Source organism: Streptomyces sp. NPDC057428 (genome assembly GCF_042803195.1).
Taxonomy (GTDB): domain Bacteria; phylum Actinomycetota; class Actinomycetes; order Streptomycetales; family Streptomycetaceae; genus Streptomyces.
The window spans coordinates 1-55,923 of the sequence record NZ_JBHVCT010000033.1 but is presented as its reverse complement, the minus strand read 5'-3'; the positions used below and the strand labels follow the sequence as shown (position 1 = coordinate 55,923).

At 71.4% G+C, this 55,923-nt stretch carries 50 protein-coding genes and 4 pseudogenes (1 of these 54 only partly in view); 28 read left to right on the top strand and 26 right to left on the bottom strand.

Translation table 11 applies throughout. The annotated features are described in order from the left end of the window. Both ACFU5K_RS15760 and ACFU5K_RS15755 read right to left on the bottom strand, forming a co-directional pair. A protein-coding gene (locus ACFU5K_RS15760) for an alpha/beta fold hydrolase (protein WP_384061324.1) crosses the window boundary here: on the bottom strand, positions 1-797 show its 5' portion. The gene continues 88 nt to the left of window position 1, outside the view; only the first 797 of its 885 coding nucleotides appear in the window; its start codon is at positions 795-797; its stop codon lies beyond the left edge, outside the window. A gap of 758 nt (positions 798-1,555) precedes the next feature. Then, positions 1,556-2,248 (bottom strand): metal-dependent transcriptional regulator, encoded by a 693-nt coding sequence (locus ACFU5K_RS15755; protein WP_384061299.1) that lies wholly within the window; start codon positions 2,246-2,248, stop codon positions 1,556-1,558. Between the two features lie 209 nt (positions 2,249-2,457). On the opposite strand from ACFU5K_RS15755, the gene ACFU5K_RS15750 reads away from it, so the two are divergent. Further along, positions 2,458-3,213 carry an SIS domain-containing protein gene (locus ACFU5K_RS15750; RefSeq protein ID WP_384061296.1) on the top strand — a complete coding sequence of 252 codons (756 nt, stop codon included), beginning with the start codon at positions 2,458-2,460 and terminating at the stop codon, positions 3,211-3,213. A gap of 28 nt (positions 3,214-3,241) precedes the next feature. On the opposite strand, the gene ACFU5K_RS15745 is transcribed toward ACFU5K_RS15750, so the two are convergent. Beyond that, positions 3,242-4,645: a PAS domain-containing protein gene (locus ACFU5K_RS15745; protein WP_384061294.1), complete on the bottom strand. Its 1,404-nt coding sequence runs from the start codon at positions 4,643-4,645 to the stop codon at positions 3,242-3,244. Between the two features lie 435 nt (positions 4,646-5,080). Next, complete coding sequence (gene pdxH / locus ACFU5K_RS15740) at positions 5,081-5,707, bottom strand: pyridoxamine 5'-phosphate oxidase (RefSeq protein WP_384061321.1); 627 nt, start codon at positions 5,705-5,707, stop codon at positions 5,081-5,083. Positions 5,708-5,968: 261 nt separating this feature from the next. On the opposite strand from pdxH, the gene ACFU5K_RS15735 reads away from it, so the two are divergent. Further along, the gene (locus tag ACFU5K_RS15735) at positions 5,969-7,078 is read left to right on the top strand and encodes a citrate synthase 2 (protein ID WP_384061292.1); all 1,110 of its coding nucleotides are present in this window, start codon (positions 5,969-5,971) and stop codon (positions 7,076-7,078) included. A 23-nt stretch (positions 7,079-7,101) separates the two neighbouring features. Here the strand turns inward: ACFU5K_RS15735 and ACFU5K_RS15730 are convergent, their stop codons facing one another. Then, positions 7,102-7,416 (bottom strand): hypothetical protein, encoded by a 315-nt coding sequence (locus ACFU5K_RS15730; protein ID WP_384061289.1) that lies wholly within the window; start codon positions 7,414-7,416, stop codon positions 7,102-7,104. A 190-nt stretch (positions 7,417-7,606) separates the two neighbouring features. On the opposite strand from ACFU5K_RS15730, the gene ACFU5K_RS15725 reads away from it, so the two are divergent. The 4 genes from ACFU5K_RS15725 (at position 7,607) to ACFU5K_RS15710 (ending at position 11,478) form a co-directional block, all read left to right on the top strand. Continuing rightward, positions 7,607-8,431 carry a Scr1 family TA system antitoxin-like transcriptional regulator gene (locus ACFU5K_RS15725; protein WP_384061287.1) on the top strand — a complete coding sequence of 275 codons (825 nt, stop codon included), beginning with the start codon at positions 7,607-7,609 and terminating at the stop codon, positions 8,429-8,431. Then, positions 8,418-8,648, top strand: coding sequence for a DUF397 domain-containing protein (locus ACFU5K_RS15720; protein WP_384061284.1), 231 nt, complete (start codon positions 8,418-8,420; stop codon positions 8,646-8,648). Before ACFU5K_RS15725 ends, ACFU5K_RS15720 begins: the two co-directional genes overlap by 14 nt. 376 nt (positions 8,649-9,024) lie before the next feature. Continuing rightward, a complete protein-coding gene (locus ACFU5K_RS15715; protein ID WP_384061282.1) occupies positions 9,025-10,038 on the top strand; it encodes a MarR family transcriptional regulator in 1,014 nt (337 codons plus the stop codon). Positions 10,039-10,134: 96 nt separating this feature from the next. Continuing rightward, positions 10,135-11,478: an endonuclease domain-containing protein gene (locus ACFU5K_RS15710; protein WP_384061278.1), complete on the top strand. Its 1,344-nt coding sequence runs from the start codon at positions 10,135-10,137 to the stop codon at positions 11,476-11,478. Between the two features lie 22 nt (positions 11,479-11,500). Here ACFU5K_RS15710 and ACFU5K_RS15705 read toward each other — a convergent pair whose 3' ends face one another. From ACFU5K_RS15705 to ACFU5K_RS15665, 9 genes are all read right to left on the bottom strand, one after another. Beyond that, complete coding sequence (locus ACFU5K_RS15705; RefSeq protein ID WP_384061276.1) at positions 11,501-12,079, bottom strand: TetR/AcrR family transcriptional regulator; 579 nt, start codon at positions 12,077-12,079, stop codon at positions 11,501-11,503. Then, the gene (locus ACFU5K_RS15700) at positions 12,067-12,801 is read right to left on the bottom strand and encodes an enoyl-CoA hydratase family protein (protein ID WP_384061273.1); all 735 of its coding nucleotides are present in this window, start codon (positions 12,799-12,801) and stop codon (positions 12,067-12,069) included. Before ACFU5K_RS15700 ends, ACFU5K_RS15705 begins: the two co-directional genes overlap by 13 nt. After that, a complete protein-coding gene (locus ACFU5K_RS15695; protein WP_384061272.1) occupies positions 12,798-14,375 on the bottom strand; it encodes a 4-coumarate--CoA ligase family protein in 1,578 nt (525 codons plus the stop codon). Before ACFU5K_RS15695 ends, ACFU5K_RS15700 begins: the two co-directional genes overlap by 4 nt. A gap of 103 nt (positions 14,376-14,478) precedes the next feature. Next, positions 14,479-15,645: an acyl-CoA dehydrogenase family protein gene (locus ACFU5K_RS15690; protein WP_384061269.1), complete on the bottom strand. Its 1,167-nt coding sequence runs from the start codon at positions 15,643-15,645 to the stop codon at positions 14,479-14,481. Next, positions 15,642-17,630, bottom strand: coding sequence for a biotin carboxylase N-terminal domain-containing protein (locus tag ACFU5K_RS15685; RefSeq protein WP_384061266.1), 1,989 nt, complete (start codon positions 17,628-17,630; stop codon positions 15,642-15,644). Before ACFU5K_RS15685 ends, ACFU5K_RS15690 begins: the two co-directional genes overlap by 4 nt. 8 nt (positions 17,631-17,638) lie before the next feature. Then, positions 17,639-19,234 carry an acyl-CoA carboxylase subunit beta gene (locus ACFU5K_RS15680; protein ID WP_384061263.1) on the bottom strand — a complete coding sequence of 532 codons (1,596 nt, stop codon included), beginning with the start codon at positions 19,232-19,234 and terminating at the stop codon, positions 17,639-17,641. Continuing rightward, complete coding sequence (locus tag ACFU5K_RS15675; RefSeq protein ID WP_384061259.1) at positions 19,231-20,934, bottom strand: acyclic terpene utilization AtuA family protein; 1,704 nt, start codon at positions 20,932-20,934, stop codon at positions 19,231-19,233. Before ACFU5K_RS15675 ends, ACFU5K_RS15680 begins: the two co-directional genes overlap by 4 nt. Continuing rightward, positions 20,931-21,737 carry a TIGR03084 family metal-binding protein gene (locus ACFU5K_RS15670; RefSeq protein ID WP_384061257.1) on the bottom strand — a complete coding sequence of 269 codons (807 nt, stop codon included), beginning with the start codon at positions 21,735-21,737 and terminating at the stop codon, positions 20,931-20,933. Before ACFU5K_RS15670 ends, ACFU5K_RS15675 begins: the two co-directional genes overlap by 4 nt. A gap of 139 nt (positions 21,738-21,876) precedes the next feature. After that, on the bottom strand, positions 21,877-22,248 hold the full coding sequence (locus ACFU5K_RS15665) for a signal peptidase I (RefSeq protein ID WP_384061254.1): 372 nt from the start codon (positions 22,246-22,248) through the stop codon (positions 21,877-21,879). 90 nt (positions 22,249-22,338) lie between these two features. Between ACFU5K_RS15665 and ACFU5K_RS15660 the strand changes: the two genes are divergently transcribed. Next, positions 22,339-22,581, top strand: a complete 243-nt coding sequence (locus tag ACFU5K_RS15660) for a ribbon-helix-helix domain-containing protein (RefSeq protein WP_384061251.1) — start codon at positions 22,339-22,341, stop codon at positions 22,579-22,581. Between the two features lie 308 nt (positions 22,582-22,889). Here the strand turns inward: ACFU5K_RS15660 and ACFU5K_RS15655 are convergent. Continuing rightward, a pseudogene (locus ACFU5K_RS15655) lies at positions 22,890-23,852 on the bottom strand (DMT family transporter); the annotation flags it as partial. A gap of 134 nt (positions 23,853-23,986) precedes the next feature. On the opposite strand from ACFU5K_RS15655, the gene ACFU5K_RS15650 reads away from it, so the two are divergent. Continuing rightward, the gene (locus ACFU5K_RS15650; RefSeq protein WP_384061248.1) at positions 23,987-24,907 is read left to right on the top strand and encodes a LysR family transcriptional regulator; all 921 of its coding nucleotides are present in this window, start codon (positions 23,987-23,989) and stop codon (positions 24,905-24,907) included. A 50-nt stretch (positions 24,908-24,957) separates the two neighbouring features. Here ACFU5K_RS15650 and ACFU5K_RS15645 read toward each other — a convergent pair whose 3' ends face one another. Together ACFU5K_RS15645 and ACFU5K_RS15640 are read right to left on the bottom strand one after the other, a co-directional pair. Beyond that, positions 24,958-27,753, bottom strand: a complete 2,796-nt coding sequence (locus ACFU5K_RS15645; RefSeq protein ID WP_384061245.1) for an FAD-binding and (Fe-S)-binding domain-containing protein — start codon at positions 27,751-27,753, stop codon at positions 24,958-24,960. A 132-nt stretch (positions 27,754-27,885) separates the two neighbouring features. Beyond that, on the bottom strand, positions 27,886-29,661 hold the full coding sequence (locus tag ACFU5K_RS15640; RefSeq protein ID WP_384061242.1) for an LCP family protein: 1,776 nt from the start codon (positions 29,659-29,661) through the stop codon (positions 27,886-27,888). Positions 29,662-30,092: 431 nt separating this feature from the next. On the opposite strand from ACFU5K_RS15640, the gene ACFU5K_RS15635 reads away from it, so the two are divergent. The 9 genes from ACFU5K_RS15635 to ACFU5K_RS15595 all read left to right on the top strand — a co-directional run bounded on the left by ACFU5K_RS15635 (position 30,093) and on the right by ACFU5K_RS15595 (position 37,993). Further along, on the top strand, positions 30,093-31,607 hold the full coding sequence (locus ACFU5K_RS15635; protein WP_384061239.1) for a sensor histidine kinase: 1,515 nt from the start codon (positions 30,093-30,095) through the stop codon (positions 31,605-31,607). Continuing rightward, the gene (locus ACFU5K_RS15630) at positions 31,604-32,035 is read left to right on the top strand and encodes a roadblock/LC7 domain-containing protein (RefSeq protein ID WP_384061237.1); all 432 of its coding nucleotides are present in this window, start codon (positions 31,604-31,606) and stop codon (positions 32,033-32,035) included. The genes ACFU5K_RS15635 and ACFU5K_RS15630 overlap by 4 nt, the downstream gene beginning before the upstream one ends. Beyond that, complete coding sequence (locus ACFU5K_RS15625; RefSeq protein ID WP_384061234.1) at positions 32,032-32,403, top strand: DUF742 domain-containing protein; 372 nt, start codon at positions 32,032-32,034, stop codon at positions 32,401-32,403. Before ACFU5K_RS15630 ends, ACFU5K_RS15625 begins: the two co-directional genes overlap by 4 nt. Beyond that, positions 32,384-33,040: an ATP/GTP-binding protein gene (locus tag ACFU5K_RS15620; protein WP_384061233.1), complete on the top strand. Its 657-nt coding sequence runs from the start codon at positions 32,384-32,386 to the stop codon at positions 33,038-33,040. The genes ACFU5K_RS15625 and ACFU5K_RS15620 overlap by 20 nt, the downstream gene beginning before the upstream one ends. Positions 33,041-33,051: 11 nt before the next feature. After that, the gene (locus tag ACFU5K_RS15615) at positions 33,052-34,272 is read left to right on the top strand and encodes a cytochrome P450 (protein ID WP_384061231.1); all 1,221 of its coding nucleotides are present in this window, start codon (positions 33,052-33,054) and stop codon (positions 34,270-34,272) included. Continuing rightward, on the top strand, positions 34,269-35,477 hold the full coding sequence (locus ACFU5K_RS15610) for a cytochrome P450 (protein ID WP_384061228.1): 1,209 nt from the start codon (positions 34,269-34,271) through the stop codon (positions 35,475-35,477). Before ACFU5K_RS15615 ends, ACFU5K_RS15610 begins: the two co-directional genes overlap by 4 nt. A 109-nt stretch (positions 35,478-35,586) precedes the next feature. Further along, positions 35,587-36,705 carry a phosphoserine transaminase gene (serC, locus tag ACFU5K_RS15605; RefSeq protein ID WP_384061224.1) on the top strand — a complete coding sequence of 373 codons (1,119 nt, stop codon included), beginning with the start codon at positions 35,587-35,589 and terminating at the stop codon, positions 36,703-36,705. A 147-nt stretch (positions 36,706-36,852) separates the two neighbouring features. After that, the gene (locus ACFU5K_RS15600; protein ID WP_384061221.1) at positions 36,853-37,464 is read left to right on the top strand and encodes a Uma2 family endonuclease; all 612 of its coding nucleotides are present in this window, start codon (positions 36,853-36,855) and stop codon (positions 37,462-37,464) included. Positions 37,465-37,489: 25 nt separating this feature from the next. Beyond that, positions 37,490-37,993: a DinB family protein gene (locus ACFU5K_RS15595; RefSeq protein WP_384061218.1), complete on the top strand. Its 504-nt coding sequence runs from the start codon at positions 37,490-37,492 to the stop codon at positions 37,991-37,993. A 29-nt stretch (positions 37,994-38,022) separates the two neighbouring features. Here the strand turns inward: ACFU5K_RS15595 and ACFU5K_RS15590 are convergent. Together ACFU5K_RS15590 and ACFU5K_RS15585 are read right to left on the bottom strand one after the other, a co-directional pair. Beyond that, a pseudogene (locus ACFU5K_RS15590) lies at positions 38,023-39,559 on the bottom strand (PP2C family protein-serine/threonine phosphatase). Positions 39,560-39,650: 91 nt separating this feature from the next. After that, entirely contained in the window at positions 39,651-40,193 is a 543-nt protein-coding gene (locus ACFU5K_RS15585; protein ID WP_384061216.1) for a GNAT family N-acetyltransferase, read from the bottom strand. A gap of 121 nt (positions 40,194-40,314) precedes the next feature. On the opposite strand from ACFU5K_RS15585, the gene ACFU5K_RS15580 reads away from it, so the two are divergent. The 3 genes and pseudogenes from ACFU5K_RS15580 to ACFU5K_RS15570 form a co-directional block, all read left to right on the top strand. After that, positions 40,315-40,716, top strand: coding sequence for a PPOX class F420-dependent oxidoreductase (locus ACFU5K_RS15580; RefSeq protein WP_384061214.1), 402 nt, complete (start codon positions 40,315-40,317; stop codon positions 40,714-40,716). A gap of 147 nt (positions 40,717-40,863) precedes the next feature. Next, a pseudogene (locus ACFU5K_RS15575) lies at positions 40,864-41,658 on the top strand (polysaccharide deacetylase family protein). Beyond that, positions 41,655-41,813, top strand: a pseudogene (locus ACFU5K_RS15570) (PadR family transcriptional regulator); the annotation flags it as partial. The pseudogenes ACFU5K_RS15575 and ACFU5K_RS15570, both read left to right, overlap by 4 nt. A 1-nt stretch (position 41,814) precedes the next feature. Here ACFU5K_RS15570 and ACFU5K_RS15565 read toward each other — a convergent pair. After that, a complete protein-coding gene (locus tag ACFU5K_RS15565) occupies positions 41,815-42,798 on the bottom strand; it encodes a WD40 repeat domain-containing protein (protein WP_384061211.1) in 984 nt (327 codons plus the stop codon). Here ACFU5K_RS15565 and ACFU5K_RS15560 point away from each other — a divergent pair. Next, entirely contained in the window at positions 42,797-43,555 is a 759-nt protein-coding gene (locus ACFU5K_RS15560; RefSeq protein WP_384061208.1) for a GDSL-type esterase/lipase family protein, read from the top strand. The two genes, ACFU5K_RS15565 and ACFU5K_RS15560, sit on opposite strands and share 2 nt — an antisense overlap. Positions 43,556-43,611: 56 nt before the next feature. Here ACFU5K_RS15560 and ACFU5K_RS15555 read toward each other — a convergent pair whose 3' ends face one another. Then, on the bottom strand, positions 43,612-44,253 hold the full coding sequence (locus tag ACFU5K_RS15555) for a TetR/AcrR family transcriptional regulator (protein WP_384061205.1): 642 nt from the start codon (positions 44,251-44,253) through the stop codon (positions 43,612-43,614). A gap of 293 nt (positions 44,254-44,546) precedes the next feature. Between ACFU5K_RS15555 and ACFU5K_RS15550 the strand changes: the two genes are divergently transcribed. Next, on the top strand, positions 44,547-45,425 hold the full coding sequence (locus ACFU5K_RS15550; RefSeq protein ID WP_384061202.1) for a DUF4429 domain-containing protein: 879 nt from the start codon (positions 44,547-44,549) through the stop codon (positions 45,423-45,425). A 211-nt stretch (positions 45,426-45,636) separates the two neighbouring features. Here ACFU5K_RS15550 and ACFU5K_RS15545 read toward each other — a convergent pair whose 3' ends face one another. After that, positions 45,637-46,485: an alpha/beta fold hydrolase gene (locus tag ACFU5K_RS15545; protein ID WP_384061199.1), complete on the bottom strand. Its 849-nt coding sequence runs from the start codon at positions 46,483-46,485 to the stop codon at positions 45,637-45,639. A gap of 218 nt (positions 46,486-46,703) precedes the next feature. Here ACFU5K_RS15545 and ACFU5K_RS15540 point away from each other — a divergent pair, with 218 nt between their 5' ends. Continuing rightward, complete coding sequence (locus ACFU5K_RS15540) at positions 46,704-47,198, top strand: MarR family winged helix-turn-helix transcriptional regulator (protein WP_384061197.1); 495 nt, start codon at positions 46,704-46,706, stop codon at positions 47,196-47,198. Between the two features lie 39 nt (positions 47,199-47,237). Here the strand turns inward: ACFU5K_RS15540 and ACFU5K_RS15535 are convergent, their stop codons facing one another. Next, on the bottom strand, positions 47,238-47,729 hold the full coding sequence (locus tag ACFU5K_RS15535) for a hypothetical protein (protein ID WP_384061194.1): 492 nt from the start codon (positions 47,727-47,729) through the stop codon (positions 47,238-47,240). 440 nt (positions 47,730-48,169) lie between these two features. Here ACFU5K_RS15535 and nadE point away from each other — a divergent pair, with 440 nt between their 5' ends. From nadE to ACFU5K_RS15515, 4 genes are all read left to right on the top strand, one after another. Continuing rightward, positions 48,170-49,000 carry an ammonia-dependent NAD(+) synthetase gene (nadE, locus tag ACFU5K_RS15530; RefSeq protein WP_384061191.1) on the top strand — a complete coding sequence of 277 codons (831 nt, stop codon included), beginning with the start codon at positions 48,170-48,172 and terminating at the stop codon, positions 48,998-49,000. An 11-nt stretch (positions 49,001-49,011) separates the two neighbouring features. Next, complete coding sequence (pip, locus tag ACFU5K_RS15525; RefSeq protein ID WP_384061188.1) at positions 49,012-49,986, top strand: prolyl aminopeptidase; 975 nt, start codon at positions 49,012-49,014, stop codon at positions 49,984-49,986. A gap of 45 nt (positions 49,987-50,031) precedes the next feature. Continuing rightward, a complete protein-coding gene (locus tag ACFU5K_RS15520; protein ID WP_384061186.1) occupies positions 50,032-51,024 on the top strand; it encodes an aldo/keto reductase in 993 nt (330 codons plus the stop codon). Positions 51,025-51,316: 292 nt separating this feature from the next. Next, a complete protein-coding gene (locus ACFU5K_RS15515; protein ID WP_384061183.1) occupies positions 51,317-51,898 on the top strand; it encodes a Uma2 family endonuclease in 582 nt (193 codons plus the stop codon). 53 nt (positions 51,899-51,951) lie between these two features. Here ACFU5K_RS15515 and ACFU5K_RS15510 read toward each other — a convergent pair whose 3' ends face one another. Next, a complete protein-coding gene (locus ACFU5K_RS15510) occupies positions 51,952-53,286 on the bottom strand; it encodes an MFS transporter (protein WP_384061180.1) in 1,335 nt (444 codons plus the stop codon). A 94-nt stretch (positions 53,287-53,380) separates the two neighbouring features. Continuing rightward, the gene (locus ACFU5K_RS15505; RefSeq protein WP_384061177.1) at positions 53,381-53,821 is read right to left on the bottom strand and encodes a MarR family winged helix-turn-helix transcriptional regulator; all 441 of its coding nucleotides are present in this window, start codon (positions 53,819-53,821) and stop codon (positions 53,381-53,383) included. Between the two features lie 134 nt (positions 53,822-53,955). Between ACFU5K_RS15505 and ACFU5K_RS15500 the strand changes: the two genes are divergently transcribed. Then, positions 53,956-54,171, top strand: coding sequence for a hypothetical protein (locus ACFU5K_RS15500; RefSeq protein WP_327116011.1), 216 nt, complete (start codon positions 53,956-53,958; stop codon positions 54,169-54,171). Positions 54,172-54,210: 39 nt separating this feature from the next. Here ACFU5K_RS15500 and ACFU5K_RS15495 read toward each other — a convergent pair whose 3' ends face one another. Further along, complete coding sequence (locus ACFU5K_RS15495) at positions 54,211-55,662, bottom strand: NCS2 family permease (RefSeq protein WP_384061174.1); 1,452 nt, start codon at positions 55,660-55,662, stop codon at positions 54,211-54,213. Positions 55,663-55,923 lie beyond the last annotated feature (261 nt).

Sequence of the window (55,923 nt, the reverse complement as noted above, 5' to 3'; positions counted from 1 at the left end):
TGGACGAGATGACCGGCGTCCGCCACCTCCGCGTACTGCCCGCGGGGCAGGACACGGACCATCTCCTGGGCCTCGGCCCTGCCCAGTTCGCCGTCGATCCCGCGCAGGACCAGGGTGGGACAGCACACCTGCGCGAGTTCCTCCCAGTGGGCGTCGTAGACCCACGTGGCCCGTGACGTGAGCATCTGCTCCCGCGAGAACACCGGCCGCCAGCCGTCCTGGCTCTCCGCCATCACCTCGGCGAAGAACTCGCCTCTCGAGGGGGTGGGCCGCTCGACCCAGGGATCGTCCTCGCCGAACCATTTCCGCACCTCCGCCAGGGACCCGAAGGGCAGCGGCCAGGAGTTGAACCAGTCCTCCCACTCGCGCTGCGAGGCGGCCCCGAGCGCGGAGGCCCGCATGTCGCAGATGATCAGGGCCTTGACCAGGTCGGGACGCTTCGCGGCGAGCTGCCAGGCGGTGAGCGCGCCCATCGAGTGCCCGATCAGGGTGACGGGGGCGAGACCCAGCTGTTCGATGGCGGCCTCGGCATCGGCGACGTACGCGTCCCGGGTGTAAGGACCTTCTGCCGGCTTCTCGCTGCGGCCGTGGCCCCGCTGGTCGAGACCGACCGGCCGGTGGCGTTCGGAGAGCCAGCGTGCGGTGGAGGCCCAGTGCGCGGCCCGGCCCATCAGCCCGTGAAGCATCAAGATGCCGGCGCCGTGAGCGGCCTCGGCGCCGCCTTTGGGCTTATCGGCGAACTCCCAGGCCGCGAGGCGTACGCCGTCGGTCCCGGTCACATCGATGCGCCGCACCATAGGTTCTGGCACCCCCTTCTGGTCCTCGATCACCATGTGGTCGCGTTCACCAGGCTATCGAACCTTTATTCGAAAACTCGGCTTCGGCTCGCAACATCCCACGTTTGAGTGACAGCGGTTCAGGATTGACGCCCGCCGCCCCGGGGAGACCTTCAGCGGGAAGCGGACCACTCGGGGACAGGGGTTCGCGGGGACTGACCTCGAGAGCTCGGGGCTCCAGGTCAGCACAGGGGAGGACCGGCCCCGGCGCCCATCGGCGCCGGGGCCTTCCCCTGCTCCGGAACGCTCGGCTCCGCGGGGGCGCCGGCCCGACGGGTCGGAAGGAGGGTCCAGTCGCAGGGAAGGGCCCGGCAGATGCGCGAGCGGACCCGTCGGCACCGATGCCGGGCCACGGAAACCACCCGGGCCGAGTCCGGCGGCGCACGGCGCGGGCAGGAAACCTCGCGGCCGGCCCCGGCGGGTGCCCGGAGCAGTGTGAACGCCCCGTGCGACCGGGTGGGCACCGGGAAGTCCGGCAGGCGCCTCGCGGCGCACGCGCCAGTATGACGGGCGCATTCCCTGCTCCCTCCCCGACCGCGCGGCGGACTCCGCCGGCACCCTCAGGTCATATGCCTGGCCACAGCCTGGCACGCGTTTCGCCCGGGCGCTGCGATTCCGGGCGGAAAACAGAAAGCGGGCTTACCGGTTCACATCTGCACGTGCATCCGCACCGGCGCATGCACGTGCCGACAGCCCACCGGTGTCTGCATCGCCACCGGTCAGCGCTTCGCTACGAAGACGTGCGAGGCGACTTCGGCGTTCAGCTCGGCCGCCTCACCGCTCGATCCGACCAGCACGCCGCCGGCCGACTCGGTGACGCTGACGACGGAACCGGGCTGCACGCCCGCCCTCCGCAGCGTGTACATCAGCTGTGCGTCCGTCTGGATCGGCTCGCCGATCCGGCGCACCACCACGGTCTTGCCCTCGGCGCCGGGGTGGAGCTCGGACAGGCTGACCATGCCCTCGTCCAGGAACGGATCGGCCTCGGCCTTCTCGCCCAGCTCCTCCAGACCCGGGATCGGGTTTCCGTACGGGGACTCCGTCGGGTGACGCAGGAGCTCCAGCACGCGACGCTCCACCGCCTCGCTCATCACGTGCTCCCAGCGGCATGCCTCGGCGTGGACCTGCTCCCACTCCAGGCCGATCACGTCGACGAGCAGGCACTCGGCGAGCCGGTGCTTGCGCATCACCCGGGTCGCCAGGCGGCGCCCCTCCTCGGTCAGTTCCAGATGGCGGTCGCCCGCGACCTGGACCAGGCCGTCCCGCTCCATGCGCGCCACCGTCTGGCTGACCGTCGGACCGCTCTGGTCCAGCCGTTCGGCGATCCGGGCGCGCATCGGGACCACGCCTTCCTCTTCGAGCTCGAGGATGGTGCGGAGATACATCTCCGTTGTGTCGATCAGTCCGGACATACGTGCCCCTCGATGCTGTGACATGAAGTCGTCGTGCGATGGCCCCCACCAATTCTGACGCATACGGCCGACAACCGTGCCGCGCCGATGCAAGCCCCGTGCAGCGGGCGGGCCCCGAGCGCTATTGACAGCCCACTGGTCCAGACCGCAACGTGATCCGCGACACGGGCACCGCACGGGCCCCTTCCCCCGCAGGAAAGGCCTCCTCGATGAGCGACAGCAAGCTCGCCGGTCAGTTCTTCGACGCAGCGATCGGCCTGCTGGAGCGGGTGCGCGACGAGGAGGCCGGAGCTGTCGCGGCCGCCGGTGCCGCGATCGCCGACACCGTCGCCTCGGGGGGCCGGCTCTTCGCCTTCGGCGCCGGGCACTCCTCGCTCGCCGCGCAGGACGTGGTCTACCGGGCGGGCGGACTGGCCCTGATGAACCTGCTCGCCGTACCGGGCACGCTGGGGGTCGACGTCATGCCGGCCACGCTGGGCTCCGCGCTGGAGCGGGTCGACGGCCTGGCGGGCGCCGTGCTCGACTCCAGCCCCGCCCGGTCCGGCGACCTCCTCGTGGTCATCTCCCTTTCGGGGCGCAACGCCCTGCCCGTGGAGATGGCCCAGAACGCGCGCGCCCTCGGTCTCACGGTCGTCGGCGTCACTTCCGTCGCCTACACGACGGGCACGAAGTCGCGGCACGTCTCGGGCGGATTCCTGCGGGACCACTGCGACATCGTGCTCGACAGCAAGATCGCGATCGGTGACGCGGAGCTGACAGCGGACGGCGTCGCGGCCCCCTTCGCACCGGCCTCGACGGTGGTCACCAGCGCACTCATGCAGGCCATGATGGCCACCGCCGCCGAGGAGCTCGTCGCCCGGGGCATCGAGCCCCCACTGCTCCGCTCCGGCAACGTCGACGGCGGACACGAATGGAACGGCCGCGTGATGCGGGAGTACGGGGACCGGATCTTCTACCGCCACTGAGGCCCTGAGCCACCTGCCGCGTACCGCCTCACTGCGCCTCCAGGACCCCTTCCGGCCCCGCCGTCAGCAGGGCCAGGTCAACGGCCGAGGCGACCCGCACCGCCACGCTCTCCGCGTACGTCACGTCGGGGCGCTCGAAGGCGCCGCGGTTGGCGGCTCGCAGGAACGTCACCACGCCCAGCGTCCGCCCCCTGCTCCGCAGCACCGCGCACAGGGCGTGCGCGGAGTCGCGGGGCCACCGGTGCTCCACCGCCCACGGTTCGCCCGCCCCGGCCGGCGCCGCCGCGCGGACGCAACCCGTGCGCTCCAGCGCCTGCACGGCCGGGTGCCCCCTGCCGTACCGCACCGGGATCGATCCGCCGGAGACGGGCAGACACGGGCCGGGGGCGTCGGACGGCGTGGCGGCGGCCCGCACGAGCCGCTCCCCCGAGGCGTGGTCCTTCAGCAGGTCCACCACCACGTGGTCGGCGAACCCCGCCAGTGCGTAGTCCAGCGAGGTGGTCGCCGCCTCCATCGGATCCTCGCACTCGGACGCCTGCCGGGCCGCCCGGTGCAGCTGGTTCGCCCGGAACCGCACCCGGTCCGCGTCCTGAGCCGCGAGCTTCGACGCCGTGACGTCCCGGAACAGCCAGCCGACCCCGAGCGGGACGGGTTCCTCCGCCAGCGGCGAGGCCAGCCGCAGGAACCCGCTGCGCCAGCAGCGCCGCCGGTCGCCGTCCGCGGTGCGCAGGGTCACCCAGAGCTCGGCCGGGGAGGACGGGGCGCCCTCGGCGAGGACGTGCTGCAGGGCGCCCTCCAGATCCTCGACGCCCTGCACGAGCAGCTCGCCCAGCGGACGCCCCAGCGGGGTGACGCGCCCGCCTCCCAGCGCCCGGGCCGCGTAGGCGTTGACCACGGTGGGCCGCAGGTCCACGTCGACCAGGACCACACCCCAGGACGCGTCCTCGAAGAGGGCCTCGCTGAGCGCGATGGACCGCTCGAGATCGATCTGTGCGTGCACCTCGCCGAACGCGCAGTAGACCCCGGCCGGCCTTCCGTCCTCGCCGCGCACCCGCGCCGACTGGGTCCGCACGAGGACCCGCCCGCCGTCCTTGCGCAGCAGGGCGAACTCGTGGACCTGCCGTCCCGGGGCGTGCATGGCCGACATCAGCCGCTTCTGCACGTCACCCGCGTCCGCGCTCCGCACGGCCCAGCCGGCGAACCCCCGCCGTCCGACGGCCTCGGCGGCGGACCAGCCGAGGATCCGCTCGGCCTCACGGTTCCAGTGGGTGATGGTGCCCTGCGCGTCGAAGGCGCACAGGGCGGCGTCCATGCCGTCGAGGAGCGCGGCGAGCAACTGTGATCCCGGGATCGGCGCCGCGGCGGTCTCCCGCTCCGGGTCCTCGTCGGGACCGAGCGCGTCGGTGGTCCCGGTGCTCCTGGAAGCACTCACTCCGCACCTCCCGCAGGGCGTCTTCCGCGTCGTGTTCCGCATTGCCGCACGTCAGACCATTGAACTCGACTGTGAGCCACCACACAGCCACTTCCCGGAAATCCGGTGTCCACCGGTGACGGCCGGTGTACGGGGAGAGGCGCGGATAAACCGCTTGTGCGGCCGCGGGGAGCTTCTTAGGCTGTACGTACACGTTGAAAGGAGGTGATCCGAAAAGTGCGGTCTTATCGGATTCGTGAGGTGGCTGCGGGCTGACAGCCCGTCGTCGCACACAGTGCACCTCGGCAGGCTGTCTGCCGAAACCCAAGCAGTCACCGACCCGCAGGCTCGCCGGTAGATCCGGCCGGCTCCTCCGCAAGGAGGGACCAGAGCCTGCGGGTTTCCGCGTTCCCGCTCCGGGGCCCGTCACGCCGGGCCCGGAGCGGGAGCGCGCCCTCACGGGCTGAGGCGCTCCACCCGCCATCCCGCGTCCTCACGCACGTACCGCAACCGGTCGTGCAGCCGGTTCGTGTGGCCCTGCCAGAACTCGATCGCGTCCGGCACCACGCGGAAACCGCCCCACTGCGGCGGCGCGGGTACCTTCTCGCCCTCGGGATAGCGCGCGGCCAGTTCGTCGTAGCGCTCGACGAGCTCCTGGCGGGAGCCGATCACCGACGACTGCTCGCTCGCCCAGGCGCCCAGCTGTGAGCCGTGCGGGCGGGTGCGGAAGTACGCGACGGTCTCCTCGCGGCCGACCCGGGCCGCGGTGCCGGTGACGACGACCTGGCGGGCCAGCGGGTGCCAGGGGAAGAGCAGCGAGACGTACGGGTTCGCCGTCAGTTCGCGGCCCTTGCGGGACCCGTAGTTGGTGAAGAAGACGAAGCCCCGGCCGTCGTACTGCTTCAGCAGCACCGTGCGGGAGGACGGCCTGCCGTCGGGGGTCGCGGTCGAGACGACCATCGCGTTCGGCTCGTGGAGCCCGCCGCCCCGGGCGACCTCGCTGAACCAGTGGGCGAACTGGTCCATGGGGTCGGCCGCGAGGTCCTTCTCGGTGAAGTCCTCGGAACGGTACTGCTCGCGCATCACGGCCGGATCGGTGGTGCAATCGGATGCAGAGGCGCCAGAGGAGGCGGGAGCGGAGGACGGAGTGGCATCAGCTGTGGGCACGGGGGCCATCCTGCCGCAGCGGACCGGTGTACCCGGCGGGCAGGGGCGAGATCACCGGAGGGCGAGCCGGGATGCCGTCCCGGACGTCGTCCCCCTTCCCCGCGTCGTGCGCACCCGCCAGTATCGTGGTCAGGCCTCCGGGCCGTCATGCAGCCGCCGAGCCGAGGGAGCCGCCCGATGTCCGACTTCGTACCCGGACTTGAAGGAGTCGTCGCGTTCGAGACGGAGATCGCCGAACCCGACAAGGAGGGCGGCTCGCTCCGATACCGCGGCGTCGACATCGAGGACCTCGTCGGCCGTGTGTCGTTCGGCAACGTCTGGGGCCTGCTGGTGGACGGGGCGTTCAACCCCGGCCTGCCGCCCGCCGAACCCTTCCCGATCCCGGTGCACTCCGGCGACATCCGCGTCGACGTGCAGTCCGCGCTCGCCATGCTGGCCCCGGTGTGGGGGCTGAAACCACTCCTGGACATCGACGAGGCGACGGCGCGCGACGACCTGGCGCGGGCCGCCGTGATGGCCCTGTCGTACGTCGCCCAGTCGGCCCGTGGCCAGGGCCTGCCGATGGTCCCGCAGAGCGAGATCGACAAGGCGGAGTCGGTGGTCGAGCGGTTCATGATCCGCTGGCGCGGTGAGCCGGACCCGAAGCACGTCAAGGCCGTCGACGCCTACTGGACGTCGGCCGCCGAACACGGCATGAACGCCTCGACGTTCACCGCCCGCGTCATCGCGTCCACGGGCGCCGACGTCTCGGCCGCCCTCTCCGGTGCGGTGGGCGCGATGTCGGGCCCGCTGCACGGCGGCGCCCCGTCCCGGGTCCTCGGCATGATCGAGGAGATCGAACGGACCGGCGACGCCGCGGCCTACGTGAGGCAGGCGCTGGACAAGGGCGAGCGCCTGATGGGCTTCGGCCACCGCGTCTACCGCGCCGAGGACCCCCGGGCCCGCGTGCTGCGCCGCACGGCCCGCGAGCTGGCCGCCCCGCGCTTCGAGGTGGCGGAGGCCCTGGAGAAGGCCGCCCTGGAGGAGCTGCACGCGCGCCGGCCGGACCGCGTCCTGGCGACGAACGTCGAGTTCTGGGCGGCGATCGTGCTGGACTTCGCCGAGGTCCCGGCGCACATGTTCACGTCGATGTTCAGCTGCGCCCGTACGGCGGGCTGGTCGGCGCACATCCTGGAGCAGAAGCGCACGGGCCGCCTGGTGCGCCCCTCGGCGACGTACGTCGGCCCGGGCACGCGCGACCCGCGCGAGATCGAGGGCTACGACCAGCTCGCGGACCTGGGGAACTGACGGGAGGGGCGATCGACGGCCGGTCACACGCCGTCGGTCGCCTGCTCACCCGAGGCATCGCCCAGCCGTCTCCCTCGGCTCTCGGCCACGCGCCTCACGTCGCCCAGCGACTCGGCCAGCCGGCACGCGAGGTAGTGCACCTGCACGCTCGTCGACCGCCGGTCGGCCAGGATGTCGGCCGCGTGGCCGAGCAGCTCACCGGCCATGGACAGCTGCGCCGCCTCGACACGGTCCGCCATCCGGGACACCTTGCCGGCCCCGTCCCCGAGGAGATAGCAGGGATCGCCGCTCGTCGTCGTCCACGGGAGCAACCGCGCGGCTCCGGAATTCGTCCTCACGCTGCCGTCTCCGTCCGGGCGATACGGTCCTGCATGGCTTCCTGCTTTCCTCGGGTTTCGTGGACACGCCACACGAAGGAGCGAATGGCTGCGCTCCGTGTCCAACTCTTCACAGCCTGGGACCGCTTGTCGCTACGCTGCCAGGGGTTCGCGCCTGACAGCGCGCCTGTCATCCCGGGGAGTTGGTCTCATGGCGTCGCCTCACAGGCCGCGTACGGCACGAGCGAAGTACGGCGAGGAACTGCGTCTCAGGCGCACGACGGCCGGTCTGACCCAGGAGGCGCTGAGCGAGCAGATCGTGTGCTCGCCGACGCTCATCAGCCACTTCGAGGCGGGCCGTCGACTGCCGAACCCGGACGACGCCCAGCGGATCGACCGGGCGCTGAGTACGGACGGGTTCTTCGCCCGGTGGCTGGAGGATCTGGACACGAAGTTCGTCGACCACTTCGCAGCAGTGGCCGAGCTGGAACGGCAGGCCACAGAGATCCGGCAATTCGCCCCAGCCCTCGTTCCCGGGCTCCTTCAGACCGAGGGTTACGCCCGCGCACTGTTCTCCGCCTACAGGCCGAACCATCAATCTGCGGAGCTTGACAGGGACGTTGTCATCCGAACAGAGCGTGCCCAGGTGCTTGACGGGCCGATCAAGCCAGTCGTCTGGACGATCCTCGACGAAGCCGTGCTCCGCCGCCAGGTAGGAGGACCTCAGGTCATGGCAGAGCAACTCCGCAAGATCGCGGATATGGCAGCCGCCGGCCGCCTTCGGCTGCACGTACTGCCATTCGGAGCGGGTGCGTACGCCCTCCAGGAGGGGCTGCTTACCCTCATGAGCTTTCAGGACTCCGCACCCGTGGCGTACGTCGAAGGCTTCCTCTCGGGAAGCCTTCTCGACGATCCCTCACTGGTGAGGACCAGTCAGACGGCCTACGCTCTTGCGCTGAGTGACGCGATGTCGCGCCGCGAATCATTGACCGCCATCCGGGCGGCAGCGGAGGAACACAAAAATGGCCAGCACTGAGCACCGCGTATCCGACTCGTCCACGCTCGCTCGGTGGTACAAGTCCAGCTACAGCGGCGGCAGCCAGGGCGAATGCCTCGAAGTGGCCCGCGGCTACGACGTCGTCCCCGTGCGTGACAGCAAGGTCTCCCACGGACCGGCCGTGATCGCGTCCACGGCAAGCTGGTCGGTCTTCGTCACAGCTGTCAGGAACGGCTCACTCGACCTCGACGGCTGACCGGTCCCTCCCGACGGACCACCAGGCGCGGCCCGAAGCTCGGATCTCGCGTCCCGGGATCCGAGCCCCGGGACCGGCCGGTTCACTCCTCAGGGTGTAAGTGAAGACGGCTGCGCCCGAAGCCCGAGCTTCGGGATCCGGGCGTCGGGATGCGGGCTCCGGGATTCGAGCGCCTTCTTGTAACCGGTAGGGAAAAGAAGGGTTTTGGGAAACCTCCCCCACCTCCCTACCCCGTCACGGCCAGCAAGTATGACTAATCGTGATCAGCTTGCGGCGAAGCGTCACGCTTGCTTACGGTGCGACCAAACGAACGACCCCGACGCGGTGTTAACAGCACCGGCCGGGGTCTCACCCCACGATCGAAGAAGGCGATCCCGTGGCTACCCAGCACATTAGTCCTGCCCTCCGCACCCCCGCACGCTCCCGCCCGTACCCGATGGCGAATCCCGGTTACGGCAAGCGGTCGATGCCGGACCAGTCCCCCGCGTGCGCCGACGACTTCACCCTCCTGCCTCCGCGTGAGCGCTCCATCGCCGGGTTCATCGACCACCTTCCCGACGGCGCCTCGATGGACGTGAAGAGCCTGGCCAAGCAGCTGCCGCTCTACGGCCAGCAGGCGGTCGGCTCGGCCCTGCGGACCCTGTCCGTCGCCGGGTACCTGCGTCGCGTGCGCTGCCTGGTCGGTGAGGGCGAGCAGGTCCGCTGGGTCTTCCGGACGTTCTGGTCCCGCACCGCCCGCGACAACGAGTGGTGGGGCTCCCACCTCGCCCCGGAGCAGCAAGAGGCGGTGCCGTACTCCGCCGTACAGCCGCCGCCGTCCTGGGCGCCCCCGGAGGAACCGGCCCCCGTGGCTGAACCGCCCGCAGCGCCTGCCGTGCCGCAGCAGCGGACCCCGGAGCCCGCACCAACCCCGGCTCCGGCTCCGGCCGATGTCCCCTCGCCCGCCTATCTGGCCCTGGCGCAGCTCGGCCGTACCGACCCGCGTCTGGCCCTGTCCGCCGCCGACTGCGCGGTACTGGAGGCGCGGGCCGCCGAGTGGCTGGACCGGGGCGTGAACACCGAGTACCTGACGCAGGCCCTCACCGCCGGGCTCCCCGCCAAGGTCGACTCCCCCGTCGGGTTCGTACGCCGCCGCCTCGACGACAAGATGCCACCGTCCGTCCCCCAGGACACCGCGCCGCCCACGCCAGGAGACCGTGTCCGGCGCGCGATGATGGAGTGCACCAAGTGCGGTGTACCCGGCCCCCCGGAGGCCCTCCCCGACGGTCTCTGCCGCCCGTGCGGTCGGCCCGATCCGTCGGCGCCCGTGGACCTTCCCGTCGGTGGTCTCGCCGAGTCCGCCGTACGCGCCCGTGCGGGTCACGTCCGCGATCTGCTCAGGTCCCGCTGATCGGGCGTCGTGGGTCCCCGCTGACTCCGGGCTCGGTTCGTCTTGGCAGGGTGATCGCGGACCCGTTGCCGCGTTGCGGACCGTTAGCCTGTCGGTATGTCGGAGCGTGTCATGTCCGGTTGCGCGGACGGCCTGATCACCCTGGTTGCAGCGGACGCCCTATGGGTCCGTTCGACGGCCGGCAGTGCTGTGCCGACGGCTTCCGGGGCGTTCACCCACTCTCCTGCCCGCGCCCGGATGGGATACGTCCTGCTCGGCAGCCATGTGGTGGCGACTGTGAGGGCGGGCGACGGTCGGTGGTGTGTTCCGGACGCTGAGGTGCGCCGGGCGGCCGCGGGGCTGAACGCGGTCGTGATGGATCGGCAGGACCTGGTCCGCATCGGCCCTTTTCGAGGTGCGCCGAGGAGGGAGTACGGCGCGGAAACGCCGCTGCGCTGGCGCCCCCGCATCATGGGGGAACTCCAGGATCGGGGCGACCGCGAGCGGGCTGCACGGCGTGAAACCGACCGGGCAGACCATCTGGCGGGGATCGACTGGCAACAGATGCTCGTGGAGCAGACCCGAGACGGGACAGAGCGCACGTGGTGGCTGCCGCGCGCTGTGGTCAGGCTGATGGACGCGGCCGAGCACGCCGAAGCACAGTGGCTGCGAGCCGCGCGGACGCGCCAGGCAGGCGCACCCGTCACCGAGCCGCCCTCCCACCCCCGGCAGGACCCGGGCACCGGCAGCCGGCGGACGGCGAGCCCCGAGGGGCCTACCGCCTCGCTGCGCCCGTACGGCAAAGAGCTGGAAGGCCAGCTGTACTCGGTGCTCAGCAGGAAGTCCGGCACCTCCAGCAAGGTGGCCGGGTGGGCGTGCGCCGTCTGCCGCACCGCGCCCGCGACCGTGCTCGACCACTGCCACGAACACGGTTACGTCCGCGCCCCCGTCTGCCAGTCCTGCAACACGCAGGAACGCCCCGACCACCTGTACAGCAACGACATCCGCGTGGCGAACCGCTATACACGCCTGTTCCACACGGACGCCGACGACTGGCTCCGCCACTGGCACCGCTGTCCCGGCTGCCGCACACGCGCCACCCTGCCGCTGCCGCACCTCGCCGCATGGACCGCCCACATAGCCTGCCGGTCGCTGCGCCCTACCCACCGCGCCCCCCATGGACGCAAGCCCTGCGGCACCCTGCGCGTCTCCTGGACGGGCAGTCAGAACGCCCCCCGCTCCTGTCTGCTCACCGTCGCCGTCGAACTCTGCCCCTCGGGCGAACACCGTGTCCTGGCGCGAGTCCCCTACCGCGAAGCCACCGAGCGGTTTCGTGCCTGGCTGGCCGAGACGGCCCCTGCCGTGGCCGCCGCAGCCGTTCCTGACCGCCTGGACGGCCTCCCTGCCCACGTCCGGCCAGTCGTCGCGGACACCAGCGGCGAGGGCCTGGCACTGTTCTGAGCATGCGCGGCAGAGCCCACGCTCAGCCCAGCGCCTCGTCCAGCAGCCGCGCCCACTGGGTCACGACCCGGCGGCGTCTGGCCGTGTCGTCGGTCAGGACGTTGGCGAGGCCCAGGCCCCGGGCCATGTCGAGCAGGCCCTGGACCGTCTCGCGGACCCCGGGGCGGGTCTCGTCGGCCCGTAGGAGTTCGACCGCGATCCGGTGGGTCTCGCGGCCCACCCGGGCCTCCAGTTCGGTGACGCGGGGCCTCAGTTGGGCCTCGTTGGAGGCGGCGACCCAGAGCTGTAGCGCCGCGCGGAAGAGCGGGCCCGTGTAGAGGTCGACCAGGGCGGCGACCACCGCCGCGCGGCCCTGCACGGGCAGGGCACGCAGTGCGGCGGAACGTTCTTCCGCGACGTACTCGACGGCGCCGGTGAACAGGTCCTCGCGGGTCGGGAAGTGGTGCTGGGCGGCTCCCCGTGAGACCCCCGCGTGCTCGGCGACGACGGTGACCGTGGAGCCTGCCCAGCCGTGTTCGGCGAGGCAGGCCACCGCGGACGCCAGGAGTCGCTGCCGGGTGGCGCGGCTCCGGTCCTGCTTCGGGGTCGTCACAGCACCCATGCGGGATCCCGTCGTTCCAGGAAGGCCGTCATCCCCTCCCGTGCCTCGTCGGAGGCGAAGAGCGCTGCCGAGCGGGCGATGAGGTCTTCGGCGTGACTGTCGAAATTCTTCAGCACACTAGCCGTGACCAGCTCCTTCGACGCCGCCAGCCCCTGTGGGGAGGCCCTGCGGAGCCCGTCCAGTACCGGTACGAGCGCCTTGTCCACGTCGTCCTCCGCGATGCTCACCAGGCCGATCCGGGCCGCCTCCGCCGCACCGAACCGCTCCCCGGTGAGGTAGTAGCGGGAGGCGGCCCCCGGGTCGAGGCGGGGTAGCAGGGGCAGGGAGATCACGGCGGGGGCGAGGCCCAGGCGTGACTCCGTGAGGGCGAAGGTCGCGTCGGGGCCCACCGCCGAGATGTCGCAGGCGCCGAGCAGCCCGAGACCACCGGCCCTGACGTGGCCGGTGACCCGGGCCACCACGGGTTTGGGCAGGGCGACGATCGCCCGCATCAGGGCGACGAACGCGGCCGGTTCCGGGGGTGCGGTCAGATCGGCGCCCGCGCAGAACGTGTTGCCGGTGTGCGTGAGGACGACGGCCCGCACCGAGTCGTCGGCCGCGCATCCCGCCAGGGCCTCGGACAGCTCGCCGACCAGGCGCGCGGAGAGCGCGTTGCGCTTGGCCGGCGAGTCAAGGGTGAGCGTGGTGACGCCACGGTCGTGGGCCACGGGTGCCAGGGTCATCGCTGCTTCTCCCGGTCGCGCAGCTCGCGCCGCAGGATCTTGCCGGACACCGCGCGCGGCACGGCCTCGATGAACTCCACCTGTCTGACCTTCTTGTACGGGGAGACCCGCTCGGCGACGTAGGCGATGACGTCGTCCTCGGTGAGGCCTCCCGCCACGGGCTGGCGCACCAGGAACGCCTTGGGGACCTCGTTGCCGTCGGCGTCGTAGACCCCGATGACGGCGGCGTCGGCGATACCGGCGTGGGTCAGCAGGAGCGCCTCCAGGTCGGCGGGCGCCACCTGGTAGCCCTTGTACTTGATGAGTTCCTTGACCCGGTCGACGACGTACAGCCAGCCGTTCGCGTCGACTCGGCCGACGTCCCCGGTGTGCAGCCAGCCCTCGGCGTCGATCATGGCGTCGGTGGCGTCGGGGCGGCCGAGGTAGCCCTTCATCACCTGCGGGCCCCGGATGAGGATCTCGCCGTCGGTGCCGGAACCGACGTCGATGCCGGGGTCGGTGAGCGAGACGATCCTCATCTCCGTGCCGGGCAGCAGCTTCCCGACGGCCCCGGGCGGCGGGTTCTCCGCGTCGAGGGGCACGACGTGGGTGCCGGGCGACAGTTCCGTCATGCCGTAGGCCTGCCGTACGGCGGGCAGGCCCAGCCGCGCCGAGCAGGCCGCCGCGAGTTCGGCGTCCAGCGGGGCGGCCGCGCTGACGATGTACTCCAGCGACGACAGGTCGTAGTCACCCACCAGCGGGTGCTTCGCGAGGGCCAGCACGATGGGCGGCGCGACGTAGAGGCCGGTGATCCGGTGCTCCTGGATCGTCTCCAGGAACTGCGCGAGGTCGAAGCGGGGCAGTACGACGACCGTGGCGCCGTAGCGCAGCGGCCCGTTCATGAGGGCGGTCAGCCCGTAGATGTGGAAGAAGGGGAGCACGGCCAGGATGCGGTCGCGCTGCCCGAGGGGGACGAAGGGCCGCAGCTGCTCCAGGTTGGTGGCGATGGAGCGGTGCGTGAGCATGACGCCCTTGGGCGTGCCGGTGGTCCCGGAGGAGTACGGGAGTACGGCGATGTCCTCCGCCGGATCGAACGCGATGTCCGGTTCGGGCGCCGTGGAGCCGAGCATCTCCAGGACGGACACGTGCCCCTCGGCCTGGTCGCAGACGTAGATCTGCTCGATGCCGCCCGCGAGTTCGGCGGCGCGGCGGGCGACGTCGAGGAGCGGGGAGACGGTGACGATCCAGCGCGCGGCCGAGTCCTGGAGCTGTTTCGCGAACTCCTCGGCGGTGGCGAGCGGGTGGATGGTGGTGACGGTGGCGCCCGCCCTCGTCGCCCCGTAGAAGACGGGCGGGTAGGCGATCGTGTTCGGGCTGTGCAGGGCGAGTACGTCGCCCTTGCGCAGCCCGGCCGCGGCGAGGTACGCGGCGATGCGCCGGTGGAAGGTGTCGAGCTGGGCGTAGGTCACGCTCATCCCGTTGGTGCCGTCGATCAAAGCGGGTGTGTCACCGAAGTCCGCGGCGTTCCCGAGGACTGCTTCGTGGATGGGTCTTTCGAGGGGCTGGACGTCTGCGTACTCGCTGTGGAACACCATGGCGGTCCCCTTCGACGCGGGTGGAGAGCCAGAATCGCCCCTGCGGGGGCGGATGGGGAGACCCGGGAACGACCGGAGTCGTCCGGTACGGCCTCTCGCGGTCTCAGTACGACTTCGGCAGGCCCAGGGTCTGGTGCGAGACGTAGTTGAGGATCATTTCCCGGCTGACGGGGGCGATACGGGAGACACGGGCGGCGGTGATCAGGGAGGCGAGCCCGTACTCGCGGGTGAGGCCGTTGCCGCCGAGGGTGTGGACGGCCTGGTCGACGGCCCTGACGCAGGCTTCGGCGGCGGCGTACTTCGCCATGTTGGCGGCCTCGCCCGCTCCGATGTCGTCGCCGTCGTCGACGAGCTTCGCGGCCTTCTGCATCATCAGCCGGGCGAGCTCCAGCTCGATGTGCGCCTGGGCGAGCGGGTGGGCGATGGCCTGGTGGGCGCCGATGGGCGCGCCCTTCCAGACGGTGCGGGTCTTGGCGTAGTCCACGGCGCGCTCAACGGCGTAGCGGCCCATGCCGATGGCGAAGGCGGCGCCCATGATGCGCTCCGGGTTGAGCCCGGCGAAGAGCTGGAGCAGCCCCGTGTCCGCCTCCTCACCGACGAGTGCGTCGGCGGGCAGTCGTACGTCATCCAGGACCAGCTCGAACTGCTTCTCGGCCGCCTGGAGTTCCATCTCGATCCGGGTGTGCGTGAAGCCGGGGGCGTCCCGGGGGACGATGAAGAGGCAGGGCTTGAGCTTCCCGGACCTGGCGTCCTCGGTGCGTCCGACGACGAGCGTCGCATCGGAGATGTCGACGCCGGATATGAAGACCTTGCGGCCGCTGAGGATCCAGTTCTCGCCGTCGCGGCGGGCGGTGGTGGTGATGCGGTGCGAGTTGGAGCCGGCGTCCGGCTCGGTGATGCCGAACGACATGGTCAGACTGCCGTCGGAGAGGCCGGGCAGCCAGGTCCGCTTCTGGGCCTCGGTGCCGAAGCGGGCGATGACGGTGCCGCAGATCGCCGGCGAGACGACCAGCATGAGCAGAGGGCTGCCGGCGGCACCGAGCTCCTCCAGCACGATGGAGAGTTCGGCCATGCCACCGCCTCCGCCGCCGTACTCCTCGGGGAGGTTCACGCCGAGGTAGCCGAGCTTGCCCGCCTCGTCCCACAGCTCGCGGGGATGTTCGCCCTTGCGGGCCAGGGCGGTGGTGTAGTCGCGGCCGAACCGTCTGCCGAGTGCGGCGACGGCGGCGCGGAGGTCCTTGTGCTCCTGGGTTTCGAGGACGGTGCTCATGGGGTCGTCTCCTCCTGGTGCGCGGATGCGGGCGCGGATGCGGGCGCGGATGCGTCCTGTACGACGGCGAGCAGGGCACCGACCTCGACCTGGAGGCCGGGGGCGGCGTGGAGCGCGGTGAGGGTGCCGGAGGCGGGGGCGAGGATGCGGTGTTCCATCTTCATCGCCTCCAGCCAGATCAGCGGCTGCCCGGCTTCGACGGCCGCACCGGGGGCGAGCCCGGTGGCGAGCCGGACGACGGTGCCTGGCATGGGGGCGAGCAGGGAGCCGGGTTCGGTGCGTTCGGCGCGGTCGGTGAAGCGGGGCAGGGCAGTGAAGGCGTACGAACCGGACGCCGTGTCCACATAGGTGCGGGCGCCGTGCGTGGTGACGGTGAAACGCCTGGTCACGCCGCCGGTTTCGAGGACGACCAGCCCGGGGCGGACGGTGACGGCCCGCTCCCCCGATTCGGGGACCGGGGTGCCGTCGCGGCCGGTGCGGTAGGCCATCTCGTACTCGGTGCCGTCCGGCTCGCCCCGGTAGCGCCTGGTCTGCGGCGAGGAGGCGAGGTTGCGCCAGGCACCGAAGCGGGCGGGGCCCGATGCGTCCCGCCCTGCCCGGGCGCCCGCCACCGATGCGAGCGCGGCGGCCGTGGCGGCGAGGCGTCGGTCCGCCGGGTCGCCGGGGCCGGTGAGCCCGGCCAGGTGCCGGTCGTAGAAGCCCGTGTCGAGGCGCCCGGCGGTGAAGTCCGGGTGGCGCAGGGAGCGTACGAGAAGCTCCCGGTTGGTGACGGGGCCGTGGACGCGGGCGCGTTCCAGGGTGCGGGCGAGGAGGCGGACGGCCTCGGCGCGGGTGGGGGCGTGGGCGATGACCTTGGCGAGCATGGGGTCGTAGTGGACGCCGATGGTGTCGCCGCCGGTGTATCCGGTGTCGAGGCGGATTCCGGGCTCGTCCGGCACGTCGAGCGTGAGCAGTGCTCCGGTCTGCGGCTGCCAGTCGCGCGCCGGGTCCTCGGCGTAGAGGCGGGCCTCGACGGCGTGCCCGGACGGCTGTGGCGGTGTCGGGGCGGGCAGGGGATCGCCCTCCGCGACGCGTAGTTGCAGGGCGACGAGGTCGAGGCCGAACACGGCCTCGGTTACGGGGTGTTCGACCTGGAGCCGGGTGTTCATCTCCAGGAAGTACGGGCGGCCCGCAGCCGACACGAGGAACTCGACGGTCCCCGCGCCCCGGTAGCCGACCGCCTGCGCCGCGGCGACCGCGGCGTCGTGCAGCCGTCCGCGCAGCGCTTCGTCGAGGCCCGGCGCGGGGGCCTCCTCGATGACCTTCTGGTGCCGGCGCTGGAGGGAGCAGTCGCGGGTGCCGAGCGCCCACACCGTGCCCTGCCCGTCCGCCATGACCTGGACCTCGACGTGCCGGCCGCCTTCGACGTACGGCTCGGCGAACACCTCGCCGTCCCCGAAGGCTCCGGCTGCCTCGGCCGATGCGGCGGTCAACTCCGCACTCAGGGCGTCCAGTTCCCGCACGATGCGCATGCCACGTCCGCCGCCGCCCGCTGCCGCCTTCAGGAGCAGGGGGAGGTCGGCCACCGTGGCGGCGTCCGGGTCGACGGGGGCGAGGAGGGGCACGTCGGCGGCCGCCATCAGCTCCTTGGCGCGGGTCTTGGAGGCCATCAGCTCGATGGCCTTCGGCGGGGGTCCGACCCAGACCAGACCCGCGTCCTGGACGGCCCGGGCGAACCCGGCGTTCTCCGAGAGGAAGCCGTACCCCGGGTGCACCGCGTCGGCGCCCGCGGCCAGCGCGGCGGCGACGACGAGGTCGCCGCGCAGATACGTGTCGCCCGGTGCCGCGCCCGGCAGGCGTACGGCGGTGTCGGCCTCCCGTACGTGCAGGGCGCCGGCGTCGGCGTCCGAGTACACGGCGACGGTCGCTATGCCCAGCTCACGGCAGGTGCGGAAGATCCGGCAGGCGATCTCGCCCCGGTTGGCGACAAGCAGTGCGGTGATCATCCGATTCCTCACATCCGGAAGACGCCGAAGCCGCGGGCGCCTTCGACCGGGGCGGTATGGATCGCGGACAGGCACATCCCGAGGACGGTCCTGGTGTCGCGCGGGTCGATGACCCCGTCGTCGTAGAGCCGCCCCGAGAGGAACATCGGCAGCGACTCGGACTCGATCTGCTGCTCCACCATGGCGCGCAGCCCGGCGTCGGCCTCGTCGTCGTAGGGCAGCCCCCTCGCGGCGGAGGAGGCGCGCGCGACGATCGAGAGGACGCCGGCGAGCTGCTGGGGGCCCATGACGGCGGACTTGCTGCTGGGCCAGGCGAAGAGGAAGCGGGGGTCGTAGGCCCTGCCGCACATGCCGTAGTGCCCGGCACCGTAGGAGGCGCCCATCAGCACGGTGAGGTGCGGGACCCGGGAGTTCGACACCGCGTTGATCATCATTGCGCCGTGCTTGATGATTCCGCCCTGTTCGTACTCCTTGCCGACCATGTAGCCGGTGGTGTTGTGCAGGAACAGCAGCGGGATGTCGCGCTGGTTGGCGAGCTGGATGAACTGCGCGGCCTTCTGCGACTCCTCGCTGAACAGCACGCCCTGCGCGTTGGCGAGGATGCCGACGGGATAGCCGTGCAGCCGGGCCCAGCCGGTGACGAGGCTGGTGCCGTACAGCGGTTTGAAGGCGTCGAAGTCCGAGCCGTCGACGAGCCGCGCGATGACCTCGCGCGGGTCGAAGGGGGTCTTCAGGTCACCGGGGACGATCCCGATCAGCTCGTCCTCGTCGTACTTCGGCGGCTCGGCCGGCCCCGGATCGGGGTGCGCCTTGCGCCAGTTGAAGCGTGCGACGATCTGCCGGGCCTGGCGCAGCGCGTCGTGCTCGTCGACGGCGAAGTGGTCGGCGAGACCGGAGGTGCGGGCGTGCATCCCGGCGCCGCCGAGCGATTCGTCGTCGCTCTCCTCGCCGGTGGCCATCTTCACGAGGGGCGGGCCGCCGAGGAAGACCTTGGACTGCTCCTTGATCATCACCGTGTGGTCGGACATGCCCGGGACGTACGCGCCTCCGGCCGTGGAGTTGCCGAACACCACGGCGACGGTGGGGATTCCGGCGGCGGACAGCCGTGTGAGGTCACGGAACAGGGCGCCGCCCGGGATGAAGATCTCCTTCTGGGACGGCAGGTCGGCGCCGCCGGACTCCACCAGGGATATGCAGGGCAGCCGGTTGGCGAAGGCGATCTCGTTGGCGCGCAGCGCCTTCTTCAGCGTCCACGGGTTCGAGGCGCCGCCCCGCACGGTCGGGTCGTTGGCGGTGATCAGGCACTCCACGCCCGACACGATCCCGATCCCGGTGACGAGCGAGGCGCCCACCGCGTATTCGCTGCCCCAGGCGGCCAGCGGGGAGAGTTCCAGGAACGGCGTGTCCGGGTCGACCAGCAGCTCGATCCGTTCACGGGCGAGGAGCTTGCCGCGCTTCCGGTGGCGCGTCACGTACTTCTCGCCGCCGCCCGCGAGGGCCTTGGCGTACTCGGCATCCAGCTCCGCGAGCTTCGCGAGCATGGCCTCGCGGTGCGCGGCGTATTCGGGCCCCGTGGTGTCCAGTGCGGTGGGCAGGACGGTCATGCGTTCGCCTCCGGTTCGTCCGTCAGCTGCACGGGTACGTCGACGTGTCGGGAGCGCAGCCACTCCCCCACCGCCTTGGCCTGCGGATCGAAGCGGGCCTGCGCGGCGACGCCTTCGCCGAGGAGGCCGTGGACGACGAAGTTGAGGGACCGCAGCCCGGGCAGGACATGGCGTACGACGGTGAGCCCGGCGGTCTCCGGCAGCAGCTCCTTGAACCGTGCGACGGTCAGCTCGTGCGCCAGCCACCGCCACGCCTCGTCCGTGCGGACCCACACGCCCACGTTGGCGTCCCCGCCCTTGTCACCGCTGCGGGCTCCTGCGACGTACCCGAGGGGCACGGTGCGGGTGGGCCCGGCGGGCAGCGGCTCGGGCAGGGGCGGCTCCGGCACGTCGGCGAGTTCCCGGTACGGCCCGGTGGCCGGGACGTCCAGGCGCGTCCCGTCGGGCAGCACCGCCACATGGGCGACGTCCCCGGCCGGTACGTACGCGGCCTCGAACACCCCGTACGGCGCGCCCTTCCCGGGCGGGGCGGTCACGTGGAAGCCCGGGTAGCTGCCGAGCGCCAGCTCGACGGCGGCCCCGGACACCGCGCGGCCCACGGCCTCCGCGTCCGGGTCGCGCACGACGAGCCTGAGCAGCGCGCTTGCCGTCTCCTCGGTGGCGGCGTCGGCCCTGTCCGTGCGGGCGAGCTCCCACCTCACCTCGGCGGGCTTCGTGCCGGCGCGGTCCAGGGCGTCGGCGAACTGCTCGCGCACGAGACGGGCCTTGGCCTCGATGTCGAGCCCGGTCAGCACGAACACGACCTCGTTGCGCCACCCGCCGAGCCGGCCCCGCCCGACCTTCAGCGTGGGGGGCGGGGCCTCACCGCGCACCCCGCTGATCCGCACCCGGTCGGGCCCGTCCTGATCAAGGCGCACGGTGTCGAGGCGGGCGGTGACGTCGGGCCCTGCGTAGCGGGCGCCACCGGTCTCGTAGAGCAGCTGCGCGGTGACCGTTCCGAGGTCGACGACGCCGCCCGTGCCGTCGTGCTTGGTGATGACGCTGCTTCCGTCCTCGTGGATCTCCGCGAGGGGGAAGCCGGGCCTGCGCACGTCGTGCTGCCGGAAGAAGGCGTAGTTCCCGCCGGTGGCCTGGGTCCCGCACTCCAGGACGTGCCCGGCGACGACGGCCCCGGCGAGGGCGTCGTGGTCGTCGGACGCCCAGCCGAAGTGGGCGGCGGCGGGGCCGGTGACGAGCGCGGCATCGGTGACGCGGCCGGTGACGACGATGTCGGCCCCGGCCCGAAGGCACGCGGCGATCCCCCCGCCGCCGAGGTAGGCGTTGGCGGTGAGGTGGCCGTCCGGCACGGGGCGGCTGTCGCCCTCGACGTGCGCCACCCGTAGGGGCACACCGGTCCGGTCCGCCAACTCGCGTACGGCGTCGGCGAGTCCGGCCGGATTGAGCCCGCCCGCGTTGGTGACGATCTTCACGCCGCGCTCGTGGGCGAGCCCGAGGCTCTCCTCCAGCTGCCGCAGGAACGTCGTGGCGTATCCGCGCTTCGGATCCTTCAGGCGGCTGCGGCCCAGGATCAGCATGGTGAGTTCGGCGAGGTAGTCCCCGGTCAGGACGTCCAGCGGGCCCCCGGTGAGCATCTCGCGCACGGCGTCGAAGCGGTCGCCGTAGAAGCCGGAGGCGTTGCCTATGCGCAGGGGCCGGGTCACCTGTCCGCCCTCGGGGGCCGCCCGGCTCCGGCCGGGCCGGCGAAGGCCTGCGCGATGTCCAGCCACCGGTCGGCGTCCGGCCCCACCGCCTCGACGGCGAGGTCGTCGCGGTGGGCGCGCTGGGTGACGAGCAGGCAGAAGTCCAGGAGCGGCCCGGTGACCCGCTGGGCGGCGCCCTCGGGTCCGTACACGGCCGACTCGCCGTCCTCACCGGTGAGTTCGACGCGGAACTGTTCGGCGGGGGGCTCCAGCCCCCGTACGAAGTGGGCGTAGTCACGGGCGCGTACGCCGATCCTGGCGACGTGCCGCAGCCGGCCGGTCGGCTTCCGTGTCACGCCGAGCGCGTCGGCGACGTCCTGGCCGTGCGCCCAGGTCTCCATGAGCCGTGCGGTCCCCATTGAGGCGATGCTCATGGGCGGGCCGTACCAGGGAAGTTTCGTCCCGGCCGGTGCCGCGCGCAGGGCCTCCTGGAGCCGCGCCCGGCCCTCCCGCCACTCCACCAGCAGCGCCTCCGGCGCGAGCGCGGTCACCGCCTCCGCAGCGGCCTCGTCGACGAAGGTGTCCGGGGCGGCGAGTGCTCTCTCGGCCTCCGCGGCGAAGGCGTCGGGCTCGGTCGCGGCGGTCAGGGCCACCTCGTCCGTCCAGTTGAGGTGGGCGATCTGATGGGCGACGGTCCACCCCTCGGCGGGCGTCGGCGAGGCCCACTCCTGCGCGCTCAACCCCGCTACCAGCAGGTCGAGTTCGTCGCTCTCCTGACGCAGGTCGTCGAGCACGGCGGCGGTCACGGCCGATGCATCGGGCACGGTGCGCTCCCCTCGGGGCGTGGCGGTGTGCCCCGGAGCATGCCAGTGGCCCGTAAAACAAGCAAGCATGCTTGCATGATTTATCAGCCCGCTCCGAGCGCCTGTTCCGTCCGGCCTGCCGCCGCCCGCGAGGCGGCGATCAGCCGTCCGGTTCGGCCCGGTAGCCCGGGACGGAGGGCCACCGCACGGTCAGCACCACGGAGTCCTCCTCCGCGCACCAGGAGTGGTCGACACCGCGACCCCACACGACGTAGTCGCCCTGGCACTCCAGGAGCACGTCCCGCTCGGGGAACCTCATGCGGAACCGGCCGCTGATCAGGACGAGCAGGGCGGTGCGCTCCTCGCCCCTCACCCAGCGCGCGCGTTCGTCGCCCCGGGGATGGACGCCCCACTTGATCTCCAGGGCCTCGCTGTGGCGCGAGTCGGCAGGGTCCTTGAAGTGGCCCAGCAGCCAGCCGTGGTCCAGCGCCGCGTCCGCTGCCGCGCGGCCCACGTACACACCGTCACCCATAGGAGCGAACGTAACAGGAGGCCCGGCCGCTTCCAGGCCTGCCGTCCTTCCACGGCCTTGCCCTACGTAGGGCAGGGGTAACTTCGTCGCATGAGAAAGACGACGGTGTACCTCCCGGAAGATCTGGAAGTACGACTGGACGCCGAGTCGTCGGCCACCGGAGTCAGCAAGGCCGAGCTGATCAGGCGGGGCATCACCATGATCCTCGACGACGCGGAGCGGCCCAAGCGCAAGCACGGACTTCCGGTCTTCGACAGCGGGCGCCCGCTCACTCCCGAGGCCATGGACGACGCGGTCTACGAGCACATCAGGGAACGAGCGGCACGCCGTTGATCATCGTCGCTGACGCGTCCACGAGACGCTGGCGATCTCCCCGCTGGCCGCCGCCCGTCGATGCCTGAGTCACGGCACCGCCGCGCCTACTCCACGCGTTCGCCCTCAGCCTGCGAGGGCTCGGTCCTGGGGACTTGGGGGTGCGTCTCGGGGGCCTTGCCGCGCACGGCCGGCTCCACGCGTTCACCCTCGGCCTGCGAGGGGGTGTGCGAGTACAGCCCCTCGTACCCGTCGCTCTCCTTGGCGGATCCCATGCGCGGGCCTCCTTCCTCGGTTCCCCTCCATCGTGCCCCGCGCGCCCGCTCCCGGCGCGGTGAAGCGGCGCGGGACGTCTGGCTGCGCACGGCGCCCATGCTCGCCCCGATGACCAGGGCGATGGCCAGGGCGTCGGTCGTGGAGAGCGCCTGGTCCAGGACGAGGAAGCCCGCCGTCGCCGCGATGGCCGGTTCCAGGCTCATCAGGATGGCGAAGGTGGGCGCGGGCAGCCGGCGCAGCGCCATGAGTTCGAGGGTGTACGGGAGGACCGAGCTCAGCAGCGCCACCGCCGCGCCGAGCCCCAGCGTGCTGGGGACCAGGAGCTTCGAGCCCGCCTGCATGATGCCGAGGGGCAGCGAGAGGACCGCCGCCACGACCATGGCCAGGGCCAGGCCGTCCGCCTGCGGGAAGCGCCTGCCGGTGCGGGCGCTGAAGATGATGTACGCCGCCCACATCGCACCCGCGCCCAGGGCGTACGCAGCTCCCACCGGGTCGAGCCGGTCGAAGCTTCCGCCACTGAGCAGGACGACACCACCGAAGGCGAGGCCCGCCCAGACGAGGTTGACCAGGCGGCGCGACGCCACGACTGACAGGGTCAGCGGCCCCAGCACCTCCAGGGTGACGGCGGCGCCCAGCGGGATGCGGTCGACGGCCTGGTAGAAGAGCGTGTTCATCCCGCCCATCGCGATACCGAACGCCACGACGGTGCCCCAGTCGGCGCGCGAGTGCCCCCGCAGCTTCGGCCGGCAGACGACGAGCAGGACGAGCGCCGCCGCGGTGAGACGCAGGGTGACGACGCCGAGCGCGCCCGCCTTCGGCATCAGCAGGACGGCCACCGCCGCGCCGAACTGGACGGAGAGCCCGCCCGCCACCACCAGCGCGACCGGGCCGACTGCGCGCCGGGGCCCGGAACCGTCCCGGCCGGCCTCGTCGAGCGCGGACACGGCTTCGGGCAGGGCGACGGCCGCGGCCGGGTCCACTGCAGCGCGCGGGTCGTTCACCGGGAACCTTTCCATCAGCTCGACGGTGCAACGTAATGCACCACGAAGTTTAGAGTACGACACCACGCCGGGGCCGCACGCCTCCTCACGTTAGAGACCTGCGCGCCTCCCGTGAAATGCCGATTGCGCTCCCGTTATGCTCCGCAGGCATGAGCACTGGACAGGGCACCGGGACCCACAGGCGCGGTATCGAGCTCCGGCATCTGCGCGCCTTCCTCGCCGTCGCCGACGAGGGCAGCGTCACCCGCGCGGCCGCCCGGCTCCAGGTCACCCAGCCCGTCGTCTCGCGCACGCTGGCCGCCTTGGAGCGGCACCTGGGAGTCCGGCTCGTCGACCGGTCCACCCACCACCTCGCCCTCACCCCCGAGGGCGTCGCCTTCCGCGACAAGGCCGCCAACGCGGTGGGGGCGTTCGACGAGGCGCTCGATCCGGGGCGTCTGCGCCACTGGCCGCTGCGGCTCGGCCACGCCTGGTCGGCGTTCGGCCCCTACACCACGCCGCTGCTGCGCACCTGGCAGCGGCACCACCCGGGCACCCCGCTCGAACTCCTGCGCATCGACGACCGCACGGCCGGTCTCACCCGCGGCGAGGTGGACGCGGCGCTGCTGCGCGGGCCGGTGGACACGCCGGGCCTCGTCACCGAGGTGCTGTTCACGGAGGAACGGGTGGCTGCCGTCGCCGCCGACGGGCCCCTCGCGGCCCGCGCCTCGCTGTCGCTGGCCGACCTGGCGGACGGCGCCGTCGTCCTGAACACCGTCTCGGGAGCGACCACGCTCGACCTGTGGCCGCCGCAGGTCCGGCCCGCGGCCACCGTCACGGTCGCCAACACCGACGACTGGCTCACCGCCATCGCGGCCGGACGCGGCAACGGCGTGTCGGGGGCGTCCACCGTCGGGATGCACCCGCATGCCGGGGTCGCGTACGTGCCGCTGGACGACGCCCCGCCGCTGCCCGTGCTGCTCGCCCGCAGGGACGGCCCCGGCCATCCCGCCCTGCCCCGGCTGGCGGCGCTCGCCCGGGAGATCGTCGGCGGGGGTGAGCACGGAAGCGCGCCGGACAACCCGGGGTAGCGGTCCCACCGGCACCGCCCCCGGTAGGCCCTCCGTACGCGGCGGCGCGCCTACCGGCCGTCCAGCCCTTCCGCCAACACCTCGGCGAGATGCCGCGCCCGCCGGCCTGCCAGCTGGTCCAGCTGGGTGCGGCAGGAGAAGCCGTCGGCCAGGAGTTCCGTGCCGGGGGTCGCCGCCCGCACGGAGGGCAGCAACCGGTCCTCGGCGCAGGCCACCGAGACGTCCCAGTGCCCTTTCTCGAAGCCGAAGTTGCCGGCCAGCCCGCAGCAGCCACCGCTCAGCTCCCCGGTCAGGCCCGCCCGTTCCCGGAGCCTGCGCTCGGCCGCGTCCCCCAGGACCGCGTGCTGGTGGCAGTGGGTCTGGCCCGCGACCGGCCGGTCCAGCCGGGGCGGCTGCCAGTCGGGGGCGTACTCCTCCAGGTACTGGGCCAGGGTGCGCACGGACGAGGCCAGTCCGGCGGCGCGCGGGTCGTCGGGGAGGAGCTCGGGCAGGTCCGTGTGCAGGGTGGCCGCGCAGCTCGGTTCCAGCACGACGACCGGGCCGCCGATGAGCGGCCCCATCCGGTCCAGGGTGCGGCGCATGACCGCGCGGGCGGCGTCGAGCCGCCCCGTCGACACATAGGTGAGCCCGCAGCACACGCCGCGGCCGGGCAGGACCGGCGTCCGGCCCGCCGCTTCCAACACCCGGACCGCTGCCCGGCCCACCTCCGGCGAGAGGTGGTCGGTGAAGGTGTCCGGCCAGAGAGTGACGGCGGGCCCACCCACAGGCGCCCGGCGCGCACGGGCCCAGGCCCGGAAGGTCCGGGGCGCCAGCACCGGGAGCGTGCGTTGCGGGGCGATGCCGCCGAGCCGTTTGACGAGGGCCGCGACCGGGCCGGTCCGGGCGAGGGCGTTGAGCCCGCGTGCGAAGGGGGACGCCGCCCGCAGCCAGCGCGGCAGCCCGCCCATCGCATAGTGGGAGGCGGGGCGCAGCCGGCCCCGGTAGTGGTGGTGGAGGAACTCGGCCTTGTACGTGGCCATGTCGACGCCGACCGGGCAGTCGGTGCGGCAGCCCTTGCAGGACAGGCACAGGTCGAGCGCGTCCCGTACCTCGGTGGAGCGCCAGCCGTCCGTGATCACCTCGCCGGCGAGCATCTCGTGGAGCAGCCGGGCCCGTCCCCGCGTGGAGTGCGCCTCCTCGCCGGTCGCCCGGAAGGACGGGCACATGACGTCCGGGCCCGTAATCGCCCCGGCCGTACGGCACTTGGCCACGCCGACGCAGCGGCGTACGGCCGCCGAGAAGTCGCCGCCGTCCTGCGGGTAGCCGAAGGTCACGTCCACCGGGCGGCCGGGGAGCACGGCGAAGCGGAGGTTCTCGTCGAGCCGTGCGGGGCGGGCGAGGATGCCGGGGTTCAGGCCGCCGTCCGGGTCCCAGAGGTCCTTGAACCGGGTGAACAGGCCCACCATCTCGTCGCCGTACATCCGGGGCAGCAGCTCGGCCCTCGCCTGCCCGTCGCCGTGTTCACCGCTCAGCGACCCGCCGTGCGCGACGACGAGGCCTGCCTGGTCCTCGGAGAAGCGGCGGAAGCGGGCCACGCCCGGCGCGGTGAGCAGGTCGAAGTCGATGCGTACGTGGATGCAGCCGTCGCCGAAGTGGCCGTACGGGGTGCCGCGCAGGCCGTGTTCGGCGAGCAGGGCCCGGAAGTCGCGCAGATACGGCCCGAGCCGGGCCGGCGGCACGGCGCAGTCCTCCCAGCCGGGCCACGCCTCTCCCCCGCCGTCCGGCATCCGGGTCGCGGTCCCGGCGGCGTCCTCGCGGATGCGCCACAGGGTGCGCATGCGCGAGGGATCGGTGACCACCGTGCCGTCCAGGGCGTCGGCCGCACGCACGATCCGTTCGGCGTGCGCACGGGCCTCGGCGGGGGTCGCACCGCCCGTCTCGACGAACAGCCAGGCACCGCCGCGCGGCAGGCCGGCCGGTTCGCGTACGAGGTCGGCGGCCATGCCCTCGACGGTGAGCGGTCCGTGGGGGAGGAGGCCGGGGGCGGCTTCGGCTGCGGCGGACTCGTCGGCGTATCCGAGTACGGCCAGCGCGCGGGCGGCGGGCGTCGCGACGAGGCGGACGGTCGCCTCGGTGACGACGGCCAGGGTCCCCTCGCTGCCGCACAGCGAGCGGGCGTGGTCCGGGCCGTTCTCGGGGAGCAGTGCGTCGAGCGCGTAACCGGAGATGCGGCGCGGGAGTTCGGGGAAGCCGGTGCGCAGCAGCGCCAGGTGGGCGCCGGCAAAGTCGCCGAGCCCGGGCGGCGTGTCGGGCAGGCCCCTCCCGAGGTGCAGGGACGGTCCGCCGCCGTACCGCAGGACGCGCAGGCTGCGCACGTTGTCGGCGGTGGTGCCCCAGGCCACGGAGTGCGCACCGCAGGAGTTGTTGCCGATCATCCCGCCGAGCGTGCAGCGGCTGTGGGTGGACGGGTCGGGGCCGAACGTCAGCCCGTGCGCGGCGGCTGCGGCCCGCAGGTCGTCCAGCACGACGCCCGGTTCGACGACGGCGGTGCGGGAGTCGGGGTCCAGCCCGGTGATCCGCCGCATGTGGCGGGTGAAGTCCAGGACGACGCCGGTGCCGGTGGCCTGGCCCGCGATGGAGGTACCGCCGCCTCGGGGCACGACCGGCACCTCGTGCTCCCGGCAGACGCGGAGCGTCTCGGCGACGTCTCCGGCGTCGCGGGGAGCGACGACCGCCACCGGGACGCGGCGGTAGTTGGAGGCGTCCATCGTCGTCAGCGCGCGGGCGGTCGCGTCGGCCTCCACGTCGCCGCGGACGGCGCGGGCCAGCGCCCGGACGAGATCGGGGTGCGGGTGCGGGTCGGGCATGGGGCCAGCATGCCGGACCAGCGGGCCGGTCGACCCGTCGCGCAACGCGTGTACCCGGGACCGGTGAAGCGGAGAACCCCCGTGCGCCGACGGGCACGCGGGGGCTCTTCGATGCCGCTGCGGGAGCCGGGGCTACTTGGCGCAGACCGCCTTGTCCGCCTCGACGCGCTGGATGTTCTCCGGCGCCTTCTGCGGGGCGGAGAGCGCGCTGCCCGCCTGCTTGAAGTCCGGACCCAGGGTCAGCACCATCGGTTCCATGTCGGCGGCGTCCGTGGTCGTCGGCTTGAGGGCCGAGGCCGACATGCCCATCATCTCGGCCAGGGTGCGCGCCTGGTCGGCCTGGTTGGGGCCGTAGACGAGCTGGGTCTTCTTCACGTCCTGCGGGGCGTTCGCCTTGTTGGTGGACTTCGGCACGCCCTTCTCGTTCTGCAGCCATTCCAGGGCGGCCTGTGCGGAGCCGGCCGGGGCGCCGCCGTTGAAGACGTCGACGCGGACGTCGGCCGGGGCGGCCTTGGCGCCCTTCAGCTTCGCGGCCTCGGCGGCCTTCTCCTCGGCCTTCTCCTGCTTCGCCACGGCGGTGAAGGAGACGTCCTCGCGCACCATCGAGAAGACCTGGGGCGCCTTGGACTCGTCGAGGATGACGGTGGCCCTGTCGTCCGGGTTGTCCAGCACCGGCACCGTGGTGAACGTGATGTTCTTCGGGTCGACGGACGCCAGCTCCATGCCCAGTTTCCGCAGCTTGTTGATGTCGTCGATATTGTCGTCGACGGTGAGCGCCTTGGTCGCCGCGTCCGCCAGCTTGAACATCTTGGTGGGGCTGGTCAGCGTGTCGTTGGACTTCAGCTTGCGCATCAGCGAGCCGAGGAACTGCTGCTGGAGCTCGATCCGGCTCAGGTCGCTGCCGAAGCCCACGGAGTGCCGGGTGCGCAGGAACGACAGGGCCTGCTCGCCCTCGATGGTGTGCTTGCCCTTGGACAGCTTCAGGTGCGAGCCCTTGTCGTTGATGTCCTTGGCGAGGCAGACCTCCACACCCCCGACGGCGCTCGTCAGGCTCTTGACCGCGTTGAAGTCGGCCACCATGAAGTGGTCGGGCGTGATGCCGGTGAGCTCGGTGACCGTCCGCATCGTGCAGCTGGGTGTGCGGTCCGACTGTCCGAGGCTGGTGTTGAAGCGCCCGCCGGACGTCCCCGGGATGTCCTTCTTGGAGCCGTCCTCCAGCTGGGTCGGGCACTCCGGGATGTCCGTTATCAGGTCGCGCGGGATGCTCAGCGCGGTCGCGTTCGTCCGGTCCTTGGAGACGTGGAAGAGGATGTTGGTGTCCGCGTGGCCGACGCTGCCGGCGTCACCGTAGCCCTCGTTGCCCTCGCCGGTCCGCTTGTCGGTGCCGATCACCAGGACGTTGATCGCCCGGTCCTTGCTGAAGCCGCCGGTCCCGGCACCGTCCGTCGAGACGGCGGTGATGTTGCCGTTGAAGTGCTGGTAGGCGACGTAGCCCGCGGTGCCGACACCCACGAGGAGAAAGGCAAGGACACCGCCGGTCCAGACCAGCACCTTCTTCTTGCCGGACTTGGCCTTCACCTTGCGGCGCCCGGTCGGCGGCGCGGCCGCCCGGCCGCCCTGCCTGCGCGTCTCGTCCTTGCCTCCGCGGCCACCGCCGGCGCCCCTGCGCCCGCCGCGCTGGCCGGGCACGGAGGCCCGTTCGTCCGACGACGGGGTCTCGGGCTCCGGCTTCCGGCGCGGGCCGGCCGCTCTGGTTCCGGACGGGCGGGAGGAGCTGGAACCGGGCGGTGCGGCTGATCGCCCTGCGGAGGGGGTCAGTCGCAGTTCGTAATCACCGGTGTCCGGGTTGAGTACCCACTGGTCTGCGGGGTCGATGCCCTCGTCCCGCCCACGGCCTTGCGCGTCCACGGTTGCCTGCGTCCTCCGTCGGGGCCCCGCAGCGCCTCCCCCTTCAAGGCGCGCGGCGTGTCTTACGGCAGTGCCGACCTGGGAGGCCGTCTGCACCGGAGCGCTCACCCTAGCCGCCCACCGGCCGACGGGCGACGATCGAGTCAAATCACAGCCCCCATGGGGTGCATAACGACATATTCACCGCGACTTGCCCACACACATCACCGGACACCGGAGTCAACAGCGGCCCCGAGTGGCCGATGGGGTCACTTCAAGCCAAATTTCAAACAGAAGTGGCCACAAGGAATCCCCAAACGGGTCACCAATTCTCCTATAGTTGCCTCGACTTGATCGGGAACAATCAGCTCCAGTTGTGGTTCTTTCACTGCGACCGCACCGGAAGATCCGGATTGTCCCTTTCCCCGCACCGTCCGTCCCGAGGACTCCGATTGCGCCCTTCACTCCGGCCGACCGCGCTCGCCCTGCTGGTCTCGGCAGCCGCCACCGGCGCCCTGTGCCTCTGGGCCGTTGCCGCCGCCCCCTCCTCGGTACGGGCCCCGCTGTCCTGGGGAGCCGGCGCCGCCGCACTCGTGGTGAGCATCGCGGTCGCCGTCACCGTTTACGCCCTCGCCACCGCACGCAACCTGCGCGCCCTGCGGGCCGCGGACGCCGAACGGTTCACGGCCGAGACCTCTCGCCTCGTCTCGACCTCGGCCGCCGAGGCCCAGCGCTTCACCGCCGAGACCGCTCGGATCAGATCGACCGCCTCCGCCGAGGTCGCACGGGCCACCGGGGAAGCCGACGAGCGGGTCGCGCGCGTCACCTCCGAGGCCGCCGAGCAGTACGAGCGCCTCACCGCCGAGACCGCGCGGCTCACCGCCCGCGCCCGGCGCAGCGAGACCGAGCGCTCCGCGGCGATCGCCGCATGCGCCAACGCGGCCGGCCGCATGCAGGCACTGTCCACCAGCATGCTGGCCGACCTGCGCGAGATGGAGCACCGGCACACCGGCGAGGACGTGCTCGGCGATCTGCTGCACCTGGACCACCGCACCGCCCAGGCGGGCCGCCTCGCCGACTCCATCGCCGTGCTGACCGGTGCGCGCTCCGGGCGCCGGTGGGCGAAGCCGATCGTGATGGAGTCGATCCTGCGCGGCGCGATGGGCCGCATCGGCGGCTACCAGCGCATCCGCCTCCACTCGACCAGCGATGTGGCGATCGCCGGCCACGCCGCCGAGGGCGTCATGCACGCCTTGGCGGAGCTGCTCGACAACGCTGCCAACTTCTCGCCGCCCACGGCCGAGGTGCACGTGTACGTCGAAGAGGTCCCGGCGGGCATCGTGGTCACCGTCGAGGACAGCGGTCTGGTGATGAGCGACGTGCAACTGCGCCGCGCCGAGCGGGCCGTGTCCGCCGAGAACCAGGACCTCACCGCCATCTCGGGCACCCGGCTGGGCCTCGCCGTCGTCGGCAGGCTGGCCCGCAAGCACGGCCTCACCGTCTCCTTCCGGCCTTCGGCGCGCGGTGGCACGGGCGCACTGATGATGCTCCCGCAGGAACTCATCTCCCGTACGCCGGCGCTCCTTCCGGCTCCCGTCCCCGAGCCGGTGGGGCCGCCTGAGCCGGAGCCGGACCACGCGATGCCCGACACGGACCGGACTGCCGCGGAGACGGCGCGCGCGGACGGCTCCGGGCGCGCGCGGCGCGACGGCGCCCAGCCGGAGACGGTGGGGTCCGAGGCGGAGACCACCGGTTCCGTCCCCCAGTTCGGTGACAGCGGCCTCCCCAAGCGCCGCCGCGGCCGCACCCTGGCCGCCGCCGAAGCCCGTACCGGCAATGCCGAATCCGGCGGAGCCGAATCCCCCAGGCCCCGTACCACCGACCCGAAGGTGCAGGCTGCCCGCTTCAGCACCTTCAGCCAGGCGGTACGAGCCAACTCCCCGCACCCGGAAGGCAACACCCGATGAGCGCGACCACCGACGAGAAGCTCAACTGGCTGCTGGAGGGGCTGCTCGACCGGACGCCCGGCGCCCGGCACGCCCTCGTCCTGTCCAGGGACGGGCTCAAGCTGTGCCGGACCCCCGAGCTGTCCGTCGACCAGGCGGACCAGCTGGCCGCCATCTCGGCCGGCATCCAGAGCCTGTCGCACGGCGCGTCCATGGAGTTCGGTGACGGCACCGGCGGCGTACGGTCCGCGATGACCGAGTTCTACGGCGGCGTGCTGTTCATCGTCGAGGCGGGCGCGGGCGCCCACCTGGCGGTCGTGGCCGCCGAGGACTCCGACGTCGGCCTGGTCGGCCACAACATGAGTGAACTCGTCGAGCAGCTGGGCGAGTACCTCGTCGCCCCGCCGCGCGACGCGGCGGCCCCTGCCGCGGAAACAGCGGACGTATGACGTCCGTACCGCGCCCCCGCCCAGGACGCGACGACGATCCGGACCGGCTGTACACCCTGACGGGTGGCCGCAGCCGGTCGGACTCGGCCGCGTTCGACCTGGTGACGCTCGTCGTCGCCGAGTGCGATCCCACCCCAGGGATGCAGTCGGAGCACGTCGCGATCCTACGGATGTGCCAACTCCCCACCGCGGTCGTCGAGATCTCGGCCACCCTGAATCTGCCCGTCAGCATCGTGCGCATCATGCTGTGCGACCTGCTCGACACCGGCCGGATCAGCGCCCGCCACCCCCGTACTGCACGTGTCGAGGACCGGCTCCCCGACACCGACACCCTGGAACAGGTGCTCGTTGGACTCCGCAACCTCTGACCGTGCCGCCCTGCAGGCCACAGCCGACAACGGACTGAAGATCGTCGTCGTCGGCGGCTTCGGGGTCGGCAAGACCACCATGGTCCGTTCCGTGAGCGAGATCCGTCCGCTCAACACGGAAGAGACCATGACCCGCGCGGGCGAGGCCGTCGACGACCTCGACGGTGTTCAATCCAAGACGTCCACCACGGTCGCCTTCGACTTCGGCCGGATCACGCTCGACGCGCGATCGGTCCTCTACCTCTTCGGCGCGCCCGGACAGGAGCGCTTCTGGTTCCTGTGGGACCGGCTCTTCTCCGGCACCCTGGGCGCCGTCGTCCTCGTCGACACCCGGCGGCTCGCCGACTCCTGGTACGCGATCGACCGTCTGGAGCACCACGGCACGCCGTTCATCGTGGCGTGCAACGACTTCGGCGGCCCCTTGCACACCGAGCAGCAGATCCGCGAGGCCCTCGACCTCTCCCCCGACGTCCCGCTCGTGGAGTGCGACGCCCGGGACCGGTCCTCCAGCAAGTACGTCCTGATCACCCTCGTCGAGCACCTCTACGCACTGTCCCTCTCACGCGAGAAGAACGCCGACGCGGCCTTGGCGGGCGGTCCCTCCGCCCCGGCGAAGACCCCGGAGCCCACGCTGTGACCAAGTGCCCCATGAACGGGACCGCCACCCCGCTGTCCGGTCCGCGCTTCCAGACGGACCCCGTGCAGCTGTACCGGGAGATGCGCCGTGACCAGGGGTCCGTCGCCCCGGTGGTGCTCGACGGCGACATACCCGCGTGGCTGATCCTCGGCTACCGGGAGCTGCACCAGGTCACCAACGACCCCGTGCTCTTCAGCCGGGACTCGGACCTGTGGAACCAGTGGGACAACATCCCGGACGGCTGGCCGCTGCTGCCGATGATCGGACGCAAGCAGCCGTCGATCCTCTACACGGTGGGCGAGCGGCACACCGTCCGCGCCGGCATGATCAGTGACGCGCTGGAGGCCGTGGACCCCTTCGCGCTCAAGCGCTACGCCGAGGAGTTCGCCGACGACCTCATCGACCGCTTCTGCTCCTCCGGCCGGACCGACATCATCGCCGAGTACGCGATGCTGCTGCCCGCCCGGGTGCTGGCGAAGATCTACGGCTTCAGCGACGAGGTGGGCGGGCCGCTCGTCGGCGCGCTCAACGACATGATCGACGGTCGTGAGCGGGCCCTGGCCGGACAGCAGCACCTGGGCACGTCGATGTTCCAGCTCCTGACCGACAAGCACGCGGAGCCCGGTGACGACGTCGCGACCCGGATGCTCCAGGACCCCGGCGGCTTCACCGACGAGGAGGTCGCCCAGGACCTCATGGTGATGATGGCCGCGGGCCACCAGCCGACCGCCGACTGGATGGGCAACTCCCTGCGGCTGATGCTGACGGACGACCGCTTCGCCGCGTCGCTCTCCGGAGGCCGGCACAGCGTCGCCGAGGCCATGAACGAGGTGCTCTGGGAGGACACCCCCACCCAGAACGTCGCCGGCCGCTGGGCGTCCCGTGACACCCACCTCGGCGGACAGCACATCCGCGCCGGGGACCTGCTGCTCCTCGGCATCGCGGCCGCCAACGGCGACCCGCAGGTGCGCACCGACGGCTCGGCCCTGACCGGCGGCAACAACGCGTTCCTCTCCTTCGGCCACGGCGAGCACCGCTGCCCGTTCCCGGCCCAGGAGACCGCGGAGGTCATCGCACGTACGGGGATCGAGGTGCTCCTGGACCGGCTCCCGGACGTCGACCTCGCCGTCCCCGCGGAAAAACTGACCCGGCGTCCTTCCCCGTGGCTGCGGGGACTGACGGACCTGCCGGTGCACTTCACTCCCACCCCCGCTCTTGGAGGCCAGAAATGACCCGGATCGTCCTCGATCCCCTCGTCGCAGACCTCGACGGCGAGAGCGCGGCGCTGCGCGCCGCCGGACCGCTGGCCGAGGTGGAGCTCCCCGGCGGGGTGCACTGCTACGCGGTGACCCACCACGCCGAGGCCCGCCAGCTGCTCACCGACAGCCGTGTGGTCAAGGACATCAACGTCTGGAACGCCTGGCAGCGCGGCGAGATCCCGATGGACTGGCCGCTGATCGGTCTCGCCAACCCGGGCCGCTCGATGCTGACCGTCGACGGCGCCGACCACCGCAGGCTGCGCACCCTCGTCGCGCAGGCCCTGACCGTCAAGCGGGTGGAGCGGCTGCGGTCCGGCATCGAGGCGCTGACGAACGCGTCCCTCGACCGGCTCGCGGCGCACCCCAAGGGCGAGGCCGTCGACCTGAAGGCGGAGTTCGCCTATCCGCTGCCGATGAACGTCATCAGCGAGCTGATGGGCGTGGACGCCGCCGACCACCCCCGGCTCAAGGAGCTGTTCGAGAAGTTCTTCTCGACGCAGACCCCGCCTGAGGAGGTCCCGCAGATGATGGCGGACCTCGGCGCGCTCTTCACGAAGATCGTGGACGGCAAGCGCGCGAACCCGGGTGACGACCTGACCAGCGCGCTCATCGCCGCCTCCGAGGACGGCGACCACCTCACCAACGAGGAGATCGTCAACACACTGCAGCTGATCATCGCGGCCGGACACGAGACCACGATCAGCCTGGTCGTCAACGTCGTCGAGGCGCTCCAGACGCACCCCGAGCAGCGCAAGCGCGTACTGAGCGGGGAGGTGCCGTGGGAGAACGTGATCGAGGAGACCCTGCGCTGGAACACCCCCACCTCGCACGTCCTGATCCGCTTCGCGACGGAGGACGTCGAGGTCGGCGACAAGGTCCTGCCCAAGGGCGAGGCCCTGATCGTCTCCTTCGGGGCGCTCGGCCGCGACGAGAAGCAGTACGGGCCGACCGCCGGTGAGTTCGACATCACCCGGTCCCCCAACCGTCACATCGCTTTCGGCCACGGCCCGCACGTCTGCCCGGGCGCCGCGCTGTCCCGGATGGAGGCCGGCGTCGCGCTGCCCGCGCTGTACGAGCGCTTCCCCGACCTGGACCTGGCGATACCCGCCGCCGACCTGCGGAACAAGCCGATCGTCACCCAGAACGACCTCCACGAGCTGCCGGTCGACCTCGGCTGATCCACGGCACCGCATTCCGGCCGCACGGGTCGTACATGATCCGGAGCGTGCGTCTCATCGGACGGACAGGGCTCCCTGACCGCTTCCCCGAGGGGCTACGCTCCGGATCGTGGCTGACATCCAGATTCCCGCTGACCTCAAGCCCGCCGACGGACGTTTCGGCGCCGGCCCCTCCAAGGTGCGGACGGAGGCGGTCGACGCGCTGGCCGCGACCGGCACCTCCCTGCTCGGCACATCCCACCGCCAGGCCCCGGTCAAGAACCTGGTCGGCGAAGTACGTGACGGTGTGCGCAGCCTCTTCTCCCTCCCCGAGGGTTACGAGGTCATCCTGGGCAACGGCGGCTCCACCGCCTTCTGGGACGTCGCGACACACGGTCTGATCGAGTCGAAGTCGCAGCACCTGAACTTCGGCGAGTTCTCGTCGAAGTTCGCGAAGGCCGCCAAGCTCGCGCCGTGGCTGGCCGACCCGACCGTCATCGCCTCGGACCCGGGCACCCACCCGGACCCGCGGGCCGAGGCCGGCGTCGACGTCTACGCCTTCACCCACAACGAGACCTCCACCGGTGTCGCGGCCCCCGTCAAGCGGGTCGCGGGCGCCGACGAGGGGTCGCTCGTCCTCGTGGACGCCACGTCCGGCGCGGGCGGCCTGCCGGTCGACATCACCGAGACGGACGTCTACTACTTCGCACCGCAGAAGTCCTTCGCCTCCGACGGCGGCCTGTGGATCGGTGTGTTCTCCCCGGCGGCCCTGGAACGCGCCGCACGCGTCCACGCCTCGGGCCGGCACATCCCCGAGTTCTTCTCGCTGCCCACCGCGATCGACAACTCCCTGAAGAACCAGACGTACAACACCCCGGCGCTGGCCACCCTCTTCCTGCTGAACGAGCAGCTGAAGTGGATGAACACCCAGGGCGGTCTGGACTTCACCACCGGCCGCACCACCGCTTCCGCGCAGAACCTGTACGGCTGGGCCGAGGACTCCAAGTACGCCACCCCGTTCGTCACCGACCCGGCGAAGCGCTCGCAGGTCATCGGCACGATCGACTTCGAGGACGGCGTCGACGCCGCCGCGGTCGCCAAGGTGCTGCGCGCCAACGGCATCGTCGACACGGAGCCGTACCGCAAACTGGGCCGCAACCAGCTGCGCGTGGCGATGTTCCCGGCGATCGACCCGGCGGACGTCCAGGCACTGACGGCGTGCATCGACTACGTGATCGACAAGCTGTAGGCAGTACACGGAAGCGGCCCGGTACACGTCCCGTGTGCCGGACCGCTTCCGTATCACCCGGCCGGGTGAACCGTGGCTCGCGGGGCACCCGGGTCCGCTCCGGCCTACGATGATGCTCTCGACACCAGCCATTCCAGGAGGACCGCAATGTCTGCAGCAGCAGTCGAGCACCCCTGTGACGATGAGCCGGAAACACAGCTCGAAACAGCCAACCGGCTGATGGATCAGCTTCCGGGTCATCGCGTCGAGATCATCGGAGGCGTCATCACCGTGGCACCACCCCCGGACGGCCCGCACGCCCGCGCGCTCACCAAGCTGATGCGGCCCTTCATCGCCGCGGGACTCGACGACGGTGAGACGGAGGTCCTCCAGGGCGTCGGCCTGTGGCTTCCCTCCGGCCCCGAGGACTACGCCATCCCCGACCTGGCGATCGTCGACGCCGATCTCGACGAGCACCTGATCGAGAACAACTGCTACGACCCCGCCTGCTTCCGCCTGGTCCTGGAGGTCACCTCCGGGAACTACCAGAACGACATGCGCAACAAGGTCACCGCGTACGCCCAGGCCAAGATCCCCGTGTACGTCGTCGTCGACCGCAAGCACGGCCGGGTCCACGTGCTGACCGAACCGCTGCCCTCCGGTTACGACCGTCACGAGGTGTACGCCCCCGGACAGGAGGCCCCGCTTCCCTCCGTCCTGGGCACCGAGGTGTCCCTGGACGTCGCCGAGCTGGTCCGGGCGGGCCGCCCCAAGCGCTGAGGACGCGGGCCGCTACCGTTCGCGCATGACCTCAACTACGGCCCAAGTCCCTTACACCGGCGGCGAGAAGGAATCCCTGCACGCGAGTCTGGACCGGCACCGGGACGTGGTGCTGTGGAAGCTCGAAGGGCTGGACGACGAGCAGCTGCGCCGCCCCATGACCCCGACGGGGACGAATCTGCTGGGCATCGTGAAGCATCTGGCAACCGTCGAATACGGCTGGTTCTGCGAGACGTTCGGACGCGGGACCGAGGACTTCTGGTTCGACACGTCCAAGGACGACATGACGGTCGCCCCCGACGAGTCGACGGAGCGGATACTCGCGTTCTACGCCCGCGCCCGCACCGCCGCCGACCGGTCGATCGAGGAGACGGACCTGGACACCACCGGGATCTCCTGGAACGGGAGGACGGTGTCGATGCGCTGGGTTCTCATCCACATGATCGAGGACGTCCTGCGGCACGCCGGACACATGGACATCGTCCGTGAGCTGATCGACGGGACGACGGGCTCCTATCCCGCCCCCTGAGCGGCGGGCGGCGCCACGGATCCCGGCCCTCAGGTGACGCGGACGACGAGCACCGCCACGTCGTCGCGCTGCGGTACGTCGTCCAGGCGGTGGGCGAGCGCCTCCAGGATCAGTGGCAGCGGGCGGTCGCCGATGGCCGAGAGGGTGGCGGCGGTCTGCTGGACGCTCTCGTCGATGTCGTTGTCGCGGCGTTCGACCAGTCCGTCGGTGTACAGCAGGAGCACGCTGCCCCGCGGGAGTTCGTGTTCCAGGTCGTGGCGGGGGACACCGCCCGGGGAGCCGAGGAGCATCAGGTCGTGCGCACCGAGTGTCGAGACGTCTCCGTCGGGCCTGCGTACCAGGGGCGGCGGGTGGCCGGCGTTGGACCAGGTGAGCAGCCACCGGTCGCCGTGCGGGTCGACGCGGGCGTGCACCGCTGTTGCGCCGGGGCCCAGCGGCAGCGCTTCGAAGGCGCTGTCCACCGCCTTCAGAGCGGCCGCGGGCGAGTGGGCGGCGCGCGCGAGGGTGGCCTGGCGGAGCATGCTGCGGACCTGCCCCATCACCGCGGCGGCCTGGACGTCGTGTCCGATGGCGTCCCCGATGGACAGCATCAGGGACCACCGACCGGAGGCGGCGGGGTGCTGGAGCCGGTAGGCGTCGTACCAGTCGCCCCCCCACCATGTCCTGGTCGGTGGCGGGCAGGTAGAGGGCCGCCATGTCCAGGCCCGGCACGGACGGCAGCTCGGTCAGCATCGCGGCCTGGAGCTGTTCGGCGGTGCTCAGCCGGTTCTCGACGAACAGCGTGCGCTCCACCGCCTGGCTCGCGTATCCGCCGATCGCGGTCAGGACCGCCTCCTCGGTCACCTCCAGGAGGTGGGCGGCCGACCAGCACCACATCAGCACCCCGCGGTCCCGCGTCAGCGGTACACACAGCGCGGAGTGGAGGCCCAGCGAGTCGTATCCGGCCACCGCTTCGGGGCTGAAGCCCGCCACGAGCGCGTCACGGTCCGGGACGAAGACGGTGCGCTGTTCCCGCATCGCCTGCGTGCTGGGGAAGTCGGCGTCCATGTCCAGCCGGTCGATCGACACCTCGACGGGCCGGACGTCCTCCGGGTCGACCACGCGCCACAGGCCCCGGCCGTCCGCGAGCAGCAGACCGACGTAGGACGGGTCGGTGGGGCCGTCGAACAGGTTTCGCAGGCGGCGGGCCAGGTCCGTCAGGTCGCGGGAGTGTCCCAGTTCGACGGAGGCGCGCAACAGCAGGTGGGCGTGGTCGCGGTCCCTGTGGGTCCGTTCGCCGGCGATCCGCAGCCGCAGTTCCACGGAGCAGGCCGCGGCGAGTCTGCCGGTGTCGACGACGTGCTGGCAGAAGGAGTGACTGAGAGGGGTCCCGCGCCGCGTGGCCCACGGCTCGGCGAGGCCGACCATGCCGGGAAAGACCTGCCGGTCGGGCTCCTGCAGGGCGACCAGCGAGACGGGGACGCGGAGGAAGCGCGCGACGAGCCTGGCGAACCGTTCCATGCCGGGATCGGCCGCCGCTGTGAGCCCTGCGAGCCGCAGGGCTTCCGTCCTCCCCAGTTCGCCCACCCGGGGGCCTTTCGTAGAGGTGGTGGCAGGAGCCTTGGCGCGCACGTACGCCGCCCTACGAAGGTATAAGACAATTCCGGCGATGTCGTGATCAGAGCCGGGCTGCGGAGTCCGGCACGGCGGTGCGCGCGACGTCCCGCCGCCACCTCACCTCACCGTCCTCCCGCTCGTCCGTGGCGGTGAGCCCCGCCGCCGCGGCTACGGCGGCGGATGCGGCGTGGTCCGGATGGATGTGGGCGACCACGCTCCGGACGGACCCCCGCGCCAGCAGGTGGCGGACCATTCCCGTCGCCGCTTCCTTGGCGTACCCCCGGCCCTGCCACGGGGTCCCGACCACCCAGGCCACTTCCGCCCGGCCGTCGCGCACGGTGGCCTGCACGTAACCGGCCAGGGACCCGTCGGTGCGCACCCGGAGCACCCAGTTGAACCAGAGCTCGGCGGGGTCGGGCGAGCCGGCGCTCTGGCGCTCGTAGCGGCCGCGCAGGGCGCCGACCTCCTCCGGTGCGCCGCCCGTGTAGGTGTGCAGAGCGGGGTCGAAGAGGACCGCCGCCATCTCCTCCGCGTGTGCCACGTCCAGCGGGAGCGCGTCCAGGCGGGCGGTGGAGAAGGGCTCGGGGGCACCGTCGGCGTGCATGCCGCGGAGCCTACGCCGGTGACCCGCCCCGGGAACGCCCGGCGGCCCCCGCCCGCGCGCAGCCCGCCTGGAATGCCCCCTTTCTGCACATTGCCGGCGTGTGAGGTGCACCATGGAATGCATGAGCACGATCCGTGAGCTGGAGCCCTTCGTGAAGCAGTACACCGTCCTGCTCAGCAGTCGCAGGCCCGACGGATCCGCTGCCCGCACCCCCGTCAGCATCGCCGTCGAAGGCGACCACGCCTACATCCGTACGTTCTCCTCGGCGTGGAAGGTCGACCGGATGCGCAACCACCCGGTGGTGGAGGTCGCCCCGTGCACCGTGCGAGGCGCACCGACAGGACCGCCCGTGAAGGCATGGGCCCGGCTCCTGCAGGAGGGGTCGCAGGAGAACCTGCACGCCGCCCGGACGCTCTCCCGGAAGTACCCCGCCCTGCACGGCGTCGTCATCCCCCTCACCCACCGACTGAAGCGGGACCGGACACTGCACTACGAGCTGCGCCCCGTCACGCAGGACGATTGAACCACCGCACCGCGCACCGAAGTCCGGGGCGCGCACCAAGTCGGCAGAGACCCCCTGGGCACGGTCGGGCAGCCTTCCGTGGTTCACGTATTCCGCTGTGAACATCGGCATACACTCCGCGTATACACCTGATGTATTGTCCCCTCCATGCACGCAATACTTGACAAGCGAATAAAGACTGCGAAGGGTGTCCGAGCGATCGCGACCCTGTCGGTGGCCGGGGCCCTGATCCTGGGCCTCAGCGGCTGCACGCACTACGACACCAGCAAGCCGAGCGACGTACGCAAGGCCGCCACCGACGACAAGTCCGGCGGTCGCGCCGTCGGCACGGTCGACTGCCGCAAGGCCAAGTGCATCGCCCTCACCTTCGACGCGGGACCGAGCGAGAACAGCCCCCGCCTCCTGGACATCCTCAAGGCGAACAAGGTGCACGCGACGTTCTTCCTGCTCGGCAAGAACCACATAGACAAGCACCCCGACCTGGTCGAACGGATGGCCCGGGAGGGACACGAGCTGGCCAGCCACACATGGGACCACAAGATCCTCACCGAGATCAGCGATGCGGAGATCCGCGACGAGTTCAAGCGCACCGACGACGCGGTGGAGAAGCTGACGGGCAAGCGACCCACGCTCATGCGGCCGCCGCAGGGCCGCACGGACAACCACGTCGGCGAACTCGCCAAGCAGGAGGGCCTGGCCCAAATACTGTGGGACGTCACCACGAAGGACTACTAGGTGCCGCCGAGCGCGACGATCACCGAGCGCGCCGTGCAGCACGCGAAGCGGGACTCCATCATCCTGCTGCACGACATCTACAAGAACACCGTGCCCGCGGTCCCCGGCGTCATCGACCAGCTCAAGGCCAAGGGCTACACCTTCGTCACCGTCCCCCAGCTGCTGGCCCCCGGCAGGGCCGAGCCGGGCAAGGTCTACAAACCGTGACCGATCTGGGCCTTCTCGAGTCCGGGCCGCCCCACGGCTACGACTTGAAGCGTTCCTTCGACGCGAAGTCCGGCCAGGACCGGCCGCTGCACTACGGCCAGGTCCACGCGGCCGTGTCGCTCCTGCTGAAGAACGGCCTCGTCGTCTGCCGCGGTTCTAGCCGCGCCGCCGCTTGGCCATGAGCAGGGCCAGCACGATGACGACGACCGCGACCGCCCCGCCCGTCACCGTGCTCTTCCCGGGGCCGCCGTCCTCGCCACCGTCCCCCGAAGACGTCCCGCCGCCCCCGCTGTTCGGCGACGCCTTGCCACCGCCGCCCTTCACGTCGACGCGCACCACCTCGCTCCGCTCCCCCTCGGAGCCGAACATCATGGCCGAGCCGTCCGCCGTGTAGGTCACCGACTCGGCCTGCCCCTGCAGCGGCACGCTCACGGCGTGGTCGGCACCGAGCCGGCCGTGCCCGAAGGCGTAGGCCCGTGCGCTGAAGTAGGAGCGCAGCACCAGCTCCTTGCCGTCCGGCGAGAACGCGCCGTCCGTCACCCACGGCACCTCGTCCACCCGCCGGAACACGTTCGTCCCGCCGGCCGTCAGCTTCTGCGGACCCTCGTAGAGCCCGCCGCCGCCCTCCCTCTTCGAGGCGATGTACACCCGCCCCGTCACGGGGTGGACCATCATCGCCTCGGCGTTGCGCGCCCCGTCCGCGTACTTCACGTCGAACTGCGTGGCCCGCACCGTGGCGTCCGCGAGCTTCTTCGGTTCCGGGAAGCGGTAGATCCAGACGTGGTCCCAGGAGCCGTCGAGGTTGTCACCGATGTCGCCGACGTACAGGTTCCCGTCGGGCCCGAGTGAGATCGCCTCCACGTCGCGGGGCTCCCCGACACCCTTCATGGTGATCGTCGCGACGGTCTTCCCGGTCCGGGAGTCGACGGCATAGACGTACGGCCCGTCCTCGCTGTCGTTGTGGGTCCAGTAGACGCCCGGGTGGATCCGGCTGGCGGCCAGGCCGCTGGACTCGGTGATGCGTGGGTCCTCGATGGTGAAGGTACGGTCCGCCCCGTCCCCCTCGTCCGCGACGGCGGGCGCCGCCCCCGCGAGGAACAGGAGGGCAGCGGCGGCGGAGAGGGTCAGCAGCGATCTCATGGCACAAGTGTCCACTGTCACGTCGCAGGCCGGAGCGGTGATCCGCCATGATGTCGCCATGCGTTTTCTCTTCGTCGGCGACTCCATGACCATCGGGCGTTCCGGCGACTTCACCTGGCGCTACCGGATGTGGCAGCACCTGGAGGCGACCGTCGGCTGCGGCGGCTACGCGATCACGGGTCCGCGCACCGAGCTGTACGACACCGAGGCGAACGCCCCGCTCTCCCACACCTACGGCGATCCGGACTTCCCCGCGCCCGCGCGCCGGCACCTCGCCGGCTGGGGCGAGGGCTGGCTCCACATGGCGCCCGTCATCGCGGACACGGTCACGGTGACCCGTGCCGACGTCCTGCTGGTCTCGCTCGGCCTGATAGACCTCGGCTTCTACACGAACAGTGAGCAGACGGCCGCGAACGCGCGGGCCTTCGTCACCGCGGCCCGCACCGCGAACCCGCGGATCAGGCTGGTGCTCCTCCCCGTGATACCCAATGTGCGGGCCGAGTCCGACGCTCCCTTCGCCGCGGAGTGCGACAGCTTCAACGTGCTGCTCGCGAAGGCCGTCGCCGATCTGGACACCCCCTCGTCGCCGGTCCTGCTGGCCTCGCACCCGGCGGGCTACGACATCCGCACGGACACCTACGACGGCACCCACCCCGGCCCCACGGGCGAACACAAACTGGCCGGCGCCTTCGCCGACGCGATGCACCAGGCGTGGGGCGTGGGCGGCGCGTACGCGCAAGCCGTGCTCGCGGCCTGAAGCGTCCTGAACCCGGCCCCGGAACCCGGCCCCGGGCCGGGCCGGGCCCTAGCGGGTCAGCCGACGAGCTCGACGCCCAGCATCGCGAGCCCCAGCTTGGTCAGCTCCTCGGACACCTCGTCCGGCCTGGCCCTGCGGGGGCGGCGGGCGTGGTGGGCCATGAGCTCGTGGACCGTGCCGACCATCACCATCACCACCACACGGTGGTCCCGCTCCTCCGCCTCACCCCGCACCGCCGCGCGCTCAGCCTCGCCGGTGAGGAAGTCGCCCCACAGGTCACGCCACTTCTTGCAGTGGGCGTCAACGGCGGGACTCACGCCCAGCACCTCGACGAAGGTGATCCGCGCCTCGCGCAGGTCCCGGGTCACGGCCGACACGTACGCGTCGAAGAGCCGCCGGAAGCGCTCCGCGACCGGACAGTCGTCCATGCCGTCCGAGAGCAGGGCCTGTTCGGCCGCGCGGAGCCCACTGGTCGTGATCTGGTTGTGGAGGGCCATGAGCACGCCCTCCCGGGAGCCGAACTCCTCCCAGAGCATCTCCTCCGGGACCCCGGCCACCTCGCACAGGGCCTGCTCCGACGTGGCCGCGTAGCCGTACACCCCGAACAGTTCCAGGCCCGCGTCGAGGAGTTGCGCACGTGCCCGGGTGCGCCTGCCGTCGACCGCTCCGGTCAGTTGGTCCACCGGGACATCCACCACGGGTCCTCCTTCGTCTGCCACATCTCCGGTGCTCGCGGCTGCGGTTGAGCGGGTCCGCGCGGGCCGGTGAGGGCTCGGTCGCCTCTGGATGGCGCGTGCGCCATTGTCCTGGTTCGTCCGGCGGTGCGCACCCTTCGGCGCGCCACCGGGCCGATAGACCAGCAGGACCGGTGAGCGCTCGTACGTCAGTACAGACGCCGTCAGGACGCGAGACCGGAGGTGCGGAACAGCCGGAGTCGCCGGCTACCTCCAGCCCCTCGGCCGGTGGAGGCGCGGCTGGCAGAATCCGCTCCATGGCGGACATCATCACGCGCGACGGCACATGGAGCTTCGATGGGGAGACGATTCGCATCGTCCCCGGCAGCAAGGTGCACCCCGTGCGACAGGATCTCGGCGAGTTCGCCGTGCCGCTCGAAGCGGTGGCGGGCGCCTCCTTCGAACCGGACCGCAAGGGCGGCCGCCTGCGGCTCCGGCTCCGCACCGGTGCCTGCCCGGTACAGCGGGCCGCCGACGGACGACTGCGGGACACGGGTGACCCGTATCAACTGCTGGTGGAGAAGGACCGCACGGGCGTGGCCGAGTACCTCGTCGACGAGATCCGCAACGCCCTGGTGATCGAGCAGGTGCCGGACGGGCCGGTGGACCGCTTCCTGCTGCCGGGACCGTCGGTACCCGTGTCCGGCGGAGGCGGGGACGGCACCGCGTCCTTCGACGGGTACACGGTCCGCCTCGTCTGGAACTGGAAGGCCGAGGAGTCGAAGACCACCGGAGGCGCCGTCACTCTCCCGCTGTCGGACGTCACCGGAGTGCGCTGGATACCGGCCATCGGACTGGAGAACGGTTCCCTCCGCTTCGACCGCGCGGGAGTCACCGCGACCGCGCAGCCCAAGTACGACCCGTACTCGCTGGACCTGTGGGGGCTGTCCAAGCGGGAGTACACCGCCGTCCTCGTCGCGGCCGCCGTGCTCGTGCGACTGCCCTCGCCCGCCCAGGCGCTCGCACCCGGCGCCCCGCAGGAAGTCCCCGCTCTCGCCCCGGCCGACGTCCCGGCCGCCGACGATCACGACGTCCTGTTGCGGCGACTGCGCGAGCTCGGCGAGCTGCACAAGGCAGGCGTCCTCACCGACGAGGAGTTCACCGTCGCCAAGCAAGCCGTGCTGAAGCGCCTCTGAGCCCGGACCGCCGTCCCGCACCCCCTGGACGGGGACGTCGCCCAGCCTCGCGAAACGCTCCCGCCACGGCAGTGGGTCACCCGGATCGGCGTCGGCCACAGCAGGGAAGTACGTGCTCCGGAAGCCCGCGTGAAGCAGTCGCACATCACCATGCCGCGATCCTCACACCCGGCACCGACAACCGTGGCACCCGGCCGTGCCGGCGACGATTTCAGCGGCCGTCGGTGGCGCGCGCGGCCTGCTCGATCACGCGGGTCACCGCGTCCGGGCGGGAGACCGTGACGGCGTGCGAGGCCTTGATCTCCGTGGTGTGGGAGTGGGCGCGCTCGGCCATGAAGCGCTGTGCGGCGGGTGGGATGTTGAGGTCCTGCGTGGTGACCAGGTTCCAGGAGGGGATGGTCTTCCAGGCGGCCCCGGTGGCTCCCTCCTCCAGGGCGGAGGCGGCTACGGGGCGCTGGGTCGCGGCCATGAGGTCACTGACCCGTGTGGGGACGTCGGCGGCGAACTGGTGGTGGAACTTGTCGGCCTTGATGTAGAGGTCGGTGCCGGCGCCGCCTCCGGCGGCGGGGAAGGAGACGGGGTTCAGGGCTTCTCCGAGCGTGCTGCCGGGGAACTTGCCGGACAGCCCCAGTGCGGTCTCGCCCTGCTCGGGGGCGAAGGCGGCGATGTAGGCCAGGGCCTTCACGTTCGGGTTGCCCGCGGCGGCCTCGCTGATCACGGCGCCACCGTAGGAATGACCCGCGAGCACGACGGGGCCGTGGATCGACTTGAGGAAGCTCTTGAGGTAGTCCGCGTCACTGGTCAGGCCCCGCAGCGGGTTGGCCGGGGCCATCACGGGATATCCGTCGTGCCGCAGGCGCTGGATCACGCCGTTCCAGCTGGACGAGTCGGCGAAGGCGCCGTGCACCAGGACGACCGTGGGCTTGGCGCTTGCCGGCTGGTGCCCGCTCGTGGCACTCGCCGGCGACACCGCCGTGAGGGTCAGCGCCGCCACCCCTGCCATGGCGCCCACCACGGCGATGCGCTTGCGGGAGGAACGGAAGGCGGTCGAAAGGTTCATGAGAACTCCTCAGATCAGGGCGGATGCCGGGGCGCCACCGCCGGAAGGGGGCCTGTCCGGTGGCGACACCAGAAACCTAGCGGGGCTTTGCCTCGCACACAAGTTACTTGCGCACAAGATAAATGGAGGCGAGTGCATAGCGCTCGCGAGAAGATACGGTAATGTCCCGAATGCCCTTCATGAAGCGGACAGCCACCGACAGGAAGACGAGTCGAGCGATGAGTGACGAGAGCCCCGCGACCGGGCCGGACCGGCCCATCCCGCTCCTGGACAAGCACCTGTGCTTCACCCTGTACGCGGCCTCGCGCGCCGTCACCGGCGTGTACCGGCCCCTGCTCGAACCGCTCGGGCTGACCTATCCGCAGTACCTGGTCATGGTCGCCCTCGGCGAACACCGCACCCTGACCGTCAAGGAACTGGTGGCTCTCCTGCAGCTGGACTACGGAACCGTCACGCCGCTGATCAAGCGCCTGGAAGCGAACGGCCTGCTCAAGCGGCAACGCCAGGCGGACGACGAACGGGTGGTCCACGTCGCGCTCACCGAGGAAGGCCTCGCACTGCACGCACGCCTCTCCAGCATCCCGCCGGCCATCGGCGAGGCCGCAGGGCTGACCGCCGAAGAGGTCTCCACCCTTCAGAGCCTGGCGCGCCGCCTGACGGCCAACATCGACGATCACACCTCGGCGGGCAAGAAGGGGGACAGGAGGACGTGAAGCGCCCGTGATCTGCGCGCGGACCGCAGGCCCGGTCCCCTAGCGCTCCGGGAACGCCTCTCCGCACGCGCTGCAGAACCTCGGCGCGCGGTCCGCGGACAGCCGGCCGCACTCCGGGCACACCAGGTCGAGCATGCAGGGGGCCTCGCCGCCCTCGTGCGCCGGAGTCCGTACGGCCGGCTTGACGGTGAGCCCGGGGCGGCGGCGGTGCACCGTGAGGTAGGTCAGCCCGTCCGGGCCGGCCTCCAGGGCCCGGCGCGAGGTGCGGGGCAGCCACATCACCGTGGTCGGGACGAGGTCGAGGGCGCGGCCGCCCGTGCGCAGACCGCCGCTCCCAGCGAGGACGACGAGGAGTACGTCGAGGACGTCCTCCTGGTGTTCGCCCACGTGGGCGTCCGGCGGCAGGTGGACGACGTTGGCGTCCAACTCCCTTCCCTGTTCGGCAAGATGCCACAGCGCACCACGTTCGCCGGGGGCGACGGAAGTGAGGAGCTCGTCCAGGACCGCCAGCACCTTCGGCGTGGCGTTCACGCGGCCACCTCGTCGTACCGCTCACGGGCCTCGTGGACCCGGTCGGAATGCGCCGGGGTAGGGGTCGACATGGTCCTTGTGCCCTCCGGTCCTGCCTGCGGGTGACCTGCGGACATCGCAGGACGCACTCTCGATGGAGGGTAACTCTCCCTGCGGCCGAGGGGCGGAGGCGGCCCGCACCCGCCGCGCCGGGGGCGGCGTACAGGACAGCTCCCGGTCGCAGTCGTCGGGCTCGCGGACGGGAGCGTGCGCGCGGTGGTGGGCCTGGCAGCCGCGGCGCCCCTGTGGTCGTCCGCATACCACGTGGCCGTCAGGGGCTGACCCGCACGCGGGGGTGCGGGGGGTGTGGGCGTACCCGGCCGACCGGCCCCGGAGACGCCCGAGCCCCTGGGTAGGGTGGGAGGCGCGAGACCCCTAGTGAACCGGAACCGGGAGCAGACGTGAGCGAGTCGGCGGCCATCGCCCTGCAGGAGGAGATCGCCCTCGAACTCGAGGTCGCTGAGACCTTCGACGCCGAGAAGGAGATCGAGCGCCGTGTGGCGTTCCTCGCCGAGCGGCTGACCGCCTCGGGCCTGCGTTCCCTGGTGCTCGGCATCAGCGGCGGGGTCGACTCCACCACCGCCGGCCGGATGTGCCAGCTCGCCGTGGAACGGGCGCGCGCGGCTGGCCACGAGTCGCGGTTCTACGCGATGCGGCTCCCCTACGGCGTCCAGGCCGACGAGCACGACGCCCAGCTCGCGCTCTCCTTCATCCGCGCCGACAAGGTCCTGACCGTGGACATCAGGCCCGCGAGCGACGCCGCGCTCGCCGCCGCGCTCGCCGCCGGTGTGAGCTTCCGCGACTCCGGCCACGAGGACTTCGTACTCGGCAACATCAAGGCGCGGCAGCGCATGATCGCCCAGTACGCGGTGGCCGGAGCGCACGACGGCCTCGTCGTCGGCACGGACCACGCGGCCGAGGCGGTCTCCGGCTTCTTCACCAAGTTCGGGGACGGCGCCGCCGACCTGGTCCCGCTGACCGGGCTGACCAAGCGCCGGGTGCGCGCGGTCGCCGAGGTGCTGGGCGCACCCGCCGAGCTCGTCGGGAAGGTGCCGACGGCCGACCTGGAGACGCTCGACCCCGGCAAGGCCGACGAGCACGCCCTCGGCGTCACCTACGACACCATCGACGACTTCCTCGAGGGCAAGCCGGTCGACGACGAGGCCTTCGACACGATCGTCGGCAGGTACCGCCTCACCGATCACAAGCGCCGGCTGCCCATCGCCCCGTAGACTCCGGCGCCATGGACCGGAGACCCGACGAGAAGTACCCGCCGACCGAGCCCCACGACCACGGCATGCTGGACGTGGGTGACGGCAACCTCGTGTACTGGGAGGTCTGCGGCAACCCGGCCGGCAAACCCGCGCTCGTCGTGCACGGCGGTCCGGGCTCGGGGTGCACCGCACGGCCCCGGCAGTACTTCGACCCGGACCTCTACCGCGTCGTGCTCTTCGACCAGCGCAACTGTGGCCGCTCCACCCCGCACGCGAGCGACCCGTCGGCGGACATGCGGCACAACACGACAGCCCACCTGATCGCCGACATGGAACGCCTGCGCACCCGTCTCGGCATCGAGAAGTGGCTGCTGTACGGCGGCTCGTGGGGCTCCACCCTGATCCTGGCGTACGCCGAGGAACACCCGGGACGGGTCTCGGAGATCGTGATCCCGGCGGTGACGACGACCCGGCGCAGCGAGATCGACTGGCTGTACAGGGGCGCCGGACAGATCTTCCCCGAAGCCTGGGACCTGTTCCGGGCGGGCGTCCCGGAGGCCGAGGGCCCGCACGCGCTCGTCGCCGCGTACGCCCGGCGGATGGAGAGCCCGGACCCCGGGGTGCGGGCGCGGGCGACGGCCGACTGGTGCGCCTGGGAGGACGCGGTGCTGTCCATGGAGACGTACACCGGTCCGCCGCCCTACAGCGGCAGGCCCGGACGGGCCCAGCAGGCACTCGTGCGGATCTGCGCGCACTACTTCTCGCACGGCGCCTGGCTGGAGGAGGGGCAGCTGATCCGCGACGCGGGCCGCCTGGCGGGCATTCCCGGCGTGCTGGTGCACGGCCGCCTCGACCTGGGCGGCCCGCTCATCACCGCGTGGGAACTGGCCAGGGCCTGGCCCGATGCGGAGCTGACGGTGATCCCCGACGCGGGTCACCTCGGCGGTGCGGCGACCTCGCGGGCCGTGCTGGCAGCGCTGGACCGGTTCGCCGTGCGCGCGTGAAGCCCCCTTGCTTCGAGCCCGCTCGAAGGAGTTGGCTTGGGCTCCATGAAGTACACGCAGCTCGGACGCACCGGACTCAAGGTCAGCCGCCTCGTCCTGGGGACGATGAACTTCGGCCCCCAGACCAACGAGAGCGACAGCCACGCCCTCATGGACGCCGCCCTGGAGGGGGGAGTCAACTTCTTCGACACGGCGAACGTCTACGGCTGGGGCGAGAACAAGGGCCGCACCGAGGAGATCCTCGGCACCTGGTTCGCGCAGGGCGGCGAGCGCCGCGACAAGGTCGTCCTCGCCACCAAGGTCTACGGCAACATGGGTGCCGGCGATGCCTGGCCCAACCACGACAAGCTGTCCGCACTCAACATCCGCCGGGCCGTCGACGCGAGCCTCAAGCGCCTGCAGACGGACCACATCGACCTGTACCAGTTCCACCACGTCGACAGGTCCACCCCGATCGACGAGATCTGGCAGGCCATCGACGTACTGATCCAGCAGGGCAAGATCCTCTACGCGGGCTCGTCCAACTTCCCGGGTTACAAGATCGCGCAGGCCAATGAGCGTGCCCGGCAGCGGGGCGCCTACGGCCTGGTCAGCGAGCAGTGCATCTACAACCTGATGCAGCGCGGCGCAGAGATGGAGGTCATCCCGGCCTCCCAGGAGTACGGCCTCGGGGTGATCCCGTGGTCCCCGCTGAACGGCGGGCTGCTCGGCGGCGTACTCCGCAAGGAGCGTGAGGGCGGCGGCGCCCGCTCCACCTCCGGCCATGCCGCCGAAGCCCTGGCCGACCCGAAGGTGCGGGAGCGGATCCAGGCGTACGAGGACCTGGTGGAGAAGCACGGTCTGGAGCCCGGCGAGACCGGCCTCGCCTGGCTGCTGACGCGGCCAGGCGTCACCGGACCGATCTCCGGCCCGCGCACGCGCGAGCAGCTCGACTCCGCCCTGCGCGCGGTGGAAATGGAGCTGTCCGACGAGTTGCTCTCCGCCCTGGACGAGATCTTCCCGGGCCCGGGGCCGTCGCCGGAGAACTTCGCCTGGTAGGACGCGGCGTGCGTGCGGCCGTCCTTGCGGGGCTCAGCCCCCGAGGGCGGCCGCCGCCGCGACGAGGACGAACATCAGCACGAGCACGGCCGCCATGATGCGGTTTCTGGTCTTCGGGTCCACGCGAGGAGCCTAGCGGCCCCGCTCACCGCCCCAGCCGCCAGGCCCGCACCACCTCGTAACGCGGCTGCCCCGCACGGGAGGTCCAGCGTCCCGACGTGTCCGGGGGCCCGGGCCTATCGTTGTACTACGCGGCTGCCCGCGCCGTGCGGCAGCGGGGAGGAGCGGCACGATGACCGTCGTCGACGACAGGATCGAGATGGCCGACACCAGCGACGAGCGCACCCTGGACATGATGTTCGAGTGGCTTGAGCCCACCCCCGAGGGATTCAAGGTAGAGATCGTCGAGGGGAACATCTACATGTCGCCGCAACGGGGCACTCACTGGCAGATCATTCTCGACCTCATCGAGCAGTTGCGGGCCGGCTACCCACGTCGGCGGCTGATGTCCGACGTACGCATCGATTTTCCGGGCCGGCTCAACGGATTCGCGTCCGACGTCGTGGCTCTTGCCGACGGCGCCACCGCCGACGCCAAGGGCCACTGGCGCTACCAGGACATCGAGTTCGTCGCCGAGGTGATCTCCAAGGACACCGCCGCCAACGACTACGGCTCCAAGAAGGCCACCTACGCCACCGCGGGCGTGCCGGTGTACCTCATCGCCGACCCGTACACCGGCACGTGGCACCTGCACACGCTCCCCAAGGACGACGAGTACCGCAGCCTGCTGAGCCTCGACTTCGGCTCGGCCGTCGATCTCACCGGCACGGTCGTGGGCCTCACGCTGGAGACGGGCGACTTCCCCCGCGACTGAAAAACGAGAACGCCGCCCCCTCCGGCAGGAGGGAGCGGCGCACTCGGCCGTGCTCAGGCGGCCGTCGCCAGCTGCTCGCGCGGGACGAACCGCACGTGCGGGCGGCCCGGGCGCAGGTCGACCTTGAGGCGCAGACCGCCGACTCGGGTCAGGGCGAAGCCCACACCGAGGGCGGCCAGCATCGAGATCGCCCCGCCGACCGCCATACCGGTCCGGGCCCCGTAGGTGTCGCTGATCCAGCCGACGATCGGGGCGCCCACCGGAGTACCACCGGCGAAGACCATCATGTAAAGGCTCATCACCCGGCCCCGCATCTCCGGGTCCGCGGCCATCTGGACGCTCGTGTTGGCGACGATGTTGGTCGTCAGGCCGATCATGCCGATCGGGACGAGCAGCAGCGAGAACAGCCAGACGGACGGCGACAGCGACGCGGCGATCTCCAGGACACCGAACACGGTGCCCGCCCCCACCAGCATCCGCAGCCGCGAGGAGCGGCGGCGGGCGGCGAGGAGGGCTCCGGCCAGGGAGCCGGCGGCCATGAGGATGTTGAAGAACGAGTACATCCCGGCGCCGCCGTGGAAGATGTCGTCAGCGAAGGCCGTCAGGAAGATCGGGAAGTTGAAGCCGAAGGTGCCGATGAAGCCGACCAGGACGATCGGCCAGACCAGCTCGGGTCTGCCCGACACGTAACGCAGCCCTTCACGGAGCTGCCCCTTGGCGCGCTTGACGGTCATGGACGGGTGGAGCTCGCTCGTCCGCATCATCAGCAGCCCGGCGAGCGGCGCCGCGAACGACAGGCCGTTCAGCAGGAAGGCCCAGCCGCTGCCGACCGTGGTGATCAGGACGCCCGCGACGGCGGGGCCGATGAGCCGGGCCGACTGGAAGTTGGCCGAGTTCAGGCTGACGGCGTTGCGCAGCTGCGCGGGACCGACCATCTCGGACACGAACGACTGGCGCGCCGGGTTGTCGACGACGGTCACCATGCCGAGCAGGAACGCGATCAGGTACACGTGCCAGACCTGGACGACGCCGGAGAGGGTGAGGGCGGCGAGTGCGAGGCCGCACAGGCCGAGCGCCGCCTGGCTGATGAGCAGCAGCCGCCGCTTCGGGAGCCGGTCGGCGATGACGCCTCCGTACAGGCCGAAGAGCAGCATCGGGAGGAACTGGAGGGCCGTCGTGATGCCGACGGCGGTGGCGGACCCGGTGAGGCTCAGGACGAGCCAGTCCTGCGTGATGCGGCTCATCCAGGTACCGGTGTTGGAGATCACGGCGCCCGTGGCGAACAGGCGGTAGTTGCGTATCTTCAGCGACGAGAAGGTCCCGCCGGTCTTGCTCTCGTGGGTGGACGTCGGTGCGGGGGCGGAGTCTGCTCCGGATCCCGTACTCAAAAGGGTTCGCCTCCTCGGGCGTATACGGCGGTCGGACTGACGGGGATGTGGACGTGGACGCCGCGGGCTGCCGGCCCGGGTGCCACGCCTGGGATCACAGGTGGGCGAGCTTCTCCAGTACGGGCGCGGCGGCCCGCAGCTTCTCCCACTCCTCCTCGTCCAGGCCCTCGGCGAGGTGGGCCAGCCAGGCGTTCCGCTTGGAGCGGCTCTCGGCGAGCATGGCTTGTGCCTGCTCGGTCCGGCTGACCATCTTCTGCCGACGGTCGTCGGGGTGCGGTTCCAGTCTGACCAGGCCCTTGGCTTCCAGCAGCGCGACGATGCGGGTCATCGACGGGGGCTGCACGTGCTCCTTGCGGGCCAGCTCACCGGGGGTGGCGGATCCGCAACGGGCCAGTGTGCCGAGCACGGACATCTCGGTGGGGCTCAGCGACTCGTCGACTCGCTGGTGCTTCAGGCGACGGCCCAGCAGCATCACGGCGGAGCGAAGGGAGCTCACGGCGGCGGCACTGTCACCGTCGTGGATCAGGTCAGGCATGTTCATTAGCGTAACTCATTAGCTCTGCTAAATACCAACCGGTGGTACACGCGCGAGAAACTGATCACCCGAACGAGTGAGTATGGGCCGGAAACCGCCCCGGAACGGCCATCCGTGCCGCGACCCTGCTTGGCATGGGATCGACAGTGCTCAGCCTGCGCATAGACGGTGAGCTGCTCGAGCGGCTCCGCCGGCACGCCGCCAGACGCGGCATGACCGTCCAGGACTACGTGGTCCGGACCCTCGTGCGCGACGATTTCGACGAACGCTTCCACGCGGCCGTCGACGAGACGGAGAAGTTCTACGGGGCGGACCCCCGTCACCCGGACCCGGCCGACCGGGTCACCTGACGGATATCCGCCCCGCGGGGGTGGAACGTCCGTACGCGCCTATGCGAGGCCGAGCCCCGGCATCGCGTAGTAGAAGACGAAGACCGCGGACACCACGTACATGGCGGTCGGCACCTCACGTCCCCGGCCCGCCACCAGGCGCATCACGCTGAAGGTGATGCAGCCGATGCCGATGCCGTTGGTGATCGAGTACGTGAACGGCATCATCAGCATCGCGAAGAAGGCCGGGACCGCGAGCGTCATGTCGCTCCAGTCCACGTCACGCACATTGCCCGCGAGGATCAGGAACCCGACCGCGATCAGGGCCGGAGTGGCCGCCTGAGAGGGAACCATCGTCGCCAGCGGCGTCAGGAACAGCGCCACCGTGAAGAGCAGCCCGCTCACCACACTCGCGAGCCCGGTGCGGGCACCTTCGCCGACGCCCGCCGTGGACTCCACGAAGCACGTCGAGGCGGAGGACGAGCTCAGACCGCCCGCCGCGACCGCGACACCGTCGACGAACAGGACCCTGTTGATGCCGGGGAAGTTGCCGTTCCTGTCCATCAGCTTCGCCTCGTCGCCGACACCGAGGATGGTGCCCATCGCGTCGAAGAAGCAGGACAGCAGCACGGTGAAGACGAAGAGGATGCCGGTCACCACCCCGACCTTCCCGAAGCCGCCGAACAGGCTGACGTGGCCGAGCAGACCGAAGTCGGGCGACGACACCGGATTCCCGGGCCACTTCGGGACGGTCAGGCCCCAGGCGTCGGCCGGCAGGTCCGCGACGGCCTCGATGACCAGCGCCAACACCGTCATGACGACGATGGAGATCAGGATCGCGCCGGACACCTTGCGCAGGATCAGCCCGAGGGTCAGCAGCGTGCCGAGGATGAAGACCAGCACGGGCCAGCCGTGGAGGTGACCGTCATTGCCGAGCTGCAGCGGCACCGTGGTGTGCGCGGCGTCCGGGATGCGGGAGACGAAGCCCGAGTCGACCAGGCCGACCAGCAGCACGAACAGGCCGATGCCCATCGCGATGCCCTTGCGGAGCGACCGCGGCACGGCGTTCATCACGCGCTCCCGCAGCCCGGTCGCGACCAGCAGCATCACGACGATGCCGGCCAGCACGACCATGCCCATGGCGTCGGCCCAGCTCATCCGGGGGGCGAGCTGGAGGGCGACGACGGTGTTGACGCCGAGACCGGCGGCGAGCGCGATCGGCACGTTGCCGATGACACCCATCAGGAGCGTGGAGAACGCGGCCGCCAGCACGGTGGCCGTGACGAGCTGGCCCCCGTTGAGCTGATGCCCGTACATGTCCTTCGCGCTGCCGAGGATGATCGGGTTCAGCACGATGATGTAGGCCATGGCGAAGAACGTGGCGAAACCGCCACGGATCTCGCGGGCGACCGTCGACCCCCGCTCGGAGATCTTGAAGTAGCGATCGAGGGAGCCAAGCGACTGCTGCGGCCCCTGAGGCTGACCGACCGGAGCGGTGGCCGAGGAGGACATGTATGACCTTCAGTCGTGCATGAGAGGGATGGATACAGTCAAATTTGGATGTTTACACGAATGAATTGAGTCATCCATAAGCAGGTTCAGTATGAATACATAAGCCGAAGATCGCTATCTCCGCGCGTAGACCCTTGCGTCGACTGGCTCGCCCGGGACAGCACTTACGACCTTGGGGGAATTAGTGATCGTCCCGGTCGGGCCGTGACATGAGAAGGACCGCACGGGTTAGGTGAGTTGTGAAGCTTTCCTGGGCCCGTG

Coding starts and splice junctions, on each gene's coding strand:
- ACFU5K_RS15755 (WP_384061299.1), bottom strand. CDS start 2,248: ATGTCCGGACTGATCGACACAACGGAGATGTATCTCCGCACCATCCTC.
- ACFU5K_RS15750 (WP_384061296.1), top strand. CDS start 2,458: ATGAGCGACAGCAAGCTCGCCGGTCAGTTCTTCGACGCAGCGATCGGC.
- pdxH (WP_384061321.1), bottom strand. CDS start 5,707: ATGCGCGAGCAGTACCGTTCCGAGGACTTCACCGAGAAGGACCTCGCG.
- ACFU5K_RS15735 (WP_384061292.1), top strand. CDS start 5,969: ATGTCCGACTTCGTACCCGGACTTGAAGGAGTCGTCGCGTTCGAGACG.
- ACFU5K_RS15725 (WP_384061287.1), top strand. CDS start 7,607: ATGGCGTCGCCTCACAGGCCGCGTACGGCACGAGCGAAGTACGGCGAG.
- ACFU5K_RS15720 (WP_384061284.1), top strand. CDS start 8,418: ATGGCCAGCACTGAGCACCGCGTATCCGACTCGTCCACGCTCGCTCGG.
- ACFU5K_RS15710 (WP_384061278.1), top strand. CDS start 10,135: ATGTCGGAGCGTGTCATGTCCGGTTGCGCGGACGGCCTGATCACCCTG.
- ACFU5K_RS15705 (WP_384061276.1), bottom strand. CDS start 12,079: ATGGGTGCTGTGACGACCCCGAAGCAGGACCGGAGCCGCGCCACCCGG.
- ACFU5K_RS15700 (WP_384061273.1), bottom strand. CDS start 12,801: ATGACCCTGGCACCCGTGGCCCACGACCGTGGCGTCACCACGCTCACC.
- ACFU5K_RS15695 (WP_384061272.1), bottom strand. CDS start 14,375: ATGGTGTTCCACAGCGAGTACGCAGACGTCCAGCCCCTCGAAAGACCC.
- ACFU5K_RS15690 (WP_384061269.1), bottom strand. CDS start 15,645: ATGAGCACCGTCCTCGAAACCCAGGAGCACAAGGACCTCCGCGCCGCC.
- ACFU5K_RS15685 (WP_384061266.1), bottom strand. CDS start 17,630: ATGATCACCGCACTGCTTGTCGCCAACCGGGGCGAGATCGCCTGCCGG.
- ACFU5K_RS15680 (WP_384061263.1), bottom strand. CDS start 19,234: ATGACCGTCCTGCCCACCGCACTGGACACCACGGGGCCCGAATACGCC.
- ACFU5K_RS15665 (WP_384061254.1), bottom strand. CDS start 22,248: ATGGGTGACGGTGTGTACGTGGGCCGCGCGGCAGCGGACGCGGCGCTG.
- ACFU5K_RS15660 (WP_384061251.1), top strand. CDS start 22,339: ATGAGAAAGACGACGGTGTACCTCCCGGAAGATCTGGAAGTACGACTG.
- ACFU5K_RS15650 (WP_384061248.1), top strand. CDS start 23,987: ATGAGCACTGGACAGGGCACCGGGACCCACAGGCGCGGTATCGAGCTC.
- ACFU5K_RS15645 (WP_384061245.1), bottom strand. CDS start 27,753: ATGCCCGACCCGCACCCGCACCCCGATCTCGTCCGGGCGCTGGCCCGC.
- ACFU5K_RS15630 (WP_384061237.1), top strand. CDS start 31,604: ATGAGCGCGACCACCGACGAGAAGCTCAACTGGCTGCTGGAGGGGCTG.
- ACFU5K_RS15625 (WP_384061234.1), top strand. CDS start 32,032: ATGACGTCCGTACCGCGCCCCCGCCCAGGACGCGACGACGATCCGGAC.
- ACFU5K_RS15615 (WP_384061231.1), top strand. CDS start 33,052: ATGAACGGGACCGCCACCCCGCTGTCCGGTCCGCGCTTCCAGACGGAC.
- ACFU5K_RS15610 (WP_384061228.1), top strand. CDS start 34,269: ATGACCCGGATCGTCCTCGATCCCCTCGTCGCAGACCTCGACGGCGAG.
- ACFU5K_RS15600 (WP_384061221.1), top strand. CDS start 36,853: ATGTCTGCAGCAGCAGTCGAGCACCCCTGTGACGATGAGCCGGAAACA.
- ACFU5K_RS15595 (WP_384061218.1), top strand. CDS start 37,490: ATGACCTCAACTACGGCCCAAGTCCCTTACACCGGCGGCGAGAAGGAA.
- ACFU5K_RS15585 (WP_384061216.1), bottom strand. CDS start 40,193: ATGCACGCCGACGGTGCCCCCGAGCCCTTCTCCACCGCCCGCCTGGAC.
- ACFU5K_RS15580 (WP_384061214.1), top strand. CDS start 40,315: ATGAGCACGATCCGTGAGCTGGAGCCCTTCGTGAAGCAGTACACCGTC.
- ACFU5K_RS15560 (WP_384061208.1), top strand. CDS start 42,797: ATGGCACAAGTGTCCACTGTCACGTCGCAGGCCGGAGCGGTGATCCGC.
- ACFU5K_RS15565 (WP_384061211.1), bottom strand. CDS start 42,798: ATGAGATCGCTGCTGACCCTCTCCGCCGCCGCTGCCCTCCTGTTCCTC.
- ACFU5K_RS15550 (WP_384061202.1), top strand. CDS start 44,547: ATGGCGGACATCATCACGCGCGACGGCACATGGAGCTTCGATGGGGAG.
- ACFU5K_RS15545 (WP_384061199.1), bottom strand. CDS start 46,485: ATGAACCTTTCGACCGCCTTCCGTTCCTCCCGCAAGCGCATCGCCGTG.
- ACFU5K_RS15540 (WP_384061197.1), top strand. CDS start 46,704: ATGAGTGACGAGAGCCCCGCGACCGGGCCGGACCGGCCCATCCCGCTC.
- pip (WP_384061188.1), top strand. CDS start 49,012: ATGGACCGGAGACCCGACGAGAAGTACCCGCCGACCGAGCCCCACGAC.
- ACFU5K_RS15520 (WP_384061186.1), top strand. CDS start 50,032: ATGAAGTACACGCAGCTCGGACGCACCGGACTCAAGGTCAGCCGCCTC.
- ACFU5K_RS15515 (WP_384061183.1), top strand. CDS start 51,317: ATGACCGTCGTCGACGACAGGATCGAGATGGCCGACACCAGCGACGAG.
- ACFU5K_RS15505 (WP_384061177.1), bottom strand. CDS start 53,821: ATGCCTGACCTGATCCACGACGGTGACAGTGCCGCCGCCGTGAGCTCC.
- ACFU5K_RS15500 (WP_327116011.1), top strand. CDS start 53,956: ATGGGATCGACAGTGCTCAGCCTGCGCATAGACGGTGAGCTGCTCGAG.
- ACFU5K_RS15495 (WP_384061174.1), bottom strand. CDS start 55,662: ATGTCCTCCTCGGCCACCGCTCCGGTCGGTCAGCCTCAGGGGCCGCAG.